Raw genomic sequence first — 50951 nt, 5'->3', positions numbered from 1 at the left:
TGATGACCTTGATCTTGGCAGCGGCGTCGAAGCCGGTCAGGACCACGTCGAAATCAGTCTTCTCCTCAGCAGCGGGAGCAGCAGCGCCGGCTGCGGGAGCAGCCATAGCGGCAGCAGACACGCCGAACTCTTCCTCCAGAGCGTGAACCAGCTCGCTGAGCTCCAGAACGGTCAGGCCCTTGATCTCTTCGATCATAGCAGTAACTTTCTCAGACATTGTAGTAGCCTCCTAATTGTAAAATAAAATGTGTGGCCGCAAATTATTCAGCGGCGGGAGCAGCCTCGGCTGCGGGAGCCTCCTCGGCGGGAGCGGCATCCTCGGCGGGAGCGCCGTTCTTCTCGGCGATCTGCTTCAGGACGACAGCCAGGCCGGTAATGGGGGCCAGCATGGTGCCCAGGAACTGGGCCTGCAGGACGGGCAGTGCGGGGATGGAAGCCAGGGACTGGATGGTCTCCAGGGAGACGGGCTTACCGTCCATGAAGCCGCCCTTGATCTCGAACTTGCCGTCCAGCTTCTTGGCGTAATTGGCCATGACACGGGCGGGAGCCACGGGATCCTCGCACAGAGCCAGGGACGTGGTACCGTTGAGCAGACCGTCCAGCTCGCTGAGGCCGGTGTTGTTGAAAGCAAAGCGGAGCAGGGTGTTCTTCACCACAGCGTAATCCACATTGCTCTCCCGGCACTCCTTACGCAGCGCGGTGTCTTCTGCAACGGTGATGCCCTTGTAGTCGACAATCACGCCCGCGGTAGCCTTCTGGATCTTCTCGGTCAGCTCGGCCACGATGGCCTGCTTCTCGGCTAAGACCTTTGCGTTAGGCATTCTTGTGTTCACCTCCAGAGAAATTGTAGGTGCGTTCAAAAAAAGGAACCGTCCTTGTGCGCAAAGACACACAAGGACGGATAGCAAATCATCATTTGCCGCCCTCGGCAGGACTTACGGGGAAACCCACCTGCTGTCTTTGGAACGCATCTGGTATTATATTCAAGTATTGCACAAATGTCAATACCCAAATATCGATTTTTCGCGGATGATCCGCTATCAGCGGAACTCCGCAGGCGGGGAAATCCCTCGCCGGAGATCACACCAACTTGGCGGTGTTCATCTTGACGCCGGGGCCCATGGTGGAAGCGGCCACGCAGCTTCTGATATACTGGCCCTTGGCAGCGGCGGGCTTGGCCTTGACGATGGCGCCCATGAGAGCGTTGTAGTTCTCGGTGAGCTTCTCGGGGCCAAAGGAGACCTTGCCGATGGGGCAGTGGATGATGTTGGTCTTGTCCAGACGATACTCGATCTTACCGGCCTTGACTTCCTTGACGGCCTTGGCCACGTCAGGGGTCACGGTACCGGCCTTGGGAGAGGGCATCAAGCCCTTGGGGCCCAGAACCTTACCGAGACGGCCAACCACACCCATCATATCGGGGCTGGCAACCACCACGTCAAAGTCAAACCAGTTTTCCTTCTGGATCTTCTCCATCATATCGGTATCGCCCACGTAGTCGGCACCAGCCTCACGGGCAGCGTCGGCCTTGTCGCCCTTGGCGAACACCAGCACGCGGACAGTCTTGCCGGTGCCGTGGGGCAGCACGATGGCACCGCGGACCTGCTGGTCAGCGTGACGGGAGTCAACGCCCAGCTTCACATGCAGCTCGACGGTCTCGTCGAACTTGGCGCTGGCGGTCTTGCAGATGAGAGCCATGCCGTCGGCAGCCTCGTACAAGGTGTTCTTGTCGATCTGCTTGGCACTTTCCTGATATTTCTTGCCTCTAAACAATGTTACTTCCTCCTCATAGTGGTTCTTCGGAATCGATCCTCCCACTGTATGGAGCGGCGGTCAACGCCGCTCGGCTGTTGTAAACGGTCAGTCGCCCACGACGACGCCCATGGAACGGGCGGTGCCGGCGATCATGCTCATAGCGGATTCCAGGCTGGCAGCGTTGAGGTCCTTCATCTTGATCTCAGCGATCTTCTGGATGGAGGCCTTGGAAATGGTAGCCACCTTGGTCTTGTTGGGGACACCGGAGCCGGACTCGATGTTGCACTCCTTCTTGATCAGGACGGCCGCGGGGGGCGTCTTGGTGATGAAGGAGAAGGAACGGTCGGCATACACGGTGATGACAACAGGGATGATCATGCCCATGTCGTTCTTGGTGCGCTCGTTGAACTCCTTGGTGAAGGCGGCGATGTTGACGCCGTGCTGGCCCAGAGCGGGACCAACGGGGGGTGCGGGAGTTGCCTTGCCTGCGGGGATCTGCAGCTTCACATAACCAGTAATCTTCTGTGCCACTTCAGTAGCACCTCCTAAATCTATAAATGTGGTGGCGGCCAGCGGCCGTCTTTGGCGGGACTTCGTCCCTCCCACTTGCGCCGGAAACGCCCGGTGCGGCGGCGCCCCAAGGGGCGCGGGTTTCTCTTACTCCTGGACCTCTACCTGATCCAGCTCCAGGTCTACCGGAGTCTCCCGTCCGAACATGGAGACCATGACGCTCACCCGGTTCTTCTCGGGCTCGATCTCCTCCACGACGCCGGTAAAGCTGGCCAGCGGGCCGTCCACGATCTTCACATGGTCGCCCACCTGGTACTGCACCACGATCTCGTGCTTCTCCATGCCCATGGCAAGCACTTCCTCCTCCGTAAGGGGGATAGGCTTGTTGGCGGAGCCCACGAATCCCGTGACGCCCCGGACGTTGCGGACCAGGTGCCAGGTATCGTCGGTCATGACCATCTTGATGAGCACATAGCCCGGGAAGACCTTCCGCTCCACCTCTTTTGAGGCGCCGGAATCGGTGACCTCGGTAACGGTTTCCATGGGGATTTCCATGCGCAGGATCATATCCTCCATGCCGCGGCCGGCCACAAACTTCTCGATGCTGCTCTTGACGGCATTTTCATAACCGGAATAGGTATGGATCACATACCACTTGGCGCTGTCTGACATGTCAATTACTCCTTAAGCACCAAACGCACTGAGGATCATCTGCACGGCGGAAACCGCCACGAAATCGAAGATCCAGATGCAAGCGCCGATCAGAAGGGAGCACAGCAAAACGGTACCGGTGTTGGCCAGCACGGTCTTGCGGGTGGGCCATACGACCTTCTTGAGTTCGCTTTTCATCTCGCGGAACCAAAGGCCGCGATCCTTTTTCTTCTTCGCTTCTTCTGCCATTAACGTTTACACGCCCTTTCTCAACAATTCCGCGGAATTACTTGGTCTCGCTGTGGAGCGTGTGCTTCCTGCAGAAGGGACAATACTTGTTGAGCTCCAGCTTGTCCGGAGTGTTCTTCTTGTTCTTCATGGTATTGTAGTTTCTCTGCTTGCACTCGTTGCATCTCAGGGTCACTTTTACGCGCATCTAACGGCACCTCCTTATAATTGGTATCGTCCCGGTTCAGCCGGGGATACCGACTGCCTCCCTGCCATTGGAAGGGTCCTTTTTCTCCGGCGCTGAAAAGCGAAAAAGCGCGCGAAAAAAAAGCCCTTTTCACAGGTAAGAGTGATTATACTACAAGGATTACCGAAGGTCAACTGTTTTTTGCAAAAATCTGTCAGGATTTTTTACTTCCTTGCGTCCGGTTTTTCCTTATGCTATCATAAACCCACGATCCGGGCAATTCTCCCCCATCAGAGCCATGCTGCGTCCCGGGGGGAACGCCCTGCATCCGGAAAGAGAGGAACGCATATGCGCATTATGGCCATCGACTACGGTGACGCCCACACCGGCATCGCCATTTCCGACCCCACTGGTTTTCTTGCGGGCTTCACCACCACCATCAACGCCTACCGCCCCGAGGCAGTGGCGGAGCAGATCGCCCAGCTGGCCGCCCAGCACGGCGCGGAAGAGCTGGTACTGGGGCACCCAAAGAACATGGACGGAACCCGGGGTCCCCGGGCGGAAAAGGCGGAGGCCATGGCGGATATGCTGCGCCAGGTCACGGGGCTGCCTGTGGTACTCTGGGATGAGCGCCGCACCACCATCGACGCCCACCAGATTCTCTTTAACAGCGGCAAGAATGCCAAAAAGCGGAAGAAAACCGTGGATGCTGTGGCGGCGTCGTTAATCCTGGAGGGCTACCTTACCTATAAAAAAAGCCATCCCAACGGATGACTTCCATTTTCGCCAAACCGGCAGGGGAGCGCGAATGCAGCGCTCCCCTGCCGGTTTTCACATCCTTACAGCCGATTTTCAAAGTAAAGCTTACTTACCAGCCGGGACACCAAGGCCGCCAGATACAGCACCAGGCAAGCTGAGAACAGGCCCAGGTAAACGTCCTCTTTCGTTACGCCGTAGCCCACTCCGCAGGCCAACAAGCCTGCCACCACCAACCACCACAGCACCCTGTAGCACACTGCCTGGCTGCGCAGCTCGATCCATCGGTTCCGCTCGTCCCGTTCCTCCCTCCGGTCCTCCCGGGACTTCTCCCGGTCCAGACTCCGCAGGATAACGCCCACCCCTGTCAGTATCAGCAGTACTGTCAGGACGCCGTCCTTGACGGAGAAGCGCTCCCAGCCCCGGATCAGGCAGGTCACCGGCAGGGCCACGCCCAGGACCAGCAGGCACAGACCGCCGCAAAAGTTCTTCTTATGATAGATCTTCCAGTTCATACTCCTGATCCTCCAGTCTCTTGTTCTCCTCCAGACAATACAGCTCCTCCACCGTGGTGCCGAACACCTGGGCGATCCGATACGCCAGCAGCAGCGAGGGATTGTACTGCTCCTTTTCCAGGGAAATGATGGTCCGGGAGGACACACGCACCTGCTCCGCCAGCTGCTGCTGGGTCAGTCCCAACTTCTGGCGCAGCTCCCGCACCCGGTTTTTCATCGTCCTCCCCTCCTTATGAACATGAAGCACGCTTCACATGAAGTATACTTCATATTATATAAGCCTCTTTTCGTTTGTCAAGAGGAGCGTCTAAAATAAAGAAGCCGCACGCCTTTCGGCGTGCGGCTCAGCTTCCCTGTTTCACTTCTGATCCTGCAGGACGGTCTCCGGAGGGCGGTCCAGCTGCCAGGGATCCGACAGCAGCTCATGGAGAGAGCGCATGGCGGCAGCAAAGTAGAAGCCATCCACGATGCGTTCGTCAGTCACAAAGCAGCAATCCACATATTTCTTTCGGGCCACGGTGCCGTCCCGCTGCACTTCGTAGACCCGGCGCTTACGGCCGAAAGAGCAGAACACCGGCACATTGCCGAAGTCATAGAGATGATGGTAGATGGGCGGGATCCCCAGAGACGCCATGGAGGTGATGTACAGGGATCCATGAAAGGGGGACAGCCGGGTCAGCCACCGGGGCAGCCAACCAAAGTAATCCGCCGTCTGCAGCACAAAAACCAATCCCTTGAGGGCCAATCCCGGCACGGCATTGAACGCTCCGGCCAGGGCGTCGAAGGAGGTATCCGTGGGAGAATCCTTCACCTGGCGGATCCGGGCGTGGAAGCGCTGGTAGACCTCCTGCGCCGTATCTGCCGGATCGAATGTCACCTTGATGACGGTGTCCGGCGAATCCGTAGACATTTCCTTCTTCACCGTCATGTTGATCTCAATCTCCCGGTCCCGGGTGTAGATCTTCTGCCCGGCAATAAAGCGATTGAGCCCCGGGTACCGGGCACAGGTGCGAACATAGGCCGCCAGCAGCACATGGAGGATGCCGAAATTCTTCATGCCCTCCCGGCGCTTTTCCAGAATGTAGCGCTCCGTGTTGCTGACTTCGATCTGATCGGTGATGTAATTCTGGGAGGTGTTCCGGGTCTTCATGATGTACGGAGACACCGCGAAGATGGGAGAAAGCGTCCGTACCCGCCGTCCGTCATTGCGGTCGCCGAAGCGGCGGACATACTCCTCCGGCGCCGGAAGGTGCCGCCGCATAGCCAGGGACACACACAAAAGCCCGCCCATGCAGCAAAGCACCGATACCTCCGGCAGCCAGTCATGGAGCGGCCAGCCCAGCTTCTGGGGATCCTCCACCAGCAGATGGTACAAAAGGGGCAAGCCAAACAAAAACCACAGCGGTACCTGGGTAGGAATACGCCCCGTCACCGTAGCGGTGTAGAGCACCGCCACCAGCGTATAGAGCAGCAGGCACAGCACCATATGTACGGCACTTGGAAACCCAAAAGCCTTTACAGCAAAGAAGATGCAGCCCATCCATACCGGAACCGCCGTTCGATAGAGACGGTCCTTCCGGTCCGCCAGCACCATCAGGATGAACAGCACACAGGCCGCCACAGGCAGTACGATCTGCATCCAGAAAAAGCCGGAAGACATCCCCTGCTCCCCCGCTGCCCAGGCAATCCGGATGACAGCGGACCCCAGCATCAGCAGCACGGAAAGAGCCGCCAGCATCGTCAGCCCACCGCCGGGGACGGCGTAGACCACACGTTTTTTCATGTTCTCTCCCCCTGTTCAAAAAACCGGGGATACCGTCCGCAGACGGTATGCCCCGGTTCGCGACTGCGGTGCTTTATGCTTTGACAGTTCCGTCGGAATTGAACAGCGGCAGCGGTGCCAGGAACCGGATATCCGGCCGCTTCTGGGCATCTCCCTCCGCCAGAACGGACACACGCCCTGCCACTGTACCGCCGGCCTTCTCCACCAGGCTCTCCATGGCATGGAGGGAGCCGCCGGTGGAGATGACATCATCCATCAGCAAAATCCGTTTTCCCCGGATCAGATCCGCGTCATCCCGGCCCAGGTAGAGCTTCTGTACCCCGGCGGTGGTGATGGAGTGATCCTCCACGTGGATGGGGTCGGGCATATAGGCCTTGGGGCCCTTGCGGGCAATGAAATACTTGGCGGCCCCGGACTGCCGGGCCATCTCATGGATCAGCGGGATGCTCTTGGCCTCCGCTGTAAGCATGTAATCATACTCTTCTGCCGGAACCAGCTTCAAAAGCTCCCGGGCACAGGCCACCGTCAGTTCCGCATCGCCAAAGACGATAAATGCGCCGATGTAAAGATCATCCGTCACCTTGCAGATCGGCAGCTCCCGGTGGATCCCTGCCACATCAATCGGATATGTCATCATGTGGGTATTCCTCCCTCCAAAACTCAGCGCGCCCGCAGACGCATAATATACCGCCGACATTATATAATTTCCTGGATTTGAAAGTCAAGCGCAACAGCCGGTAAAACCAGTCTGCGCCATGAATTTCCCCCGTTCCTTAGCACTATTCACAAAAATATGACAAATTTTTTCTATCTAAAGGAAAAATATCATTCAAAATGCTGAATAGCCGCTTGTTTCACGGTGGAATACATGGTACACTGTATACAAGAGGCCACAGGATTCCCCCAGGGGGAAATGCGAATCGAAATGAGGAGGCTGATTGACATGAATGCATATCTGGCAAGTGTCATCGAAAACGTGAGGAAAAAGCACGCCAATGAGCCGGAATTCGTCCAGACGGTGGAGGAAGTGTTCTCCTCTCTGGAGCCGGTAATCGAAAAGCACCCGGAATATGAGAAAGTGGATCTGCTGGGCCGCATGGTGGAGCCCGAGCGGATGTTCACCTTCCGGGTAGTGTGGATGGCGGACGACGGCACCTGGCACACCAACATCGGCTACCGCTGCCAGTTCAACGGTGCCATCGGCCCCTACAAGGGCGGCCTGCGGTTCCAGCCCAACGTTTATCCCGGCATCATCAAGTTCCTGGGCTTCGAGCAAATTTTCAAGAACAGCCTCACCGGATTGCCCATCGGCGGCGGCAAGGGCGGCGCCGACTTCGATCCCACCGGCAAGTCCGACGCGGAGATCATGCGCTTTTGCCAGAGCTTCATGCAGGCCCTCTATCGCTACATCGGCCCCGACGTGGACGTGCCCGCCGGCGACATGGGCGTGGGTGCCCGGGAGATCGGTTACCTCTACGGCGAGTACCGCCGCCTGAAGGGCGCCTTTGAAAACGGCGTCCTCACGGGCAAGGGCTTCTCCTACGGCGGCAGCCGCATTCGCCCGGAGGCCACGGGCTTCGGCGCGGTGTATTATCTCCAGAACGTGCTGGAGCACGAGGGCGAGAAGATCGAGGGCAAGACCATTGCCTGCGCCGGCTTCGGCAATGTCACCTGGGGCATCTGCAAGAAGGCGGCGGAGCTGGGCGCCAAGGTGGTGACCCTCTCCGGCCCCGACGGCTACATCTATGATCCCGACGGCGTGGTGACGGATGAGAAGATCAACTACATCGTGGAGATGCGCGCCAGCGGCCGCAACAAGGTAAAGGACTACGCGGATAAGTTCGGCGTGGAGTTCCATCCCGGCGAGAAGCCCTGGGGTGTGAAGGTGGATATCTGCATGCCTTCCGCCATGCAGAACGACGTCCATATGGAGCAGGCCCAGCAGATCGCCGCCAACGGCGTGAAGTATTACATCGAGGTGGCCAACATGCCCACCACCAACGACGCTCTGAAGTTCCTGATGGAGCAGCCCGGGATGATCGTGGCGCCCTCCAAGGCCGTCAACGCCGGCGGCGTGGCTACCTCCGCCCTGGAGATGGCCCAGAACAGCGAGCGCCTGGTGTGGACGGAGGAGGAAGTCGACAAGCAGCTCCACCAGATCATGAACACTATCTATCAGATGAGCGTGGACGCGGCGGAGCAGTATGGACTGGGGTACAACCTGGTGGCCGGCGCCAACATCGCAGGCTTCCAGCGGGTGGCTGACGCCATGATGGCCCAGGGCGTATTCTAAGGGATTTTCAAGATCTACATATCACAAAATGCAAAAGATCGGCAGGACGGATGTTCCGTCCTGCCGATCTTTTGCGTATGCTTTCAGTTGGCCTCCTGCCGGGGACCAGGCAAAAACTCCTCGCCGGATGGCAGCATCTCCAGCCCACCGGCGGAGAGCTCCGTCAAACGGGGGGCAAACTGCTCCGCGCCGCCAGCCGGAAAAGCCGCCTGCAGGAGGATATCCGCACCGTAATCCGCACTGCGCACCACGCCGCCACAGGCGGCAATCTCCAGCTTCACCCGCTCTAAAAGCGGGTAGGTACAGGGCACCTCCCACAACGTCCAAAGACTCATCTGAGAAATGCCCGCCGCGTCCAGGGCATCCCTGGCTCCCCGGGTATAGGTCCGGGTGAGCCCGCCGGCACCCAGCAGGATCCCGCCGAAGTACCGGGTCACCACGCAGCACACATTGGTGACCTCCTGGCGCTGGAATACCGCCAGCATGGGCTGGCCTGCCGTTCCCTGAGGCTCCCCGTCATCAGAGTAGCGCACGATGCCGCCCTCGTGGAGCAAATAGCACCAGCAGTTGTGCCGGGCGTCGTAGTAACGCTTTTTCATCTCCTCGATGTGGAAGCGCGCCTCTTCCTCCGTCTCCACCCGCCAGATATGGCTGATGAAGCGGGAACGCTTTTCCGTGAACTCGCTCTCCGCGTTCTCAAAAGGCACCCGATATCCGCTCACGCCAGTCCTCCCCTGTCAGCACATAGTAATAGATCAGCTTGTCCTGCTCTCCGTGGCGCTCTGTACGGGAGGTGCAGTAGTGAAAGCCGCACTTTTGGATGACCCGGGCGCTGCGCCAGTTCCCTGCAACATGCCCGCACCAAACTCGTTTTATTGCAATCTGTGTAAAGGAATAATCCAGCACGGCTTTCATGGCCTCCGGCATCAGACCCTTGCCCCAGAGATCCGGACGGAGGCTATACCCCGCCTCATCGTCCGGGCAGTTTGGATGATCTCCCATAGGGTGGCGGCCCACCAATCCAACAGAGCCCACCACCCGTCCGGTCTCCCGCAGCTCCACGGCAAATACGTGGGGAGCGGCGAACACCGTACGGATGATCTCCCGGCTCTCTTCCACGCTTCTATGGGGTGACCAGCCCGCTATGGGCCCTACCCGGGGATCCCGGGCATAGTCATAGAGATCCTCCGCGTCTGCCGGAGTAAAGGGCCGCAGCACCAGCCGGGGTGTTTCCAGAATCATGTCCTCACCTCACGGCTCCGCGTAGGGAGCCACTTGTCCCATGGTGCGGGGGCCGCACACGGCCACCACATCGATGGTCTCCCCGTACTCCACGGACTCCACCTTGGCCTCCCGGTAAAGCATATCCAACAGGCCGCCCTTATCATAAGGGATGTGGAGCACGCAGCGGCGGCTGCCTTTGTCCAGGCGCTTGTCGATCATCTCCAGTAGCTTGTCAATGCCCTCGCCGGTCTTGGCAGAGATGGAGACGATGTCCTCTCCGTGGGGCATAATCTCCCCCACCGGCAGAAGATCCGACTTGTTGAAGACGTCGATGCAGGGCAGCTCGCCCGCCCCCAGTTCCAAAATCAGGTTTTCCACCACCTGGGCCTGCTGCTGCCACTCTGGGTTGGACACATCGATGACGTGGAGCAGCAGATCCGCGTATTCCAGCTCCTCCAGCGTGGCCTTGAAGGCCTCCACCAGCTGGTGGGGCAGCTTGCGGATGAAACCAACCGTGTCCGACACCACAACATCCAACGTATCGCTGACCGTCAACAGACGGCTGGTGGTATCCAGGGTATCGAAAAGGCGGTTGTTGGCGGGGATCCCCGCCCCGGTGAGGTGGTTAAGCAGGGTGGACTTTCCGGCGTTGGTATAGCCCACGATGGCCACCACCGGAATCTCGTTTTTCTGGCGCTGCTGGCGCTGGGTGCTCCGCACCCGGCGCACATCCTCCAGATCCTCCCGAAGCTTGTCGATCTTGCGGTGGATATGACGGCGGTCCGTCTCCAGCTGGGTCTCGCCGGGACCCTTGGAGCCGATAGGGCCTTTGCCGCTGGTGCCCGCCTGGCGCTCCAGGTGCGTCCACATGCCCGTCAGGCGGGGCAGCAGATATTGATACTGGGCCAGTTCCACCTGGAGACGGCCCTCCTTCGTCTTGGCCCGCTGGGCAAAGATATCCAGAATCAATCCGCAGCGGTCCAGCACCTGGACGCCGAATACCTCCGTCAGCACCCGCATTTGGGAGGGCGAGAGGTCGTTGTCAAAGATCACCATAGTGGCGCCGGTATTCTCACAGTAGAGCTTTACCTCCGCCGCCTTGCCCTCGCCAATGAAGGTGCGGGGATCCGGGGAAGGACGGTTCTGCAGCACCACCCCCACCACTTCGCCGCCGGCGGTCTCTACCAGAGATTCCAGCTCCTCCATGGTGTCCTCGTTGGCATTCTCTTCCTTTTTCAGTACCGGGGAGTTGAGGCCCACCAGTACCACTTTATCACGAACTTCTTCTGTTTGCTGCATTTGTACTCCTTATCGTTTCTGCTGATAGGCCTCCACGACTATGCCAATGTAAGCCCGGTGCCAGTTGCCCTTGGCGCCATAGGAACCGTGGATGCGCGCATCCAGCACGCAGGCGGCGTCCAGATCCTGGACATAGGCCTTTTTGCAAACCAGCACCCACTCCGCCTCGTCAAAGAAGGGCGCATCTCCGGCACCGTAGCAAAGGGTCAGTCCGCATTCCCGGACCTTATCCACATCCCGGCCGCTCTTGGTGCCGCACAGGGCCATGATCTTCTTTGCCTCCTGCGGCAGAACCGACACGGTGAAATAGTCGTGGGATTCCATAAATTCATAGGTATAGCGCTCCGGCCGCACATATACGGTGCAAACCGGCAGGTTCCACACACGGCCCAGCTGGCACCAGCCGATGGTCATGGTGTTGCACGTCTCCCGGTCCCCTGCCGTCAGCAGGGCGTTTTGCGTTTCAAAAACCCGGAAAACCTCCGGGGTCATGGACTGAAAATCCACAGGCTGCAGGCGCATAGTGAATCGCTCCCCCTTTTCATGATTAGGTACAGTATATGCGTTCCCCGGAGAAAAGTAAATCAGAAATACAAAAAGGGTCTGCCGCGCAGTGCAGCAGACCCTTTCGGTTTCGTGTCAGACTTACTTGTCCAGGCCGAACTTCTTGTTGAACTTGGCCACGCGTCCGCCGGTATCCACCAGCTTCTGCTTGCCCGTGAAGAAGGGGTGACACTTAGAGCAGACTTCCACCTTGATATCCTTCTTGGTAGAACCTGTCTCAATCACATTACCGCAGGCGCAAGTAATCGTAGTCTGCTGATAATTGGGATGGATTCCTTCCTTCATTGCTCTCGTTCACCTCTTTCTGTTCAAAACTACCCCCGGAAAGCTTTCACCTTACAAAGGCGTTAATTAGTTTACCACACGCTTTTCCGGATTGCAAGCTATTTTTTCATTTTTCCCATGGAAAATTTTCTTTCAGACGTCCACCGTCTCTCCCGGTGCCAGGAAGCACAGCACCCGACGCCCCACCTTCTTTTCCAGCACCTGCTCCAGCGCCCGGCTGTACGCCTCCAGCTGGGGCCGGTACTGCTCCGCCCGCGCCCGGATTTCCGCTGCCGTGAACACACGGTCCGTCTTGAAATCCACCACGGTGATGCCTGCGTCCGTCTCGAAGCAGCAGTCCACTACGCCCTGGAGGAGCATCTCGTCCCCTCCCTGCGCCGCCGGATCATAGATCCGCTCATCCATCAGCAGCGTAAAGCGGTACTCCCGCAGGATGTTGCGACCCTGCCGGATCTCCTGGGCCAGAGGGGAGGCCAGGAAGCGATCCAGAGCCTCCACATCCACCTCCGCCGCCTGCTCCTCCGTCAGGAGGTTCCGGGCACGGAGTGCCGCCACCTGACCGGCAGCATCACCCCCGGAAAAGTCCAGGTACTGGAGCACCAGATGGGTGGCTGTCCCCCGCTCCGCGGAGGTCAGCCCGTGGTGCTCCTGACGGAATCTGGGCTGGGTCAGGGGCCGCAGATAAGGGGTGTGGGCAGCGTGCTCCGCGATCTCCTCATCCACTGCCCGCCCCTTGAGCTGGGTGGCAGTAACCTTGGAGGGCATTTGGGTCTCCCGGGTGTAGGGGTAGACGAAATCCAACATTTCCGGGGAAAAGGCAGGGCCCGCCTCGGTCCGCTCCTCTGCGGCACGGGGAACTGCGGACCGTTCCCGGAAGTCTCCGCCGTCGTTGCAGAACACCTGCCAGGGTATCGTGTCCCCGGTGTAGAGCCCGCCCGGCTCCGCCTGAGCCAAGGCCAGAAGGGGCGCCGCCTCCGGGCGGCAGAGCAGGGGCAGCAGCAGCCAGTCTCCGAAGGACCGCCCCGATGCCACCGTCTCCGGCAGCACGGGACAAGCAGCCCCCGCCGCCAGCTTTTTCAGGCGGCTTTCCGCGTGGTACAGGGCATCCACCAGGATCAGCTTCTCCTTGGGTCGGGTCATGGCCACATACAGGATGCGCTGCTCCTCCGCCAGATTTTCCCGGCGCAGGGCCTGCTCCACCGCCTTCCGGGCCAATGTGGGGTACTTGATCCGGCGTGCGGTATCCACCCGAATAGGTCCTAGTCCCAGCTTGGGATGCACCAGCACCGGCGTGTCGAAATCCTGCCGAGAAAAGGCGTGGTCCAGGTCCGCCAGCACCACGATGGGGAACTCCAGTCCCTTGGACTTGTGAATACTCATCAGGCGCACGCCAGTTCCGGCGGAAGCGGTCCGGGTCTCCGGGGCCTTGCCCTCCTCCAGCAGCTGGCGCAGCTGGGTCACAAAGGCGAATAGCCCCCGGTAGCCGCTGCTCTCAAAGCTCTCCGCATGGCGGCCCAGGGCAATGAGATTCTCCCGCCGCTGGGCCCCCTGATCCATGGCGCCGAAAATGCCCAACACGTTGAGGGTATTGTAGATGTGCCAGATCAGTTGGTGGACACTCATGTCCCGGGCCGCCTGGCGCAGGGATCCCAGCGTCTCCAGGAAGGCCTTGCAGTCCTCCCCTTCATCGGCGGCCACGGCATCGTAGTACTCCCCCGTTGGGGTCCCTGCCCGGATCTGGGCCAGCCGGTCCGGGTCGAAGCCGAAAACCGGGGACCGCAGCACGGAGATAAGGGGCACGTCCTGGCGGGGATTATCCACCAGTTCCAGGAGGGACACCATGGTGCTCACTTCCATGGTGTGGAAGTAGTCGCTGTTTTCCTGGAAGGAACAAGGAATGTCCCGCTCCGCCAGGGCCTGGGCAAAGGCCGCCGTGCGGCTGCCCGGGGAGCGCATGAGGATCACGATATCCTCCGGACGGCATGGGCGCAGGGCCCCATCCTCCCCGGTGACGGGATACCCCTCATCCAGCAGCTGCCGGATCCGCCGGGCCACGAACCGGGCCTCGGCGGTAAGACGCTTTACCGGCCGTTCCCCCTCCGGGGCGTCCCGGTCCACGGCGATGAGATGGAACTCCGTATCGCAGTCCTGCCGCTCCGGGTAATAGGCCGCGCCGAAGTGCAGCGCCTCGTCCTCCCCATAGACCATCTCCCCCATCTGGGGAGAGAGGATATTCTCGAAGATAAAATTTGCGGCGTCCAGAATCTCCCGCCGGGAGCGGAAGTTCTTGGAGAGCAGGATCTTCCGGGGCTCTCCCTCCTCCGCCTCCTCATAGGAGGGATAGCGGCTATACTTTTCCAGGAAAATGGTGGGATCCGCCAGGCGGAAGCGGTAGATGCTCTGCTTCACGTCGCCTACGGTGAAGATGTTCCGCTCCTCCCGGGACACCGCCCGGAAGATGGCGTTTTGCACCTCGTTGGTGTCCTGGTACTCGTCCACTAAAATCTCCCGGTACCGGGCGGAAACCTGGCGTCCCAGCTCCGTGGGAGCGCTGTCCGGTCCCACCAGCAGCCGCAATGCCAGGTGCTCCTGGTCGGAGAAGTCCACCGTTCCCCGGCGGAGCTTCTCCGTCCGGTAGGCCTGGGAAAACTGCTCCGTCAAATCCAATAATGCAACCATGGCGGGCGCCACGGCGGTGAGGTCCTCCATGGCCTCCCACCCGCTGACGTCCAGAACCTCTTCCAGCTTGCCCACGGCATCCTTGCAGCTCTCCCACACCTGCTTCAGGGACACCACGATGCCCTCGTCCTTGCGGCCCTTGGGGGTGGTGAGCCGGTGAAAGACGATGTTCCCCGCAGCGGACCGGGCACCCTCCCAGTCCGGTGCCTCGGCCAATGCGTCAAAGGCGGCGGCCGTCACCCGGAATTTCTCCCCGTAGCCCCGCTCCAGTCCCGCGTCTCCCTCGGTGCGCTCCGCGTCCCGCCGCAGCAGCGACGCCCAGTGGGCACCCTGGCGGCGCACTTCCTCCAGCAGCACGGCGGCGTAGGGGGTATCGTCAAAGCGCTCCGGAAGGTTCCGCCACGTGTCCCGCTCCCGGGAAAGCCAGGCCTCCGGATCTGCGTGGCTCTGGAGCTTTTCGTGGATCTCCAGTACCAGCTCCGCAAGACGGCTGTCGTCCCGTCCCGCTCCCAGGGTGTCCGCCAGCAGCGTCCTGCCCTGGTCCAGCTCCTGATAAAAGGATTCCAGTACCCGGTCCAGAACCCGGCGGCGCAGGAGGGATGCCTCGTGGTCATCCAGCACCTTGAAGTCCGCCGTCAGGGCGTACCGTTCCCCTTCCTCCGCCAGAAGATGGGTGTTCTCCCGCAACAATGCCGTGCAGAAGGCGTCCACCGTCTTGATGTCCGCCTGATAGACTCGCAGCAGCTGGCGGCGCAGGTGCTGATTGCCCGGGTCCTCCCCCAGCCGCCGGGAGAGCTCCGCAGCGATCTTGCCCCGCAGCTCTGCGGCGGCGGCCTTGGTATAAGTGATGATGAGGAAGTCGTCCACATTGCAGCGGTCCTGGGTGATATACAAAAACAGACGGTCCACCAGCACCTTGGTCTTACCGGAGCCGGCAGCGGCGGAAACCAGCAGGCTCCCGCCCCGGTTTTCCACCACCGCCTGCTGCTGGGGCGTCAGCGTCAGTTTTGCCATGGATGTCCCTCCTCTCCTTGTGTCTCCCGATCCACCGCGTCCCAGAACTCCTCCGGGCGCACCGGCAGAATATAGCGCAGGCGGTCCGTGTCCCGTCCGTCCTGGAAGTGGCAGGCGTCCGCCCAATCGCAGTAGCGGCAGGCACTCTCGTCCTCACTGCGGCAGCAGGGGTCGGCGTCGATGTTGCCCCGGCGCACCTCCCGGGCGATCTGCCGCAGGAGCTTATCCACATACAGCCCCAGCCGCCCCAGCTGGGCGGCGGAGGCGATGGAGCCGGAGACGCTGCCGTCCCGGCCCACCCGCAGCGGAAGGTACCGGGGCTCCTCCAGGGCGGAGTGCTCCATGGCCTGAAGCACCGCCGGGTCCGCAAGCAGCAGTCCCGTGCGCCGCAGCTGGCGCTCCACCTCCCGCTGCAGCTTCTCCGGCGCAATGTTCCGCTCCGCCGGCAAGATCTCGTCCCGGGCCGGGAAATACAGCACGCCGGCGGGCTCCACCGGCATCTGGAAGCGCTGGGGGCCCTCTTTCTGCAGGGCAAAGAGGTAGAGCAGCATCTGGATATCCAGCCCCATCCGCACGGAGGCCAGGTCAAAGGCCTTTTTGCCGGACTTGTAGTCCACCACCCGCAGATAGAGTTTCCCGTCTTTCACCCAACCGTCCACCCGGTCCACCTTGCCGCCTACCCGCAGTTCCCCATCGGGCTCGGAGATCACCACGGCAGGCAGCTCCTTGCCGTCCCCGAAGGACAGCTCAAAGGCCAGGGGCACGAAGTCCGAGCAGCGCAGCTCTGCCGCCGCCTGGTCCACCACAGCGTAGGCGGTATTGCGCAGGCGTTCAAAGAGATACCGGAACCGGGCGCCCCGGTCCTGGAAATTATGGAGCTCCTGCTCCACATAGCGCTGAATATAGAGGCGCACCAGAGCGTGGAGATCCTCCTCCACCACCTGGGCAAAGCCGCCCCGGGCCAGAACCTCCCGGGTAACGTTTTCCAGCAGGTAGTGGAGGAACGTGCCGATCTGGGGCGCGTCAAAGGCCGCCGCTGTCCGGGGCTTTGCCCGCAGGCCGTACTCCATGAAGTAGGCAAAGTGGCAGCTGCGCACCCGTTCCAGCCGGGAGGCAGTGAGGCTCACCCGCTGGCCGTACAGCGCCCGCACCGCCGCCGGGGACAGCGCCCCCCGCCGCAGTAATGCCGCCCGCTCCATGGCCGTGAGCCGCCCTGCAAACTCCGGCCGGGCGGCAAAATACGCCCAAAGGGCCCCGCCGGGATCCTGCCCGGCAGCCTCCAAGGCCGGAGTCACCGCTATTAAGCGATATTCCTTGTCAGATGCTCGTTGGATCTCCAATCCCGGGAACAGCTCCCGCAGCCGGTCCACCACAAAGGCAGGCCGCAGCTCACTCCCGGAGACGTCGCACACGGGGTAGCTGACAGTCAGTCCCCGGGTGGGCTGGGCCAGGGCGGCATAGATGAGCTGCAGCTCAATGGCCAGCTGATCCATCCCGGTGGGGGCCAGGGCAATGCCCCGGATGGCCAGCTCCTCCCGGTCGTCCTCGTTGAGGATGCCGCCGCTCTGCCCCACCGCCGGAAGCACGTGATCGTTGGCGCCTAATAGAAAGAGATATCCCACCGTATGCCGGTCGTTGCGGGTGATCTCACTGACGGACACCTGGTCCAACGACACCGGAATGGTGCCCACGCTGTACTGGGAGGCCACCTGCCGCAGCAGGCGGGAGAACTCCTCCTGCTCCATGGGCTCGTCCCCCAGGATCTCCACAAACTGGTCCAGAATGCCGCACAGGATCTCCCACAGCTGGGCCGTCTCCTCCGCCTCCTGCAGCCGTCCCGCCTCCGCCTGGGCGCGCATCTGTCCCTCCAGGACGTTTTGCAGATCCAGACGTTCCAAAAAACTGTAAAGTGCATCCACTTTCCCACTAGCTGTTTCTGCCTCTCGCAGGGCACCGCTCAATTCCGCCAGGGGCTCCCGCACCCAGCGACGAATGGCATTCACCTGGTCCAGCCGCTCCTGACGGCGCTGATCCATGGGAGCGCCGTAGCCGTCGGGATTTCCCGTCCAGTCCACGTCCCGCAGCCACATCTGGCCGTGGATCTCCCACTTGAGGACATAGTTTTCCAGCAGGTCGCACTCGTCCGCCGTCAGTCCCGCCAGGCCGGTTTTCAGCCAGCGGAACATCTCCTCGTATTCAAAGCCGGTTTCGATGGCGGAGAGGACCCCTGTCACTAGGCTCCACACCGGCTTTTCCAGCATGTCGCTGCGGCGGCTGAGATAGGCGGGGATACCGTAGCGCTGAAACACCGTCTCAATGGTCCCCTCATAATCAGCCATGTTCCGGGCCGCCACGGTGATATCCCGGAAGCGGCACACTCCCGACGCCACCAGGTGCAAGATGTCCGCCGCGGTCTGCTCCACCTCGTCATAGAGGCTCTCCGCCTCCCGCACCCGGAGGTTGGAGAAATCTCCGTCAAAGGGAATGGTCTCCCCGAAAAAGCAGCGCTCCACATGGCCCAGGGCCGTGGGGTCCTGGCTGCGAAGCACCGTCTCCTCCCAGGGGCATCCCGTCCCCTGGGCCAGCCGCACCAGCTGCTCCCGGGTCCGCAGGCCCGCCTGGAAGATCTCCCGCTCCTGCCGGGCGGGGTCCGCCAGCAGCGTCACCGTCACGGACCGGGCCTGGCGGAGCATGACCTCCAGCACCCGGCGCTCCTGGGCGTTAAAATACGTAAAGCCGTCCAGGAAAATATCCTTATCCCGGACGTAACCGGACTCCTCCAGATGGTCGCACAGCTTGCTCATGCGGTCCCGGGCATCGAACCCCGGACGCAGCAGCCGGGCTTCGTAGGCGGCATACAGGAGGCTCAGGTCCCAGAGCTTTTCCCCGGTGGCCCCGGGGATGGCCCGGGACTGCTCCTCCAGCACCTGGGGCGTCACCTCGTAGCACCGCAGCTCATCCAGCAGATCCAGCATTTGCTGCAAAAAGGCCGCTTTCCGGGAGGGGCGGCGGTACACCCGCAGCATAGGGGCCACTTCCCCCATAGCCTTTTGCAGCGTCAGGAGCTTCCCGCCCGCGTCCAGCGTTACCTGGGCAAGGCCCCCGGCAATGCCCAGCACCCGGTCCCCCAGCCGCCGGAAGCTCAGCACCTCCGCATGGCGGCTGGCGGTATTTCCGCAGAAGCGGCAAAGATCCACCTCCGCCTGATGGGAAGCGTGCTCCGGCACCAGCAGGATCTGGCGGCTGCTGTCCCCCAGCTCCCGGATCCGCCCCAGCACGGCATCTGATTTTCCCGTTTTTGCCCGGCCCATCAAGATCGTCAGCATGGCTTGCCTCCTGCCTGTTCTCTCCCGGCGCGTCCCGGGAGGAGGTTATCTGGAGCCATGATACCACATTTCCTCCGCTGTGGCCACCCTCCGTTGCCTTTTGCCCCCAGGTGTGGTATGCTGAGAAAAATGACGAAACCAGGAGGCCATGCCATGCATATTCCCCAGGGAACCACTCAGCAGCTGCAGCTGGAACCCTTCGCCCCCGCGCTGGAAGAGGCCCTGCGGCCCTCTCCGGATTACGATGTGAACCGCTGGCTGTATGTCCCCAACCGCTACTCCGAATACCGGTACATTCTGGGCACCCGGGGCAGCCGCCCCCTGATCTGCGTGGGCATCAACCCCTCCACCGCCGCGCCGGACGCCCTGGATCCCACGCTCCAGTCCGTGGAGCGCATCGCCCTCTCCAACGGTTACGACAGCTTTTTGATGTTCAACGTCTACGCCCAGCGGGCAACCCGTCCTGACGACATGGAACCTCTGTGCAACCCGGAACTCCACGCAGAAAACCGCAAGGCTTTCCGCTATCTTCTCTCCCTTTCGGACCATCCGGCGGTCTGGGCCGCCTGGGGCAACATTATCATGAAGCGGGACTATCTCATGGACTGCATGCGGGACTTCGCCGCCGACGGCAAGGCGGCAGGCGCCCGGTGGTATACGGCAGGGCCCCTGCTGAAATCCGGCCACCCCCACCATCCCCTGTACTTAAAGCGGGATACAAAACTGCTGGACTTCGACATCGATGCCTATCTGCGCCGCTGAGGCAAAAAAATCCCCCGGGAAGCATCTGCTCCCCGGGGGATCTCTTGCTTTTATTCTCCCGACAGCTTGGCCATCAGGGATTCCCACAGCTCCACGCTTTTGAATTTCAGCTTATATCCGGCGTCCGCCTCGGTAATGAGGGAAACCTCCTCCCCGGAGAGCCCCGCTGCCAGCGCCGTCTCCGGCACATCGGAGGAGGCGGCGGTGCAAAGGGGCGGAAACACCACACACCACCAGTTCTGCCCGGCTCCCTCTCCGATGATGACCCGCAGCGCCAGATACTCCCCGGCCGGCAGGGCGAAGCCGTCATACTCCTTGGTGGGGAACTGGGTCGGTTCCAACTCAACGCTGACAGGATAGTCATAACCATTGGCAGCGATCTCTTCCGCCGCGATCTCCTCCAGCTCCAGCAGCTGCCCCCGCAGCAGCGCCTCCGCCTCTTTGCGGTCGGCGGCCTGCTCTAAAAGTTCTGTGGCCCGCTCCAACACACGGTCCCGAACCTTCAATTTCAGTGCCTGATCCTCCTCTGAATCGGAGTTTGCCAGCACGTGGAGCCGAACCACCTTATCCGCCAGCTGATCCTGGGAGCGCAGGGACAGTGCCCCTGTCAGCAAAAACACCGCTAAACCAATCAGCAACGCCAGCTCCCAGATCCGGAGCCTGCGGGAATTTCTTTCTCCATTGGAAACCGTCTTCATAATCATTCCGTCCTTTTTCTATGTAGGCTAACCTTGTAGCCTTACACCCATCATGGACGGAATGCGTTATTTTTATACAAGTCCTTTTAATTTTTTTCCAGTCTTTCCCAACTTGTGGGGTTGGCAAGGAAGACCTGCCGATGGGTATTTCGCAGGTTTTCCGCCGCCATCCGCGCCGGTTTCTCTTGTGAGAATATCCCAAACACCGTGGGGCCGGAGCCACTCATGGCGGCGTTCAGGGCCTCCAGCTCTATGAGGCGGGTTTTGATGGAGAAGACCTCCCGATCCTCCGGCGGCAGGACGCTTTCAAAAACATTGCTCAAACGCTCCGCCACTCCCACAAGATCTCCCGTCCCCAACGCCCGCTGCATTCCGGAAAGATCCGGCCGGTTCTCCAAAGCGTCCGGCCGCACCCGGGCAAAGAGGGTGGGCGTAGGGATGTCAAAATCCGGCTTGCAGATCACAAACCAACACTCCGGCAGCGGGGTAAGATTTGTCAGCACCTCTCCCCGGCCCCGGGCCCGGCAGGTACCGCCACGGACACAGAAGGGCATATCGCTGCCCACAGTGAAACCGATCTCTTCCAGAACCGTAAGGGGCAGTTCCGGGGCGTACAGCGTCCGCAGCCCCCGCAGCACCGCCGCCACATCTGCGCTGCCGCCGCCCATCCCCGCGTAAGCAGGGATGCGCTTGGTGAGATGCACCGTCAGTCCCGGCATAGGCCGTCCCAGCTTTTGAAAAAAGGCCTCTGCCGCCTGCTGCTCCAGGGACTTCTTCCCCGGAGGCAGAGTAATGCCCTCCGCCAACAGGGAAAACCCCTCCCCGGTCTCCGTGACGCTGACGGTATCAGTCAGGGACACCGTCTGCATCACCATATCCATATCGTGATACCCGTCCGGGCGTTTGCGCAAAATATCCAGCGCAAGATTCACTTTTGCGGGTGCTTCCAGCGTGATGGTCTTCATATTCCACCTCCTCCGGGCCACAGCCCGGTCCTATGGGCAGTATACCACACCTGCTGCCTGCTGGGAAGCCGAAGGGCAAAAAGCGCCGCAGGCGGTTGCCTGCGGTGCTTTGTTGCTTTTCTTATTTGATCTTGCGGGCCTCCACGTAGTAGCGCTTATCCTGGGCATGACCCATGGAGAAGGTCTTGCGGGGCAGTACACCGTCAGCCATGACCGTCTTGAACAGCTGCTCCTTACCCATGGCGGGCAGTTTGAAGCCGATGTTGCCGGGCTTGGCACCCAACTGATCCGTGACGTCATCGCCGTGGATATAATCCACCTCGCCGCCGTGGGTCTTGAGATACTCATCAATAAAGGCCTGCAGCGTTCCCACTGCCAACTGAACCTTGGGCTCCGGTACAGTGACAAAGCCCGTGTGGCCCGCATAGGTGTAGGCAATGGTGTGGCCCGGTCCCTGGCCCTCATGGGCACCGGGATAGAAATCCAGGAACGCCTGCAAAACTGCCTCCGGCTCCACACCGAAGAGCACCCGGTGGATGGGCTCGAACTGCAGTGCGTCGTCGTGGTTGTTCACCACCTCCACCAGCGCGTACCGGGCGGGCAGGTTGGCCCATTCACTCTCCGGCGTCACCTTTTTCAGATTTTCATAGCACTGCTTAGCGGTTGCCAGGGAGTGGTTGCCGTCGCCCACGGCGAACAGCAGAGGCGCCGCACCCTTCATGCCGTATTTTTTCTCCATCTCCTCCCCGCTGCACAGGGCGGTAAGGGCGTCCGCCGCGGCATCAATCTGCTTCTCCGTCAGCTTCCAGCCGGTGAGATGACCACCTCCCTGCTGGAGGTCAAAGTCATAGAGCTTCTCCATGGAGCCGCTCTGGGCGGTCATGGGCTCGATGACAGTGCAGTCCGGATCGTCAATGAGCAGCATCACATGGGGCAGCTCGATGGGCGCGTCCTGACGCACCCGAACCCGGGGCGGGATCCGGGAGAGAACGGTACCCTCCGTGGCCCGGATGAGGGCGCCGGAACCGGGGGTAAAGTCATACTGATCCAGATCCACCATACCAATCAGGCCGTGGCGGACCTTGCCGTCGGACTGTACCCGCTCGATGTAGATCAGGGAGTCTGCCAGCGTACGGAAGATGCCTCGGTCCAGATAATCCTGCATGGCCGCGTTGATCCCGGCGATGTGTTCATCCACATCGGGCTCATTGAGTTTTGCCTCCGGCAAAATCAGCCGCAGGGTGGAGGGGGCGTCGCCCACTGTTTCCTCCACTGCCTGCCAGTACTCCGGCTGGGAGGTAAACTGATCGCAGGCCACTACGGCCCACTTGGTCATATCCGCATCCTTAGGCAGCAGGATGTCTGCGGGATAAAAGCCCAGGTGCTTGAATTTTTCGTTCATGGGGCATCTCCTTTCAAAAGTAAATCTCCGCTCAGCCTCCCCGGGGAGCGGCGGAGGCCGCATCGTACGGCAAAAATATGCCAAATTTATGTAAAGTAATTTCGCATTACAGCGCAGCTTTGATCGCGTTCAGAAGGTCATCAAACTCCTCATAGGCCGGCAGCTCCGGATGATCCTTCTTGATTTGCTCGGTGCTCTTGAAGAGGAAGCCCGCCTTGCTGGCCTGGATCATGCCCAGATCGTTATAGCTGTCGCCGCTGGCGATGGTGTCATATCCGATGGACTGCAGGGCCTTCACAGTGGTGAGCTTGGACTGCTGGCAACGCATCCTGAAGCCCGTAATCTCGCCACTCTCCGCCACCTCCAGCGAATTGCAGAAGATGGTGGGCCAGCCCAGCTTTTCCATCAGGGGCTTGGCGAACTCTTCAAAAGTATCACTGAGGATAATGACCTGGGTGAGGGTGCGCAGCTCGTCCAAAAAGGCCTTGGCGCCAGGCAGCGGATCGATCTTGGCAATGGTGGCCTGGATCTCCTTAAGGCCCAGACCGTGTTCTTTGAGGATTCCCAGACGCCAGCGCATCAGTTTGTCATAGTCCGGCTCATCCCGGGTGGTACGGCGCAGCTCCGGAATGCCGCTGGCCTCCGCGAAGGCGATCCAGATTTCGGGCACCAGAACGCCCTCCATGTCCAGGCAGACAATATTCATACGTGCAACCCCTTATCATCTCAAATATGTCCCCGGTTCTGCGGGGATGATTTCAGTTTGATTATACAATAGCCCCCCTTCCCTTTTCAATCGCATTTGGAAATTTTGCGATAAAAAGGCCGACCTTTCCGACTCCGCATATTTTGCTGTGCTGTGGGCAACCTATCCGCAAACCTAGGAATGGAGGTATAGCATATGCTGCTTGACAAGCTTGCGCTGCTGCTGGTCATCGTCGGTGCCCTGAACTGGGGCGGCATCGGCCTGTTCGGCTTTGACACGGTGGCGTTCCTCTTTGGCGGCCAGATGGCCATTTTGTCCCGCATCGTTTACACGCTGGTGGGACTGGCCGGACTGTGGTGCATCACACTGCTGTTCCGGGACCGGGAGGAACACGGACACACAGCCAGCGCCTGACGATCCCTGAAAAAACGAGCAGCCGGGAATATTCCCTGGCTGCTCGCTTTTCATACTCATTTCTTTTTCTGTTTCTGCTCGCCCTGGTTTTCATACTCCCGGTTCTGATTGAGCAGCTGATCGGAGACGATATCCAGCTGCGCCACCTCCCGGTAGTGATCGGCCAGGCTGTTCTCCTCCAGCTTGTGGGGCTCTCCGCGGAATACCAGCTTCAGGAGAATAGGGGTGAGAATGGTGCCGCCCACCACTGTAATGATCACCGGGGTCATCATGGGCGCAGAGAGGACACCCAGTTCCAGCCCGCGGTTGGCTACGATCAGTGCCACCTCACCGCGGCAGACCATGCCGGTACCCACCTGCAGGCTCTCCCGGGAGGTAAAGCCGCAGAACCGGGCTCCCAGGCCGCAGCCCACCATTTTGGAGATCACAGACACGATCAGCAGCAAAATGGAGAACACCCACACGCCGGTACTCATGGCGCTGGCCTGCACATTGATGCCTATACTGGCAAAGAACACCGGCGTCAAAAGCAGATAGCCCAGAGGCTCATACTTGGAGGCGATATACTGGGCCTTGGGCGTGCAGGAGACCACCAGGCCCGCCGCATAGGCACCCGTGATGTCTGCCACGCCGAAAAACGCCTCAGCACAGTAGGCCATCAGCAAGCACAGCACAAATGCCAGCACCGGATAGCGGCGCAAATTCCGCTCGTGGGCCCGTTCCATCATCCAGCAAAGGCCCCAGCGGGCCGCCAGGCCCACCACAATGGCAAAGACGAAGAACAGCACGATCTTTCCTAAGACCAGCACCACGCTCTCATCGCCGCCCGCCACACTGCTTACCAGTGTCAGGGCGATCAGGCCCAGCACATCGTCGATCAGAGCCGCCGCCAGGATGGTATTGCCCGCCTTGGTGTCCAGCTTTCCCAACTCCCGCAGCGTCTCCACCGTGATGCTCACAGAGGTGGCTGTCAGGATGGTGCCGATGAACACATCCTCCAAAAAGCTGGTATTGGTCAGCAGTCCCGTCCGTCCCGCCGCCCAGGCAAGACCGGTGCCCATGACAAGAGGTACCAGCACGCCGCAAAGAGCCACCAGGAAGCCTGCTTTGCCGCTGCGGCGCAGTTCCTGGATATCCGTCTCCATGCCGGCGGAGAACATCAGCACGATGACGCCCAGTTCGCTGAGCTGAGAGAGGAACTCCGTCTCAGAGAGAATGTTCAATCCCGCAGGCCCCAGCAGCAGTCCTGCCAGCAGCGCTCCCACTACTTGGGGCATCTGAAACTTCTGGGTAAACAGGCCCAGCAGCTTGGTACTCAGCAAAATCAGCGCCAGATCCATCAAAAAACGATAGGACATATCCAATCTTCCTCCGTTCCGCGGGCAGTCCCCGTCCACCATAATTCTTGAGAGATTTTATTTTATTCATTTTTCAAACATTTGCAACATTGATTTTGCACAAATTATTTAACAAATATTGTGAAAAAGAGCAAGCCGTTGAAAACACAGCGGCTTGCTCTCCGTTCCGATCTTTACTTCTTCAGCTGTTGAACAATGGATTCCTCCGGGGTTACATTCACGGTTTTGCAGGTGGTGTAAATGACCATACCGGGGCGGGCCCCGGCAGGTTTCTTAACGAATCTTAACGGCGTATAATCCACCGGAACGTTGCCGCTCTCCCGGGCCTGGGAGAACCAGGCTGCCAGCTTGGCAGCCTCCACGATGGTGTCGTCATCCACCTCCCGTCCCTGGGTGAAGAGGATCACATGGGAACCGTGAATCTTCTGGGTGTGGAACCACAGATCCCGGGGGCCGGCGTCCTTGAGGGTCAGGCGGTCGTTCTGACGGTTGTTGCGTCCCACCAGCACCCGGAAACCGGAGGAGGTGCAAAACTCCCGGGGCTTATCCGGCCGCTTGGGCAGCTTCTTCCCCTTTCCCTGCTGGCGCAGAAAACCGGATTCCCGCAGTTCCTCCCGGATATCCAGGAAATCCTGCTCTGTCTCCGCCTGATTGATCTCCTGAAGGACACTTTCCAGATACTCCAGATCCCGTCGGGCGATCTCCATCTGTTCCCGGAGATAGCGCTCTGCAGTCTTGGCCTTGGTGTAACGCTTATAGTATTTGGCAGCATTCTCCTGAGGCGTCAGCAGCGGATCCAGGGGAATCTCCACCTGGGGGCAATCCTCCTGATAGAAATTCTCCGTCACCAGCCGGGACTCTCCCCGCTTCATGCGGTAGAGGTTGGAGGTGATGAGGTCTCCGCATACCCGCAAGTGATCCCGGTCCTGGGTCTGGGCATACTCCCGCTGCTGCTGGGCCAGTTTGCGCCGCAGGCGGTCCCGGGCGGTGGTGGCGGTGCGGATCAGATCCGCGCCCCGCTGGCGCACCCGCTCCTGCCGCTCCCGGGCAGCGTAGAAGTCATCCATCAGGGCCGAAAAGTTCTCATAGGTACGGCTTTCCATGGCAGTGCCGTACTGGGTGATGGGCAGGTAGGAAAACTCCTCCATCTTTCCCTGGCGGGAGAGGCACACCGGCGTCAGGCGGTTGTCCCGGATGCGGGCGATGAGATCCGCCAGTTCCCCCCACAGCCGATCCCGGGCGGCATCATCCATGGCAGCCAGGCGCCGATCCGTCTCTCCGGTGGCACGGAACACCACTTCCCGGGCCACCAGGGGTGAAACGCCAAAGTACCGCTCCAGCAGGAACCGGTCAGCAGCCTGGTCTCCGGGAGCATCGGCAAAGGCGGCACGAAACCCCTCTTCCGTCTCCTCCGTCACCGGCAGGCGGCCCACAGAGGCCGGGGGATCGTAGTAGAGGCCCGGCAGCACCTGCCGGGCGGCGGACATATCCGCATCCACCCGGCGCAGGCAGTCGATGATGCGGCCCTCTCCATCCAGCAAAATCAGGTTGGACCGACGGCCCATGGCCTCCAACACCAGCGTCCGCCGGCCGGGTCGGCCGAAATCGTCGGTGATATCCAGCTCTATGCGTACCAGCCGCTCCAGGGGCGGCTGAATGAGATCCGCTACCTTGGCGCCCACCAGGTGCTTGCGCAGCAGCATGCAAAACATGGGCGGCTCCGCCGGGTTGTCCCGGGCGATCTCCGTCATCTGCATCCGGGGCGCTCCCGCTCCGGCATTAAGCAGCAGCCGCCCTGCCCGCAGCGTCAAAATCACCTGGTCACGGGCAGGCATCTGGACTTTGTCGATCCGCAGTCCCGTCAGCCGGGGCCGCAGTTCCTCCACGATCCCCTGTAAACAAACAGCATCCAATGCCATAGGTCATTCCTCCATCATCCGGCAAAACAGCTCGTTGATCCGCTCCCGCCGTCCCTGCAGATACAGCCAGCCCAAAAGGGCCTCCAGGGCGGTGGCCTGGGCATACTGGGCCCGGCTGGCGTGGGCGGGCACACTGTGTACCTGGGCGTTGCGTCCCCGCTTGTAAACCGCCAGCTCTTCCTGCGTCAAAAGCGGCAGAATCCGGGTCACCTTCTCCGCCTGGGACTCCGCACACACCAGGTGGATGGTAGCCTGATGGAGCCCCCGTCCCGTGGCCTTCCCGTGAGTACACAGCCAGGTACGCACCAGCAGCTCAAACACCGCATCCCCCAGATGGGCAAGACCAATGGAGCTGATGGCCCGCAGGTCGTCGGCGGGCAATGTCACATCAAAGTAGTTCTGCATGTGGATTCTCCGTTCAAAATTGATACATATTTGTAATGCTTTTTCCCGGCCCATATGATATGCTGGGAAAAAATCAGGAAAGGCGGTGCCGTACATGGAACGCAAAGCCATTTGGCCTACGCTCCAGCGATATTTTCTCTATTTTTTGCTCTACTCCGTCCTGGGTTGGATCTACGAAGTGTTTTTGGAAGTGGTGGTCTACCGCTGGGGCTTCACCAACCGGGGCGTGCTTTTCGGCCCTTACTGCCCGGTGTACGGCGTGGGCGCCCTGGCATTCCTGACGTGTTTCCATCGGCTGATGGCCAAAAAGGAGCCCCGCTGGCTGCGGCTGGTCAAGCCATTTTTGATCTTCCTGGGCTGCATGGCGGTTGCTACCGGCATTGAGCTGGTCACCAGCTACATTCTGGAAGCACTGACCGGCAGCTGGCCCTGGCAGACCTATGTGGATTACGGCATCAATTTCCAGGGCCGCATCGCCCTGTCCCCCTCTGTCCGGTTTGGTCTGGGAGGCGTATTCTTCCTCTACATCCTCCAGCCCCTCTTTGAGCGGATGGTGGGCGCCATGAGTGGCCGGTGCCGCCAGACGGTCTTTTTCATCACCGCCGGTCTCATGCTTCTGGACTGCATCTGCACCTGGGCCTTTTAATCAGGAAAAATCGCCCTATTATTATATCCGTCTCAACCGCATCTGTCCAGTGCGACCTAGAAAAGCAAACCCCATCGGGGGTTTCCAGTTTCATTTCTCCACATGAACCATGATGGTGGGATGCTTGGAATAGGTGGCAAGGCTTACTGTCACCAACAGCACGCCGCACACCAGGGCGCCGGGCACCGTGGCACCCAGGCCGAAGGGCTGCCCGGCCAGCTTCCACCCTACCGTTACCACAAAGCCGCCGATCATGCCTGACAGGATCCCAGCGGTGGTAGCTTTCTTCCAGCAAAGGGCCGCCAGAGCGGGAAGCCCCGCCGCCGCTGCGTAAAAGGCCCAGGCGAACATCAGCACGTCGTAGGCACTCTTGATGTACAGGGCGATCACCAGCGCCCCCAGAGCCAGCACCACAGAGGCGATGCGGGAGAAAAGGATCTCATGCTTTTGGGTCATCTGGGGATGGAAGGTCTTGCCGATATCGCTGACAACGGTCTGCACCGATACCAGCAGATAGCTGTCGGCGGTACTCATCATCACAGACAAAATGCCGGACAGGGCCAGGCCCGTGAGCCCCGGAGGCAGGATCTTGATTGCCAGAGCGGGAACCACGGCGTCGGCGGTGCCAAACTCCTCCACCACGTTGGGCAGGATCTGCTGTGCCGCCAGTCCCATGGCAAAGAGCAGCACGATGGTCACGGCATAAACCGCGGTGCCCCAGAACATACCCCGCTTGGCGGACTTCCCGTCCTTGGCCGCGAAAGACCGCTGCCACATCTCGGCCCCTGCCATGGTAAAGACCAGATAGGTCACGATATCTCCCAGGATCTCCCCGTCAATGTAGGGGGTGATGTAGCTCTTATCCACATTGGCCCAGAATTCTCCCAGTCCTCCCAAACTGGCAATACTGGAGGCAGGGATCAGCAGGTAGACGAAGATGATGAGCATGAAGAACTGCACCACATCCGTATACACCACGCCGAACAGGCCCGAGGCCGCCGTATAGATAATGAAGATCAAGGTGGCAATGAGGGCTCCCATCTCATAGCTGATGCCCACCTGGCCACCCAGAAGCTTGATGATGGTTGCGGTGGCCGTCACCTGTGCCGCCACGGTACCCACCATGGCAAACGCCACCATAGCTGCCAGCACCACCTTAGCCGCTTTTCCAAAGCGGAACTCGAAAAGGCTGGGAATGGATTCGATGTTATACTTCTCGCCCACCTTCTGGATACGGCCTGCATATCCGGAGAAGATGAACATACCCAGCATATAGGGAATGGCTGTTGCAATGGCCTTGAAACCTGTGGTATAAGCGATGCCGGCCCGCCCCATCATGGCGCTGCCGCCGATGATGGTGGCGCAGACGGTGGCTGCCAAAACCACAGGCCCCAGGGTACGGCCCGCCACATAATAGTCGTCCGTGTTCTTGATGCGTTTGACGAACCACACGCCCACCAGCAGCATCACCACCAGATAAAGTCCGATGATCCCCAGATCCAGCATCTTCAGTTCTTCCATAGGCGCCATCCTTTCCCGAGCTGCGGAAGACTACTCCAGAGGGGCGAAAAAAGCGCCGTCCCACCGGACGACGCAGAAAACAAACAAAGCCGCTCACACCGCGGCCCAAAACCGCAAGTCACTGGTCTGTATCCGTTCCCGCTGCCCAGTCTTCCTTTCCGTAAGTTGATTTGCAATTCCGCCCAAGCGAAATAGTGCACATGTTTTATAGATAATATGATATCATTTTTGTTGAATTTTGTCAATTTTCATCTGGGCACTTCGTGTGTTTTTTTACAATGAAATGCAAACCCGGGCGGAGGATCCTCCGCCCGGGTCGTTTGGGAATGCGTGTTCTTCTCAGAGGTATTCCCGCTTTCCCTTATTCGTACCGGCTCCAGTCAGGGGCCCGGTTCAGGTCAGTCCAAGTCTCATAGACGCGATCCTTGGTGACGTAGTCATGGGAGTTGGTAGCCTCCTGGATGGCCAGGTAGCACCAGTCGCCCTCCCGGCAGTCCGTCCAGACGCTCATGCCGGGCAGCAAATCATCCTCATCCTCCGGCAAGCGGCACAGTACCCGGTTGATCATGGTCACAGCCTGTGCACGGGTAATGTACTGGTTGGGACGGAAGGTACCGTCGTCATAGCCCTGGATCCAGCCCAGTGCGGCGGCACGTCCGATCTCCTCCTCCGCCCAATGGCCGAAGGTATCGGTAAAGCTGTCGAAGCCGCTGACATTGCTGTCATCAAAGCGGGCGCAGATAGCCGCAAACTCCGCACGGGTGATGTAGGCGTCAGGATCAAACAGGCCACTGTTGCGGCCATTGATCACGCCCAGAGATGCCATGGTGGAGATGGCGGTATTGGCCCAATAATCGGCATTCACATCCGGGAAGGTATTGTAGGTGGTCAGATAATCGCTGCGCACATCCTCGTCCAGCAGCCGGAAGAAGATGGTTGCCACCTGAGCCCGGGTGATGTTGGCGTTAGGCCGTACCGTACCGTCCGCGTAGCCCTGGATATAGGCGTAGTGGTCATCACCATTGAGCATGGAGGGCACGGAAGTCCGCTCCCACCCGGCATAGATGGTCACAATGGTATAGACATTGAACGTACCATCGATCCGGTTCTTCAGATCCTCATCGCGATACCACCCGGTGAAGCGGTAGCCCGGACGGCTGGGGATATGCTGACCGTACTTGGAATCGCTGTAGGGATTGATGCGGAAAGAATCTTTCCCATTGTCGATCTTCTCGAACTCGGTACCGCCATTGGATTCAAAGTACAGGATGCAGTCCTCATCCTCCGGTTCAGTATCGCCGGACTTGGTAAAGGTGTACGTATAGGTAACGTTGTCGTTGAGCTTTCTGTTGGTATCCGGTGTTGTATCCCAGGAACCGGGCTTCTTGTAGCCGGAATTCGGCTTCATGCCGGTGGGGATCTGGTCGCGGGTCAAGGACTCACCCTTGGTCACCGACACCTTTATGTTGCTGCTGGTACCGTCGCTCCAGGTGCCGTTGACGACCTTGAAGGTCACGGTAACCGTTTCCTGCGGCGGGGTGGTCTTCGTCTCATACACCAGCGCAAAGGGAGAGAAGCTGCTGTTGGTCACCTCAAAGACGACATGGGTGCCCGTTACCTCTTTGATTGTGACCTCTTCAACATCACATCCAGAGATTTCGTCCGCTATGTCATCTGCCTCTGTGCTCCGGTCGACATCAGCAAAGTGCAGAATCTGGAGCGTATCCGGATCGGCATTGGCGGGCAGAGGCCAGTAAACGGTCAGTGTCCCATTCGCTTTCACCCAGGCGTTTCCGTTGTTCTGATCCACCAGATCCAAGTATTTGAACTCATACTGGCGGTCGGGATCAGCGCCGCCCAGATATGTATCTGCTCTTTTTTTCAGCAAGTCCGTATTGGTGACATTCTCAACCGTATTGGTTTCAATCACATCGTCAAAGAGCAGGGCGATACCGCTGGGATCCTCCACGGTCACGGTACTGTCGTTGACCATATAGGTAGTCCCGCTCTCAGCTTCCAGGCCGGGCGCTCCAGCTGTGATCTCTTCGTTTACCACACCGTATTGCACCTGGTCACTGGTGCCGCGAACGGTGAGTTTGCCGATTCCCACGGAAATATCGTACTTTTCTCCCTCATACTCGAAGGAAACCAGCTCCTGATCGATTCCTTCGCCGTAAACCGTCATATCCAGCGTCTGGTTCAAATTCAGGTTAACATCAAAGGCGTCTTCCGTAATGATCAAATCACCCTTTTTGAACTCCAACCGGACGGGACGGCTTGCCGTTCCTTCAACAGGAACGATCCGGTAGATATTATGATTTCCCTCACCGTACTTCTCGAACTTCCAGGTGTAAGACACAACATCTGCTTCCTCATATCTGAGGAACAGTTTGCTCATATCGGCGTCTTTCAGGCTTGCGGGAAGTGTGACGGTAAATCCGGGCTCCGGGAAGCCGTTCTTGGTACCGCTTCCAGCCATATCTCCCTCTTCATCCGTCACGGTACCCTCATAGCCGTCACCGCCCATATAGATGGTGATGTCAGCGGGCGTGATGGTAATGGCATTGGAAGACCGATAGTTGGCCTCAAAGGTCACCGGGGTCTTCTTACCGCCAGTCATCTCAAAGATGGTCTTGTAGGTAAAATAGGCCTTATCTCCAAGCGATTCGGTGGGATCGCCCTGGAGCGTCCAGTTGACAAATTCCTGACCGGTGGGAGGCGTTACCGTGGGAGCGGTGCCATACGTAGGTTTATCCGGGAACGGCTCTAAGGTAACGCTCGCATTACCACTAGCAATAGAGCCACCGTTTGGATTAAAAATAACCGTGATAGCCTTTTCCTGATAATCGGGGACATCGTTGCCATTGCTATCCTCAGCCCAGACCGCATAGACAGTGAAGGACTGGTTCATGTTGATGCTGCCTGATGTAATGAGCCCGATCGGCGTACCATCTTTGTCTAAGATCTCGCCTTTCATCTCCTCTGCAAGAGACCAGCCCACAAAGAGGATATCAGTCCCGTTTACTGGATCATGGGTCGGTGCCGGAGAGTCTGCTGCAGCCGAGGTGTCGGAATAATTCAGCGTATGCGACCCAGCCGGCAAATCGGTCTCCGTCTGAATCGTCTTGTCGGCAGTGCCCCAATATCCGCCGTTGGCATCATAGGTCAGGGTATAAGCCGGATCAGGAATAGTGGAGCATGCCACTTTGAACTCGGCAGGAGTATCCCCAGCTTGTACTGTCCAGCTCTTCCCATCATACTCTAATATAACCGTTTTGGTCTCACTTGCAGGCGTATGATCCTTCCCCACAGTCTGATTGTATTGTTTTACGTAGGAATCCGACTTGATGGTAAGTTCATACGCATACTTGTTGAGGGCATTGCCGGTGACTCCGGTCGGGCGGGTTACGGTGCCAAGATCCAAATCATAATCAGCCTTTGTATGATTCTCATCCGCAGTACATACCACCGAAATTTCGCCATTCAGCAGTGCTTTCAAGTCTTCATCCGTGGGAGGCACAACATTCTGAATTCCCTCAATGTATACCAATATCCTTTTCTCGGTGGTTTGGTTGACCGTCAGATATGCTGTATTTCCATAGGCTTCAGTTGAACCGTTTCCGCCGTTGATTCCATCAAATTCGGCATTCAGGTACCCCTCTGCCGTAGACCATTTTGTTACTTCTTTACCCTCTGGACAGATTGCAGTTAAAGTAACTTCCGTTCCCAACGGAACATGCTGAGCCTGTGCCGCAAGGAAGCTGGTAGCCTCGTAAGTATATGTTTTCACTGTATTAGTCGCCGGATCATATGCATCATAGGAGATCAAATATCCGGTGACTTCGCTTGCATTGTCCCAAGGCCGTCTCTCCACATCCAGAAGGACGTCATTCTCAAAGGTCCAAAGATAGATCCTCAGGATATTATCATACTCGCGATCTGCTTCCAAGGCACCGCCGAATGTAACTGTTCCGGTCAGATAATCCCAGCTGGAAGTGGACATGGCTGTATCCAAGTCATATCCATTAGGCTCATGGTAAAAATATCCGCCTTTCGGCGTAAATTTAACTGCACCAGGCCAACTGCCAGGTATGCGCAGTTCGGGTGAGGTAAATTCCTTCTGCCCATTTACATACACCTCAACGGTAAAACGGTATCCCTTCCCTCCGAGGACAGTGTCTTTATAATCGATTATACCGTAACCGGTGTTGATCTGATGATCTCCCAAATTTGTACCCATACAAGCGGAACAGGTACAATCCTTTTCGCAGGTACATCCGCCTTCACACAGACATGTATCTCGGCCACAGCCGCATTTGGTAGTGAGGTAAATGGAAAGATCTCGATTCGTGACCTGGCCAAGGCTGTACGGGGGCGTCATGCTGTATTCTGATTTAAATTCCTGCGCATTGGGTGTAAACCAATATTGATTGTTGGTACCACCATTGGACAAATCTTTCGGGGTGTTGACGGTTTGTGTATATGTTTCCACATCGTTCACATAGACCGTCACTTTACGCTGAAAAGCCGTATTGTCCGCACTGTTTTTTTGCCAATGGAACGTACCATACTCGGTTCTATCATCCGCAATTAGGATGGCGTCTTGCTTTTTTTCGGAAGCCAGGTTGATAATCACACTGTACTCGTCATCCAAGTTGGCGTTCAGCGTCAATGTCCCGGCAGCTACCGTTGTATGCTCGCCTTCATAAGTAACGGTATATCCCTCCGCCTCTACAGAGAGATTGTTAGCCGTCAAAGCCACCCCGGACACATTCATCTCTGAAAGTACCGTAGTTCCATCAATGATAACTGTAAATTTTACATCTTTTTTTATGACCGGTTCAATCTCCCGGCTCAACGAAACAGAAATACCATCCTGATCATAAATCTTTACGTCCAAGGCTGCCGCATGGGCCACCGTACTCATCCCGCAGAACAGGCTGAGGACCATGGTCAGTGTCAACAGCAAACTCAGAGATTTTCGCAGTTTCTTCATTTGAAAGATACTCCTCTCCTGTTGTGGATTTATTGTCTCATCTTAAACTCGCACGTCCCTCCCATCATTCATTTCGATTTTGGCTGACAGCGGCCTTTTGGCTCTCTCCCATGCTCAGCAGACCGCCGGCTGAAAACCCGATATCCGGAATCCAGTCAAATCGGCTCCACTGAATCATTCATGACCGCAAAAAGTCCGGCTTATTCAGGAAACACCGGGCCGCGCCGCCGTGCGCTTTTGCTTCCCATCGGCATCCGCCTCCTTGCCATCCCCGCCGGGTTATATTGCGCGCTTCCCGCGCACCACTCCCGCGCATACGGGACAGCCGCATTTCCTCGGCCCCGCCCGGGAGTAGATCACCGCCTTCCACACGTGGCCCTCCGGACAGATCCACCAGACTTTCCGGTGGCTCCCCACTGTGACCATTTCCGGGGTCAGGACCCCATTTAGATCAGGATGCCACTGACGGGCCAACTCCGGTTCCCGGGTAGCCAGATCGTTGAATCCGGCCAGCACCCGCTTTCCGCTGCAATAGGGGCAACCGCTGCCACTCATGGTACGGGCCGCCACTGTCGCCTGATAGGCGTGTCCCAGCCCGCACCGCCACCAGACCTTCCGGTTGGCACAGGGCGCGATGTGATCCGGTTTGAGGAGTCCGTTCCGCTCCTGATCCCATTGGGCGGCGATGTCCGGATACTGACTTTGAAGATCGTTTTCTCCCGGGATGATCTTTTTTCCGGTACATACCGGGCACCCAGTCCCTCCCGAAGTTCGGGAGGCCACGGATGCCTGCCACTGGTGGCCCTTTTCGCAGATCCACCAGACCCTCCGGCGGGATCCCGGCGTCACCGCATCCGGGGTGAGGCTTCCGTTCTTTGTGGGATGCCACTGACGGGCCAACTCCGGATAGCAGGCCGCCAGATCATTTTCCGCTGTCTGGATTTTCCGGTTTGCACATACCGGGCAGCCGCAGCCGGCTACCCGGGACTTGATTTGCGCCCGCCATTCATGGCCCTGCCCGCACATCCACCACACCTGCCGGTGACTGCCGGGAAGCACCTGATCCGGAGTCAACGCTCCATTTTTTGTAGGATGCCACTGACGGGCCAACTCCGGACAGCAGGTGGCAAGATCGCTCTGCCCCGCCACAGGGACTTTCCCCGCACATACCGGGCAGCCGGTTCCGCTGCCGGTCCGGGTATGTACCGCTGCCTGCCAGGAGTGTCCGTACTCACACCGCCACCAGACTTTGCGCTTGCTGCCGCGGGTAACCTGACTTGGGCTCAAGGGAAGATTGCGCTGGACGTCCCACTGCTCCAGTAAATCCGGCCGCTCCGCGCGTCCGCAATATGCTTCCAGCGTCTCCCGCAAGTCATCACCCCCCTATCACAAAATCAACATTTTGTGATAGGGGCTTTTTATCTATCAAATCAAAAATTGGAAAATTAAAGAAATTAAGAGGATTTTGGCGCAGCAAATTTTGGCCGCATAAAAGATCCCCTTAAGCGGCCGTTTTATACGACTGTTAAATATTGGAAAGATATTGAAAATCCCTGGAAATTGTGCTATACTTTTCTAGCAATATGTAATTACTAGCGTGTTACGCGGCGAATTCTTTAGACAAAATGTTGATTTTATCTTATGAGACCAAACCCATTCGATCCAGCTGCCGGATATGCTCCGCACCGGAGGTCACCAGATAGATACGGGTCGTTTCGATGCTGGAGTGTCCCAGCACATCAGCCAGGCGAACAATGTCTTTGCATACCTTGTAAAAGGTAGTGGCAAACAGGTGCCGCAGGTTGTGGGGAAACACCTTGGACGGCTCCACGCCCGCCGCTGTGCACAGCCTCTTCATCTCCGCCCAGATCTGCCGTCTGGACAGGCTTCTTCCGTTTCCCGTGAGAAAGATCTCACCGGAGACGGTTTGTTGTTTCCGGGCGTATTTCGCCAGCTTCCGAGCAAGTTTACTGGGAATCAGGATGGTGCGGATCTTCCCTTTCAACGAGACTTCCGCGCGTCCCTGCCGGACGGCCTCCACCGTGATATACCGCACTTCACTGACCCGGATCCCTGTGGCGCAGATGGTCTCCATCAACAGCGCCAGGCGCTCCTGTCCCTGTGCCCGGGCCGCTTCCAAAAGTCGGTCATACTCATTGCGCACCAGTTCCCGCCCTGCATCCCGGAACAACCGGCGCTGTACTTTCAGAAACTTTACCCGGCACTCCTCCCAGCCCAGAAAGCGAAACAAGCCGTTCAGGGCAGCCAGCATGGAATTGATTGTCACAGGAGCATAGTTTTGAGCAGTCAGTGCCTCTTTCCATCCTGCAGCCATCTCCTTCGTCACAGGTCTGCCGTCCAGAAACCGGACAAATGCCCCTACATCCCGCAGGTACTTCTCCACTGTACCGGTACTGCGTTCCTCTGCATGCAGGTACTCCCCATAATCCTCAATTTGCTTCGCCGTCAAATCATGTCTCCTCATACCAAATCCTCCGCTCGTTTTGTAATATCTGTATTGTATCGAGGATTCCTACTCCTATCCGTGAAAAAGTAACAAGAACACTAAATTACAAGATCTCTTTTGGGAAGTGCAAAAACCTCTTAAGCGCAAAAAAGTGCCCCCGTCAGCTCCTCCGGGCATGGCGGTTGATTTTGAACGTAATAAAAAAGGAGCCCTGTATGGGCTCCTCTTTTCGCAGATCCTAACTGTTGCCGGACGTATATATACAAAAAGCCTGAAATCTTACGATTTCAGGCTTTTTGGTGGAGATAAGCGGGATCGAACCGCTGACCTCTTGACTGCCAGTCAAGCGCTCTCCCAGCTGAGCTATACCCCCACATACCATATTCAGTTTTCGTTGGTGGAGATAAGCGGGATCGAACCGCTGACCTCTTGACTGCCAGTCAAGCGCTCTCCCAGCTGAGCTATACCCCCATATTCTGTTTCTTTTCAGCAGTGTTTTTTGTTCACCGCGTCAGAACAGGATTTAGTATAGCAAGCACAGGTTAAAATGTCAACACCATTTTTCGATTTTTCTAAAATTTTTTAAGGGCACCAAGTATTACGTCAGCCGGAAAACCAGCTTTACCGGATTGTGGTCAGACCAGGCAAACCCGGTATCCACCACCTGCGCGCCGGTCACTTCCACATTATCCGACACCAGAAAGCCGTCTACTGTCAGGACAAAGGATGTTTCCGGGTCATATGCCTTGTCCGCATTGCGGCAGGAGGGGATCGGGTGTTCTTCATCCAGTGGGGCAGTCAGGGAGATCCCCTCCGGTACTAACTCTTCAGGGAAAGGCTGGGCCCAGGTATATGCCTCGCCGGAAACTCCGAATATACTGCCGGAATCCCCCAGAAGATCCTTGTTGAAATCTCCTCCGCAGATCACATAATTTCCGGATCGGTACTCCTCCTCCATATCCTCCAGCAGCATGGCCAGCTGCTCGGTTGCAATGGAACCGTCAGTGGTATAGGCAGAGAGATGGACATTATAAAGGCACAGTTCCCGTCCATTGCTCACCGGTACCCGGGAGACGCTGTAACAACGATCAAGATCCAGGAATTTGGAAAACCCTGTCTCCACCGGAAGACTGCGCCGCAGAGCGCTCTCCACTCGGCAGCGGGAGAGCGTCACGATTCCGGAGCGAGACGCCCCGTGCGGCACCGTCAAAGGCCAGAAGAGATAGGGGGAATCATAGTTCTGCGCAAAAATCCGATTATAGTCCGCCAGTTCCCCTGTCAGCAGTTCCACCTCATCGATATGCCAGGAGCGGGTAGCATCCACATCCACTTCCTGCATGAAGAGATAATCCGGAGATACTTCCCGGACAGTCTCCAGTACCCCCTGGCCGTTGGCCTCCACCGCCTGGGGATTTCTGGCCCGGGATTCCTCGCCCCCATCCATAAAGAAGCTGTAATCGGCGCTGTACGCCAAAAATCCCACATTATAGGATAGGAGCGTATACTCCGTATCCGGCTGCGCCTGGTCCCCCTGTTGATGATCCACATCCAGCGCCAGCCTGTCTTCCAGCCGGTAGTACGCCGCCTCGGCATAACCTACGTAACCCAGCACCGCCAGTACCGGAATCGCCAAAAGGGCTCCCAGCCAGATTCTCTTCTTCACCTATGATCGCATCCTTTCTCCCTGCATTCTACAAACTTTCTTTTCTGATTGCAAGGGCTTCTTCCCGTAAAATCGGCTTGCATTCCAACTGTATTCTTGTTAACATAAGGATATCTCTTGTATGAAGGAGGTGACCGCACGTGGTCATTCATGAATCTGCTGAGGATTATCTGGAATCCATCCTGGTTCTGCGGGAGCGGCGCGGTCAGGTTCGATCCATCGACGTGGTCAATGAACTGGGATATTCCAAGCCCAGTGTCAGCATTGCCATGAAAAAGCTGCGGGAGAGCGGCTATATCTCCATGGATACCGACGGAAGCATCACGCTCAACGAAAGCGGACTGGAGATCGCCAGCCGGATCTATGGACGTCATAAGACCATTACCCGCTTTTTTGTCCTACTGGGTGTGGATCCCGCTGTAGCAGCAGAAGATGCTTGTAAGGTGGAGCACGACCTCAGTGATGAGACATTCTCCCGTCTGAAGGAGTTTGTAGAGCGTACGGAGCAAAACGCCTCCGGAGATCCCCCGGCCTCCATCTGAGAGGTCTTGCAACTGATCTATTCTATGTCTGAGAGGAAGCCGGTGCTGGGCACCGGCTTCCTCTTTGCACACTGCCCCTGCTCTCTCCCGCAGTTGATTCTTGCGGAGCCGATTTGGGCTCTGCCGCCTCAAACGCAAAGCGTAGTCTGTTCTTCCTGAAGCTGCGCAGCAGTACCATCACTTCCGCCTCTCTCGCAAATCTTTTTCAGCTTGAATCCCACTCATCATTGACAATTTCATCCCCTGCTGCCAAAATGAAACTGATCTCCGGCCTGTTTCATGCCGGACAAAGGAGCGTGAGGCACTGTGACCCTGCAAAAATCCGCCTGTATTGAGTGTATGTATCAGGAACTCCCCTTTTTGGAGCGCTTCCAGGCCGCCGCAGCGGACGGATTTCCTTTTGTGGAGTTCTGGAGCTGGGAGGACAAGAATCTGAGTGCTGTCCAAGAAGCGGCAGAACGTGCCGGTGTAGGGATCGCCGCTTTCAACGGGGATGCCTCCTATTCCCTGGTGAATCCCGCTCACAGGACTGCCTATCAGGAATTTCTCCACCGGTCAGCAGAGACGGCCCGGCAAATTGGAGTCAGGAGCCTCACCATCCATTCCAACGCTCTGGGCCCCGGCGGCATGGTTGCGGATCGCTGTGACGGCCTCTCTGCCGCCGTAAAGCTGGTCACCCTGTATGATGGGCTCTGCGCCTGCGCCAAACTGGCGGAGGCTACCGGCATCCGGATGAATCTGGAGCCGCTGAACACCGTCACGGATCACCCGGGGAATTTTCTCACCTCCTCACAAACCGCCGCGGAATTGACTGCCATGGTAGGCTCTCCTCTGCTGAAAATGCTCTTTGATGTCTACCACATGCAGCTTCAGGAGGGTGACCTGTGCGGCCACCTCCGGGCCTGCGGAAGCCAGCTGGGCCATGTTCACGTGGCCGACGCCCCCGGCCGCCATGAGCCGGGTACCGGAGAGATCAACTACCACCGGATCTTCTCCTGTCTGGAGGAAATCGGGTATCGGGGTCTCATCGGCTTTGAGCTCTATCCGAAAAACACTACACAAGAAGCGGTGCGGGCCATTCATCAATATTAAGAATATTAAGAAAGCACCTCTGCCCAATCGGGCGGAGGTGCTCCTTTTTCTGTCAGCGGGCAGGCCTCTCAACCCACAGTCCGCCAGTGCTTGTCCACGTGGTTCAAAATCTCACAGCCATCTTCCGTCACCAGTACCAGATCTTCCACCCGGACACCGAATTCTCCAGGCAAATACACGCCAGGCTCAATGGAGAAGATCATACCCGGCTGGGCCGTCTTGGTATTGGTACCACTGACATCCCCCTTCTCGTGGTCTGTCTGGCCGATAAAGTGGCCCAGGCGGTGGGTGAAATACTCCCCATAGCCTGCGGCAGCAATATGATCCCGGGCCGCCTTATCCAGCTCACACAGGGGCACACCGGGCCGGATCAGGGACTCGGCGATCTCATTGGCCTCCCGCACCAGATCGTGAATAGCCGCGTACTTGGGATCCGGCTCCCCGCAGAAGAAGGTGCGGGTCATGTCGGAACAGTAGCGGTCCTTCCGGCAGCCCATGTCGATGACGATACAATCACCGGCCTTCAGGGGGGTCTGATCCGCCTCATGATGGGGATCCGCCGCATGGGCGCCGAAGGAGACGATGGTCTGGAAAGCCGCAGCGTCGCAGCCCTCCGCCGCATACTGGGCGTTGATATAATCGGCCACTTCCCGCTCCGTAACGCCTTCCCGCATGAACGCAGCAGCCCGCTCCATGACGGTGTCGTTGATGCGGGAGGCAGCCCGCATCAGCTGACGTTCCGTCTCGTCTTTGCAGGCACGCACATCGTCCACGCAGTCGGAAGCCACCACACAGCGGCAGCCGGGATGCGCCGCCATCAGCGGCAGCAGGAACCGGGCAGGCCAGTCCTTGTCAATGCCAAGGGGTGCATTGCCGTCCACCCGCTCCGCCAGCTTGGAAAGGTAGTCATCCGTATCGGAGAACCACACCTGCTCATAGGGAGCTTCCGGCACCGGGAAGAGCTTATTCAAAAACAGGATGTGGTTCCCGTCGCTTCGCAGGTACAAAACCAGCATCCGTTCAAAGGGATACACATAGTAGCCCGTCAGATACCAGATACTGTCGGGATCAGAGACGATCATCTGCTCCAGTCCCATGGCTTTCATAGCCGCCAGCACCCGCTGGATCCGCGCTTCATACATACCCATCAGCACTCCTTTTTCAAAATAACCTGCTCCACCAGCTCCGGGGAAACCAGGGCCTTCACGGTCCGCACACCGGTCTTCAGGGATTCCACCGGGGCGAACTCGAACCGTCCATGGGCGTTATGGCCGCCGCTGGGAAGATTGGGACACAGCAGTCCCTTGTAGGTCAGCATGCACCCGTCGGTGCCGCCCCGGATGGGAGAGTGGGTGGGGTTATCGACGCCTGCCGCCCGCATGGCCTCCTCTGCCAGTGCAACGATCTCCATACGGTCCTTGAGAACCTCATACATGTTGTAATATTGATCCTCTACCTCTGCTTCCACGGTACCGTCCCCATAGCGGCGGTTCATTTCCTCCGTGGCCTTCCGGAAAAGTGCTTTGCGCTCCTGGAAGCGGGTCATACTGTGGTCCCGAATGATGTAAACCATTTTTGCTTGCTCCACCTTGCCGTGCAGCTCCTGGAGGTGGAAAAAGCCCTCATATCCCTCTGTGTGGCCCGGCGTCTCCAGAGCGGGCAGCAAAGCGTTGAACTCCATGGCAATCAGCAGGGCATTTTTCATCTTGTCCTTGGCGGTGCCGGGATGGATGCTGAAGCCGTGGACCGTGACTGTGGCCATGGCGGCGTTGAAGGTCTCGTATTCGTAGTCCGTGATGTCCCCGCCGTCCAGGGTATAGGCAAAGTCCGCGCCGAAGCCCGCCACGTCAAAGTTACTGGCGCCCCGGCCGATCTCCTCGTCCGGTGTGAAGCCCAGGCAGATCTTTCCGTGAGGTGCTCCCTCCGCCAGCAGCTCCTCCACCGCCTGGAGGATGATGGCGATGCCCGCCTTGTCGTCGGCTCCCAGCAGTGTGGTGCCGTCAGAGCAGACCAGATCCTGACCCACGAACTTGGCAAGCTCCGGGAATCGGGCAGCCTCCATGACGATATTCTGCTCCCGGTTGAGAACCAGGTCCCCGCCCTCGTAGTGGAGGATCTGGGGCTTGACGTCCTTGCCCGTCATGTCCGGGGTGGTATCCATGTGGGCGATGAGGCCGATGGCGGGCAGGTGCTCATACCCCGGCGTGGCCGGCACCCAGGCGTAGACATAGCAGTGTTCATCCACGAAGGCATTGTCGATACCCATGCCGTGGAGCTCCTCCACCAGGAGATTGGCCATATCGAATTCCCGCTGGGCGCTGGGGGTACCGCTCTGGCCATAATAGTCGCTCTCGCTGTAAACTTTTGCATACCGCACCAGGCGGTCGACCACGGTATCCATCACTGCGCCTCCCCATCTTCATCCAGCAGGTTTTCCGGGTTCAGGCACTGAAGCTCCTCCGGAAGAAAGCGGCCGTCCTTGCGGATGAGCACATCGTCAAACCAGATCTCACCGCCGCCGTACTCCGGCGTCTGGATCTGGATGAGATCCCAGTGGACGGCAGAGTGGTTGCCGTTGGAGGTGTTGTCGTAGCTGTTGCCGGGAGTCAGGTGGAAGCTGCCGGCGATCTTCTCGTCAAAGAGGATATCTCCGATGGGGTGGTTGATGACGGGGTTGACGCCCAGGGCAAACTCACCGATATAGCGGGCGCCCTCGTCAATGTCAAAGATCTCGTTCATATAGGGGGTGTTGTTGCTGGTGGCCTTGACGATCTTACCGTCCCGGAACTCCAGATACACGTCCCGGAACAGGAACCCGTCATAAGGAGAGGGGCAGTTGTAGGTGATATAGCCGTTGACGGAGTCCTTCACCGGCGCAGTGTAAATCTCACCGTCGGGAATGTTGCGGTTTCCGTGCATCCCGTAACTGGGGATACCTTTGATGGAGAAGGAGATGTCCGTACCGGGACCCACGATGTGCACCCGGTCCGTCTTGTCCATGAGAGCCTCCAGGTGCTCCATGGCCCGGCCCATCTTCTCATAGTCCACCAGGCAGGCCTTGAAGTAGAAATCCTCATACTCCTCCGTGGAGACGCCAGCCAGCTGGGCCATGGCGTCGTTGGGATAGCGCAGCACAGACCACTTGGTGTGGTTGCAGCGCTCGGAGAGGTGAATGGGCCCCCAGTAATACTGGCGGTAGCGGCGCTGGGCCTCATCGGAGACGTTATGCCACATGCTGATGTTGGTGGTGGCCCGGATGTCGATATAGGCGTCCATATCCTTCATGCGGGCAAGCTCATAGGAAGCAATCTCCTCCATGTGCTCCGCGTCGGCCCCCTGGACCAGAGCGCCCTCCACGGCATAGTCAAAAATGTGGATGAAGGGCTTGCCGCCCACAGCATAAGCCTCCTGTACCAGGGCCTTCATCAGTCCCGTCTCGCTGCCGTGAAGCTCAATGAGGATCTTCTCCCCTGCTTTCAGCTCTACCGCGCCCCGGATCAGGAACCGGGCCAGCTTGCGGATCCGCGGATCTTCCATACAGCATCTTCCTTTCTTTGTAAATGAGAAATGATCATTCAAATGAACAGGGGCAGAAGGAATCCCTTCTGCCCCTTGTGGTCAGTTATCCGTATAAAGGGCATCCAGAGACCGAGCGGGGTCGCTGCTTTTGGTGACAGCGCTCACCAGCAAAATGGCGATCACCGACGCCGGCACTGCCACGATGGCACACTGTACACCGCCGGGAGTGCCCATCAGCGTCCACACAATGGTGGCAAGTCCGCCCACGATGATGCCTGCCAGACCCGCGGCAGGGGTCACCCGCTTAGAGAACAGGGCAAACAGGATCGCAGGGGTGATGGCCGCACCGTACATGGTGTAAGCAGTCATCTGCAGGGCCAGCACGGTGGGAAAATACAGCGTCAGAGCCACGGCGATAGCGCTGAAGACCACAATGGTCACCCGCAGCACCAGCATCTTCTGCTTGTCCGTGGCATCCTTGCGGATGTACTTTTCGTAGATGTCGTTGGTGAGGTTGGTAGCGGAGGAAAGCAGATAGCTGTCCGCCGTGGTGACGATAAAGGCCATGCAGGCGCACATCACCAGGGCGCCGAAGGCCAGGGGCAGGTAGTCCACCGCCACCTGGAAGATGACGTTGGAGGGGGTCTCCAGAGAGGGATAGAGCTTGGCGGCCTCGGTCACCAGGGCGATGATGCTGATGATCACCAGGACCTCGCCGATGAACATGCCGATGTTGGACTTCTTGGCCTCGTCGCTGTTCTTGGCGGAGGCAAAGCGCTGGAGCATATTCTGGTCGCCCAGCATCAGGGCCAGGGAGGGCAGGAAGTAGCCCAGGATCTCCACGCCGGACATACCGCCGGTAATGGTGGTCTTGGCCTCCGGCAGCACGGCACCCTGGCTGTTGGCCACGCTGATCAGGAAGGGAATGGCCAGGAAGAAGCCGCCGATCATGATGAGGGCGCTGACGGCGTCGGAATAGGCGACAGACACCAGGCCGCCGCCCACGGTGATCACCGCGATTACCACGGTGCAGATGGTCAGAGCCATACCGTGGGAGAGTTCCACGCCGCTGGAAGAGCACAGCAGCACCAGAATGTCCGCCGCGGCCTTGAGCTGGGTAGCCAGCACACCCACATAGGCCAGCATCACACACAGGGCGGAGATGATGCTGGCGGCTTTGCCGTAGCGGGCCTCCATGATCTCCGGCACCGTCACCTTATTGGACTTACGAACCTTTCCTGCAATGAAATAGAGCAAAATGATGCCGATAGGCGGTGCGGCAAAAGTGATGGCGCCCACCCAGGGGCCGCCGGTATACACCACGCCGGCGGAGCCGGTAATACCGCCGCCGCCGCACCAGGTAGCCAGCAGGCTGCCCACCAGGATGATAAAGGGAATCCGGTGTCCGCCGGTCACCATATCATCGGCCGTCTTGACCTTTTTGTGGGCGATTACAAGTCCGTAAATCACCAGTGCCAGCAGATAGACACTGATGGCAATCAAATATCCCATAGATGTTCCTCCTAAATAACAACAATGGGAAAATTATACCCCACCGGGATTTTTCTGTCAAGCAATTCATCGAAATAAAGCGAAAAACGGCACTTCCTGCTATTTCGGCCTCAGCTCCTGCGCAGCCGCTCCACCCGTTGGAGCAATCTGCGGAACACGGAGGATGCCAGGATCCCGCCTACCGCCAGCGCTGCAGCCATCCCCAGGGTGTGAAGCAGGGCACTTAGAAAGAGCTGGGTCTCCCCCGCCACACAGTAGCTCATGGCATAATAGATGCCGCCGCCGGGCACCAGAGGAAGCAACGCCACCAGCAGATATCCGGTAACGGGACACCGGCGTACCCGGGCCATGACCTCTGAGAAAATGCCTATGCTCACCGCAGCGATGAACGCCGCCAGGATATCTTCTCCGCACAGCAGATACACCAGCCATCCGATGGCTCCGCCTACGCCGCAGATGAGCTTTCCCCAGCCGTGAATATTGAATACAAAGGTAAACGCCACACAGGCTGCAAAAGCATATACACTGGGCAGCAAATATGCAGACCAAATTTCCATATGCTCCCCTCCTCATTAAAGGATCCGGCCAATCCCAAGGCCTACCACTGCCCCCAGTGCAATGGCCGTAGCCGCCAGAATGGCCTCGGCCGTGCGGCTGATACCGGAATAGGTGTCCCCCGCCACGATTTCCCACATGGCGTTGGTCAGGGCCACGCCCGGCACCAGCAGCATCAAAACGCCAATGGTAATGAGGTCTACACTCACGCCCAGTCCCAACCTTACCAGTACCAAAGAGACCAGAGAGGCAACTGCGCTGCAGCATACCGTGCGCAGAAAGTGGTTATTTCCAAACCACCGGGCTCCATACAGCAGGCAGAGTCCCACTGCTAATCCGCTCAGGAGCGCGCACACTCCATCCCGGAATCCACCGCCAAAGAGCAGGGTGAAAAAGGCAGGAGCCAATCCATACCCCAGCATGGTCTGGGCGGGCCGATAAGTCCGGCACTGGGGCTGCAGGCCAGCGGCCTGTTCCTGGGCGCTTTCCAGCGGCGGGACTGTTTTACAAAGGCTCCGGCAAAGGGCGTTGCACCGCTCCAAAAGTTCGATATCCGTACCATGAGCGGGGATCCGGCGCATCCGGGTAACGGGATGGCCGTCTGCCGCCCGCAGACTGATGATCAGGCAGCTGGGAATGGCAAATACCTGGGCATCCTCTCCTCCATAGGCGGCAAGCAGCCGGTAAACAGACTCCTCCACCCGGTAGATCTCCGCACCGCTTTTCATCAGGCTGCACCCCAGATCCATGGCCAGATTCAACAGCTTGTCACACTCCATACCCGCTTCCTCCTAATACTGCAAGTAGATTTCCTTTAGGAAGAATCTATCATTTGCAAATTCGCTGTAAAAAAACGTGGCCGCAAAGCAAACTTTGCGGCCACGTGGCGCAGAAGGAGGGATTTGAACCCTCGCGGCGTTTATTAGACACCCTACTCCCTTAGCAGGGGCCGGTCAACCCACTGCGCCACATACATTCCACCGTTTTTGTACACTACGGCGGCCACAACAGCTATGTATTGTAACATACTTCTAAGTATGATTACAAGTGATTGGCCATCTTGATCAGCAGCATCCGGACACTGGCGTCCGTGTACTCCAGCGCCTTCCACCGGTCGGGGCTGTCAATCACCCCAGCGGCCGCCAGGACGTCCACAGCGGCCTCCAGCTCTGTGTCCCGGCCCTGGGACACCTCCCCGCCGCAGAGGGTCAGGAATGCCTCCCAGGCGCCCGCCGTGGCCCGGATGGTCTTGGGGCAGTCCTTCCCATTCCAGTGGTTATGCTGCACCACGTTGGCCAGGGGGATGCCGTGCCGCTGCATCAGCAGCCGCACCAGCGCCGCCGCAGTGACCGTGGCCTGGGCAAAATCCCCATCCTCGTTGACGCAGATCTCAATGCCGATACTGGCGGCATTGCCCGGGCCGCTGCCGCCGTCGCCGGCGTGGTAGGCCCGCTCGTCATCCGGCAGGTGCTGGTAGATCGAATGGTCGTCCACTGTGTAGTGGTAGGAGATCTTCTTCCCGGCCGCATCGTCGCCTTTCAGCCAGCTGGCGTGGGCCGCCGCATTGGCGCCCTTGGCGTAGTTGCCGGTCTCGTGGATGGTAATGTAGGAATCCGGATTGCTGCCGCCCGGGCGGTTGGATCTTCCCCAGGGGATCAGGTCCTGAATGATAGTCAGGCCGTTGTCCGTCAAGCCCGTCTGGGCGCCATCTACGGGCTTCACATGGGCCATGGACACCCAGCCCTTGTCCGTCCGTCCCCAGCCGTCCCGGACGGCCTGGACGGCCACCACGGCGCCGTAGGCATAGCCGCCCACTTTGTCGTGCTCCGTCCCCGGGCCGCTGCGGATATTGAGACCGCTCTCTGCTGTCACCACGTAGTCCCCGGCGGTGTCCGAATCGGACACATCTGCCTGAAGGTGCACCACGATATAGAACGGGATCACCCGGTCGCCGTCACCCACAAAGCCCGCGCCGGTCCGGTCCCGGTAGCACACGGAGCCGCCGCCGTCCAGCATGATAGCCGCGTCCCACCCGGCGGCCATCAGCACATCCCGAAGATCTTCCGGCGTGTAGGCCGTCTGGGTGACGATGTAGGCAAAGCGCCCCTCCTTGCTGCCGATGGCCTGCCGGGGCCGCTCTCCGCTCATATCCGGCTGATAGTGCGGCTGCTTCACCGGTGTGCCGTCCACGATCAGATGCACACATTCCACATAGTTGTCGGCATTGCAGGGGGCAATGCCCATCCGGTAGTCCTGGGCGTCATTGCTCCACTGCATGACCCGGGCGGTGTAATTCGGCGCGCAGTAGGTGACGCCGTCTCCCCGCAGGTGGCAGCAGGCCTGCAGGTTGCTCAAAAAGATCGGGCCACCGAAGATAAAACTGCCGCCGGTCTCCGCCAGGATCTTGTCCAGGTCCCGCTCCGTGTAGCCCTTGGTGTTGTGATAGATCTGGATCCGCCGGATCTCCGCCAGCGGATACGTTGCTGCAAATTGCATAGTTCCTCCTTTTTGCAAAGAGCCGGAGGCCATCTGGCCCCCGGCTCTTGATGATACTCAGATGGCTGTGTTGGCCGATTGGCTGGTCTGGACCTCCGGCAGGCCCGCCACACTGGTCAGCAGGGACAGGATCCCCGCCAGCACAGACGCGCTGCCCACCATGACCCAGTTTACATCTCCCAGAACCGCAGCGGTACCGATGGTGGCCACAGCGGTCTGAGCCACGGTTTTGACGGCCCGGACACCGGCGGCCCGGAGCCAGGTTGTGGTCTTGTCACTCATGGTATGTCCCTCCTTACTCCGCCAGCACGGACTTTACGGCGTAGCCCTTGTCGTTGTAGGTGATGTCGTACTTGCCGACACGGACAGTCTGACCGGCATACTCCGGCCGCTTACGGGTATCGGGGCCAAACTGCTTCTTCACAGGAGTGGTATCGGGGGCCTTGTACTCCACCAGAGTATCGCCCTCAACGTTGTACAGGCGGCCAGCAATGTACACATACATGGTGGACACAGGCTTTCCGTTGGGCATGATCTCGTTGACCACATGGTCCAGCTTACCGTCCTTGAGGAATACCTTGTCCATGGAGCCGGTGCCGGTGTCCAGCAGGCCCCAGCCGTTGGCCATATCGGGATAGGTGCCGATGGTGGTGGCGCGGATCTCCTCCTCCGTCAGGGCATTCTTCCCGGGGGTGAAGGTGAGGCCGCTACCTTTGAAGATCTCGTTGACCTCTTCCGTGGTCTTTTCGCCGGCAGTGTAGGCCAGCAGGGTTTCCTGGATGTTGTTCATAATATGTACTCCTTTCTATTTCTCCGGCACAAGCCGGTAATTACTTGTGATATTCCTCCAAATCCGAAATTCGATGATTGATAACTTTGATTTGCTCTTCCATCACCGGGACGCGCTTGGCGAAATTGTTGTGTTCCCGGACTTCCCGGGTCAGCTCCTCGATCTTTGTATCTGCGACTGCCTGATGCTTGTTGTTAGAAATCAGGACTCCTAACAGCGTCAGTCCACCGGAAATAAAAGCTACAACGATACTCTCTGTCACATTATCACCACCCCATGCGGTAATGCGGCTGCTCTCCGCCCGCTACGGCGTACCAGAGCCAGTCAAAAATAGGGATAAAAGGCATGCAGAGTGCGAACCACACAAGAAAAAATTGTGGGCATATCTGTCCCATGATGTTGCCGGGAAGATGTGAATAGTCCCAAACGCCTAGACCTAACCATACGTTGATAATCAAGCCGGAAACAAACTCCACAGCAGTAACCAGCACAGAGCACGCCAGCGCTTGCAGAAACAATGGCACGTCCCATGGCAACTGGTATCCGCAGCGTTCCACGGCGGCGCTCAACAAAATCGCCACCAAAAGCATTGTCCAGCTGATCTGTTCCGGACGTCCCGTAGCTGTTTTCCAGGCTACTTCCATCAGAAAGTAGACCGCACCGCCCCATGTCCACAAGAGCATGCACAGGACGCGGCGCCCGGCCTTAGACATTCTGTGACGCCGCCAAAACCTGCGCCATGTTGGCTGCAAGGTCATCCGGCAGGCCCTCCGCTGTGTATGTAATGCTTTCCACTTCCTCCTGAGTCTCAGCTCGCCGCGCCCACGTAAGTAAGTGGTTGCAAAGAGTGGTGTGGTACAGCTTGTGAGCAATAGACGCATTGGAGACAGCTTTGATTTCATCTGCCGTAAACATACGGCAGAGCTGACCGTCTGCGTGGTATGGGTACGCCGTAGCGCCGGAGAGGATTGCGTTATATGCGGTAGTCAGGTTGATTTGGTCGGTTTCCTGCAATGCAAAATGCTCCATTCCTTTGGTCGTTTGGACATCCACGCCGGACACAATAGTGGCGTTACACGCGGAGGACAGCTCAGATTCCTTTGCAGCTCGGGCACTTTCAATATCGGCATCTTCAATTTTCTGGAATGTATAACCGTTTTTATCACAATATGATTTACAAAACGATTCGTCAGAAAAAATGGAGTTGATTTCTTCTCCATTTTTAAAGATCAAAAAAGTGTGCTCCATGTCAGTCCTCCGAAAAATAAACTACTAAGATTCCGCCTTTTCCTCCCGCTCCGCCTTTGTTGCTGTTACCAGCTGGTTTGCTTCCGTTGGCAAAGAAACCACCGCCGCCTCCGCCGCCAGATGCAGTCAAAGTTCCTCCGCCTCCTCCGTCGGCGAAGAAACCGCCGCCGCCTCCTCCACTAAAAGATTGAGCCGTAGTGGCACCA

Annotated in this window: 49 protein-coding genes, 2 tRNA genes, 1 pseudogene and 1 other annotated feature; of the genes and pseudogenes, 7 read left to right on the top strand and 45 right to left on the bottom strand. The window is 58.5% G+C overall.

Annotated features, from left to right (window positions below):
- From ACT67G_RS05375 to rpmG, 7 genes and pseudogenes are all read right to left on the bottom strand, one after another.
- Positions 1–217 (bottom strand): annotated as a pseudogene (locus ACT67G_RS05375) (50S ribosomal protein L7/L12); the annotation flags it as partial.
- Positions 218–260: 43 nt separating this feature from the next.
- Complete coding sequence (gene rplJ, locus ACT67G_RS05370) at positions 261–821, bottom strand: 50S ribosomal protein L10 (RefSeq protein ID WP_325244993.1); 561 nt, start codon at positions 819–821, stop codon at positions 261–263.
- A 33-nt stretch (positions 822–854) separates the two neighbouring features.
- Positions 855–982: a sequence feature (ribosomal protein L10 leader region), on the bottom strand.
- Between the two features lie 98 nt (positions 983–1080).
- Positions 1081–1773 carry a 50S ribosomal protein L1 gene (gene rplA, locus ACT67G_RS05365; protein WP_325244995.1) on the bottom strand — a complete coding sequence of 231 codons (693 nt, stop codon included), beginning with the start codon at positions 1771–1773 and terminating at the stop codon, positions 1081–1083.
- An 87-nt stretch (positions 1774–1860) separates the two neighbouring features.
- Entirely contained in the window at positions 1861–2286 is a 426-nt protein-coding gene (gene rplK, locus ACT67G_RS05360; protein WP_326215385.1) for a 50S ribosomal protein L11, read from the bottom strand.
- Positions 2287–2412: 126 nt separating this feature from the next.
- A complete protein-coding gene (gene nusG / locus ACT67G_RS05355) occupies positions 2413–2937 on the bottom strand; it encodes a transcription termination/antitermination protein NusG (protein WP_325246370.1) in 525 nt (174 codons plus the stop codon).
- A 12-nt stretch (positions 2938–2949) separates the two neighbouring features.
- The gene (secE, locus tag ACT67G_RS05350; protein ID WP_325246372.1) at positions 2950–3165 is read right to left on the bottom strand and encodes a preprotein translocase subunit SecE; all 216 of its coding nucleotides are present in this window, start codon (positions 3163–3165) and stop codon (positions 2950–2952) included.
- A gap of 37 nt (positions 3166–3202) precedes the next feature.
- Positions 3203–3352 carry a 50S ribosomal protein L33 gene (rpmG, locus tag ACT67G_RS05345; RefSeq protein ID WP_022289376.1) on the bottom strand — a complete coding sequence of 50 codons (150 nt, stop codon included), beginning with the start codon at positions 3350–3352 and terminating at the stop codon, positions 3203–3205.
- Between the two features lie 327 nt (positions 3353–3679).
- Between rpmG and ruvX the strand changes: the two genes are divergently transcribed.
- A complete protein-coding gene (gene ruvX / locus ACT67G_RS05340; RefSeq protein WP_443663331.1) occupies positions 3680–4105 on the top strand; it encodes a Holliday junction resolvase RuvX in 426 nt (141 codons plus the stop codon).
- 65 nt (positions 4106–4170) lie between these two features.
- Here the strand turns inward: ruvX and ACT67G_RS05335 are convergent, their stop codons facing one another.
- The 4 genes from ACT67G_RS05335 to ACT67G_RS05320 all read right to left on the bottom strand — a co-directional run bounded on the left by ACT67G_RS05335 (position 4171) and on the right by ACT67G_RS05320 (position 7022).
- Positions 4171–4602, bottom strand: a complete 432-nt coding sequence (locus tag ACT67G_RS05335) for a hypothetical protein (protein WP_443663329.1) — start codon at positions 4600–4602, stop codon at positions 4171–4173.
- Positions 4580–4819, bottom strand: a complete 240-nt coding sequence (locus tag ACT67G_RS05330) for a helix-turn-helix transcriptional regulator (RefSeq protein WP_325246380.1) — start codon at positions 4817–4819, stop codon at positions 4580–4582. Before ACT67G_RS05330 ends, ACT67G_RS05335 begins: the two co-directional genes overlap by 23 nt.
- A 141-nt stretch (positions 4820–4960) precedes the next feature.
- A complete protein-coding gene (locus tag ACT67G_RS05325; RefSeq protein WP_443663327.1) occupies positions 4961–6385 on the bottom strand; it encodes a hypothetical protein in 1425 nt (474 codons plus the stop codon).
- Positions 6386–6458: 73 nt separating this feature from the next.
- A complete protein-coding gene (locus tag ACT67G_RS05320) occupies positions 6459–7022 on the bottom strand; it encodes a phosphoribosyltransferase family protein (protein WP_325246383.1) in 564 nt (187 codons plus the stop codon).
- Positions 7023–7328: 306 nt separating this feature from the next.
- On the opposite strand from ACT67G_RS05320, the gene gdhA reads away from it, so the two are divergent.
- Positions 7329–8678 carry an NADP-specific glutamate dehydrogenase gene (gene gdhA / locus ACT67G_RS05315; protein ID WP_443663325.1) on the top strand — a complete coding sequence of 450 codons (1350 nt, stop codon included), beginning with the start codon at positions 7329–7331 and terminating at the stop codon, positions 8676–8678.
- 83 nt (positions 8679–8761) lie between these two features.
- On the opposite strand, the gene ACT67G_RS05310 is transcribed toward gdhA, so the two are convergent.
- From ACT67G_RS05310 to ACT67G_RS05280, 7 genes are all read right to left on the bottom strand, one after another.
- Positions 8762–9400 (bottom strand): YigZ family protein, encoded by a 639-nt coding sequence (locus ACT67G_RS05310; protein WP_443663324.1) that lies wholly within the window; start codon positions 9398–9400, stop codon positions 8762–8764.
- A complete protein-coding gene (locus ACT67G_RS05305) occupies positions 9375–9920 on the bottom strand; it encodes a GNAT family N-acetyltransferase (protein ID WP_443663322.1) in 546 nt (181 codons plus the stop codon). Before ACT67G_RS05305 ends, ACT67G_RS05310 begins: the two co-directional genes overlap by 26 nt.
- Before the next feature lie 9 nt (positions 9921–9929).
- Positions 9930–11201: a GTPase HflX gene (hflX, locus tag ACT67G_RS05300; protein ID WP_443663320.1), complete on the bottom strand. Its 1272-nt coding sequence runs from the start codon at positions 11199–11201 to the stop codon at positions 9930–9932.
- 9 nt (positions 11202–11210) lie between these two features.
- A complete protein-coding gene (locus tag ACT67G_RS05295; RefSeq protein ID WP_443663319.1) occupies positions 11211–11723 on the bottom strand; it encodes a flavin reductase family protein in 513 nt (170 codons plus the stop codon).
- A gap of 123 nt (positions 11724–11846) precedes the next feature.
- Entirely contained in the window at positions 11847–12050 is a 204-nt protein-coding gene (gene rpmE, locus ACT67G_RS05290) for a 50S ribosomal protein L31 (protein WP_021748737.1), read from the bottom strand.
- A gap of 132 nt (positions 12051–12182) precedes the next feature.
- Entirely contained in the window at positions 12183–15743 is a 3561-nt protein-coding gene (gene addA, locus ACT67G_RS05285) for a helicase-exonuclease AddAB subunit AddA (protein ID WP_443663318.1), read from the bottom strand.
- Positions 15731–19069: a PD-(D/E)XK nuclease family protein gene (locus ACT67G_RS05280; RefSeq protein WP_443663317.1), complete on the bottom strand. Its 3339-nt coding sequence runs from the start codon at positions 19067–19069 to the stop codon at positions 15731–15733. The genes addA and ACT67G_RS05280 overlap by 13 nt, the downstream gene beginning before the upstream one ends.
- Before the next feature lie 153 nt (positions 19070–19222).
- On the opposite strand from ACT67G_RS05280, the gene ACT67G_RS05275 reads away from it, so the two are divergent.
- On the top strand, positions 19223–19831 hold the full coding sequence (locus ACT67G_RS05275) for a DUF1643 domain-containing protein (protein WP_443663316.1): 609 nt from the start codon (positions 19223–19225) through the stop codon (positions 19829–19831).
- 50 nt (positions 19832–19881) lie between these two features.
- Here the strand turns inward: ACT67G_RS05275 and spoIIR are convergent, their stop codons facing one another.
- The 4 genes from spoIIR to thrH all read right to left on the bottom strand — a co-directional run bounded on the left by spoIIR (position 19882) and on the right by thrH (position 23602).
- A complete protein-coding gene (spoIIR, locus tag ACT67G_RS05270; protein WP_325245965.1) occupies positions 19882–20529 on the bottom strand; it encodes a stage II sporulation protein R in 648 nt (215 codons plus the stop codon).
- A gap of 86 nt (positions 20530–20615) precedes the next feature.
- Positions 20616–21494: a 4-(cytidine 5'-diphospho)-2-C-methyl-D-erythritol kinase gene (gene ispE / locus ACT67G_RS05265; RefSeq protein ID WP_443663315.1), complete on the bottom strand. Its 879-nt coding sequence runs from the start codon at positions 21492–21494 to the stop codon at positions 20616–20618.
- A gap of 121 nt (positions 21495–21615) precedes the next feature.
- The gene (locus ACT67G_RS05260; RefSeq protein ID WP_443663314.1) at positions 21616–22896 is read right to left on the bottom strand and encodes a DUF1015 domain-containing protein; all 1281 of its coding nucleotides are present in this window, start codon (positions 22894–22896) and stop codon (positions 21616–21618) included.
- A gap of 106 nt (positions 22897–23002) precedes the next feature.
- Positions 23003–23602: a bifunctional phosphoserine phosphatase/homoserine phosphotransferase ThrH gene (gene thrH / locus ACT67G_RS05255; protein WP_325245971.1), complete on the bottom strand. Its 600-nt coding sequence runs from the start codon at positions 23600–23602 to the stop codon at positions 23003–23005.
- A gap of 195 nt (positions 23603–23797) precedes the next feature.
- On the opposite strand from thrH, the gene ACT67G_RS05250 reads away from it, so the two are divergent.
- Positions 23798–24016: a DUF378 domain-containing protein gene (locus tag ACT67G_RS05250; protein ID WP_325245973.1), complete on the top strand. Its 219-nt coding sequence runs from the start codon at positions 23798–23800 to the stop codon at positions 24014–24016.
- A 56-nt stretch (positions 24017–24072) separates the two neighbouring features.
- Here ACT67G_RS05250 and ACT67G_RS05245 read toward each other — a convergent pair whose 3' ends face one another.
- The 3 genes from ACT67G_RS05245 to ACT67G_RS05235 form a co-directional block, all read right to left on the bottom strand.
- Complete coding sequence (locus tag ACT67G_RS05245; RefSeq protein ID WP_325245975.1) at positions 24073–25374, bottom strand: cation:proton antiporter; 1302 nt, start codon at positions 25372–25374, stop codon at positions 24073–24075.
- Positions 25375–25547: 173 nt separating this feature from the next.
- Positions 25548–27293 carry an Rqc2 family fibronectin-binding protein gene (locus tag ACT67G_RS05240; RefSeq protein ID WP_443663311.1) on the bottom strand — a complete coding sequence of 582 codons (1746 nt, stop codon included), beginning with the start codon at positions 27291–27293 and terminating at the stop codon, positions 25548–25550.
- A 3-nt stretch (positions 27294–27296) separates the two neighbouring features.
- Positions 27297–27698, bottom strand: coding sequence for a Mini-ribonuclease 3 (locus ACT67G_RS05235; RefSeq protein ID WP_443663310.1), 402 nt, complete (start codon positions 27696–27698; stop codon positions 27297–27299).
- A 94-nt stretch (positions 27699–27792) separates the two neighbouring features.
- On the opposite strand from ACT67G_RS05235, the gene ACT67G_RS05230 reads away from it, so the two are divergent.
- Positions 27793–28344 carry a putative ABC transporter permease gene (locus ACT67G_RS05230; protein WP_325245980.1) on the top strand — a complete coding sequence of 184 codons (552 nt, stop codon included), beginning with the start codon at positions 27793–27795 and terminating at the stop codon, positions 28342–28344.
- 90 nt (positions 28345–28434) lie between these two features.
- Here ACT67G_RS05230 and ACT67G_RS05225 read toward each other — a convergent pair whose 3' ends face one another.
- The 7 genes from ACT67G_RS05225 to ACT67G_RS05195 form a co-directional block, all read right to left on the bottom strand.
- Positions 28435–29865, bottom strand: a complete 1431-nt coding sequence (locus ACT67G_RS05225; protein ID WP_325245982.1) for a sodium:solute symporter family protein — start codon at positions 29863–29865, stop codon at positions 28435–28437.
- A gap of 361 nt (positions 29866–30226) precedes the next feature.
- On the bottom strand, positions 30227–34861 hold the full coding sequence (locus ACT67G_RS05220; protein ID WP_443663308.1) for an S-layer homology domain-containing protein: 4635 nt from the start codon (positions 34859–34861) through the stop codon (positions 30227–30229).
- 279 nt (positions 34862–35140) lie between these two features.
- Positions 35141–36232, bottom strand: a complete 1092-nt coding sequence (locus ACT67G_RS05215; RefSeq protein WP_443663307.1) for a zinc-ribbon domain-containing protein — start codon at positions 36230–36232, stop codon at positions 35141–35143.
- Positions 36233–36500: 268 nt separating this feature from the next.
- Positions 36501–37331 (bottom strand): tyrosine-type recombinase/integrase, encoded by an 831-nt coding sequence (locus ACT67G_RS05210; RefSeq protein ID WP_443663305.1) that lies wholly within the window; start codon positions 37329–37331, stop codon positions 36501–36503.
- Positions 37332–37625: 294 nt separating this feature from the next.
- A tRNA-Ala gene (locus ACT67G_RS05205) sits at positions 37626–37701 on the bottom strand.
- 22 nt (positions 37702–37723) lie between these two features.
- A tRNA-Ala gene (locus ACT67G_RS05200) sits at positions 37724–37799 on the bottom strand.
- Positions 37800–37926: 127 nt separating this feature from the next.
- Complete coding sequence (locus ACT67G_RS05195) at positions 37927–38991, bottom strand: endonuclease/exonuclease/phosphatase family protein (protein ID WP_443663304.1); 1065 nt, start codon at positions 38989–38991, stop codon at positions 37927–37929.
- A 140-nt stretch (positions 38992–39131) separates the two neighbouring features.
- Here ACT67G_RS05195 and ACT67G_RS05190 point away from each other — a divergent pair, with 140 nt between their 5' ends.
- Positions 39132–39533 carry a metal-dependent transcriptional regulator gene (locus ACT67G_RS05190; protein ID WP_326216456.1) on the top strand — a complete coding sequence of 134 codons (402 nt, stop codon included), beginning with the start codon at positions 39132–39134 and terminating at the stop codon, positions 39531–39533.
- Between the two features lie 306 nt (positions 39534–39839).
- A complete protein-coding gene (locus ACT67G_RS05185; protein WP_443663302.1) occupies positions 39840–40625 on the top strand; it encodes a hydroxypyruvate isomerase family protein in 786 nt (261 codons plus the stop codon).
- Between the two features lie 68 nt (positions 40626–40693).
- Here the strand turns inward: ACT67G_RS05185 and ACT67G_RS05180 are convergent, their stop codons facing one another.
- The 13 genes from ACT67G_RS05180 to ACT67G_RS05120 form a co-directional block, all read right to left on the bottom strand.
- Positions 40694–41767 carry a M24 family metallopeptidase gene (locus ACT67G_RS05180; RefSeq protein ID WP_325247483.1) on the bottom strand — a complete coding sequence of 358 codons (1074 nt, stop codon included), beginning with the start codon at positions 41765–41767 and terminating at the stop codon, positions 40694–40696.
- Between the two features lie 5 nt (positions 41768–41772).
- On the bottom strand, positions 41773–43026 hold the full coding sequence (gene pepT / locus ACT67G_RS05175; RefSeq protein WP_443663300.1) for a peptidase T: 1254 nt from the start codon (positions 43024–43026) through the stop codon (positions 41773–41775).
- The gene (locus ACT67G_RS05170; RefSeq protein ID WP_443663298.1) at positions 43026–44162 is read right to left on the bottom strand and encodes an aminopeptidase; all 1137 of its coding nucleotides are present in this window, start codon (positions 44160–44162) and stop codon (positions 43026–43028) included. The genes pepT and ACT67G_RS05170 overlap by 1 nt, the downstream gene beginning before the upstream one ends.
- Before the next feature lie 81 nt (positions 44163–44243).
- A complete protein-coding gene (locus tag ACT67G_RS05165; protein WP_443663297.1) occupies positions 44244–45656 on the bottom strand; it encodes a sodium:solute symporter family protein in 1413 nt (470 codons plus the stop codon).
- Positions 45657–45766: 110 nt separating this feature from the next.
- Positions 45767–46213, bottom strand: coding sequence for a threonine/serine exporter family protein (locus ACT67G_RS05160; RefSeq protein WP_326216466.1), 447 nt, complete (start codon positions 46211–46213; stop codon positions 45767–45769).
- A 15-nt stretch (positions 46214–46228) separates the two neighbouring features.
- Positions 46229–46990 carry a threonine/serine exporter family protein gene (locus ACT67G_RS05155; RefSeq protein ID WP_443663295.1) on the bottom strand — a complete coding sequence of 254 codons (762 nt, stop codon included), beginning with the start codon at positions 46988–46990 and terminating at the stop codon, positions 46229–46231.
- A 262-nt stretch (positions 46991–47252) separates the two neighbouring features.
- Entirely contained in the window at positions 47253–48707 is a 1455-nt protein-coding gene (locus tag ACT67G_RS05150) for an N-acetylmuramoyl-L-alanine amidase (protein ID WP_443663293.1), read from the bottom strand.
- A gap of 57 nt (positions 48708–48764) precedes the next feature.
- Positions 48765–48989 (bottom strand): holin, encoded by a 225-nt coding sequence (locus ACT67G_RS05145; RefSeq protein ID WP_443663291.1) that lies wholly within the window; start codon positions 48987–48989, stop codon positions 48765–48767.
- 13 nt (positions 48990–49002) lie between these two features.
- Positions 49003–49497 carry a hypothetical protein gene (locus ACT67G_RS05140; protein WP_443663290.1) on the bottom strand — a complete coding sequence of 165 codons (495 nt, stop codon included), beginning with the start codon at positions 49495–49497 and terminating at the stop codon, positions 49003–49005.
- Between the two features lie 40 nt (positions 49498–49537).
- Positions 49538–49759 carry a hypothetical protein gene (locus ACT67G_RS05135; RefSeq protein WP_443663289.1) on the bottom strand — a complete coding sequence of 74 codons (222 nt, stop codon included), beginning with the start codon at positions 49757–49759 and terminating at the stop codon, positions 49538–49540.
- A gap of 4 nt (positions 49760–49763) precedes the next feature.
- The gene (locus tag ACT67G_RS05130) at positions 49764–50210 is read right to left on the bottom strand and encodes a putative ABC transporter permease (RefSeq protein ID WP_443663288.1); all 447 of its coding nucleotides are present in this window, start codon (positions 50208–50210) and stop codon (positions 49764–49766) included.
- A complete protein-coding gene (locus tag ACT67G_RS05125) occupies positions 50203–50745 on the bottom strand; it encodes a DUF4376 domain-containing protein (protein ID WP_443663287.1) in 543 nt (180 codons plus the stop codon). Before ACT67G_RS05125 ends, ACT67G_RS05130 begins: the two co-directional genes overlap by 8 nt.
- A 1-nt stretch (position 50746) precedes the next feature.
- The coding region (locus ACT67G_RS05120) for a hypothetical protein (protein WP_443663286.1) at positions 50747–50951 on the bottom strand (205 nt) is incomplete at its 5' end.

Origin of the sequence: Dysosmobacter sp. (assembly GCF_052306735.1) — a bacterium.
Classification (GTDB): Bacteria; Bacillota; Clostridia; order Oscillospirales; family Oscillospiraceae; genus Oscillibacter.
This window is presented reverse-complemented; position numbering and strand designations above follow the sequence as displayed.

Bases quoted from the DNA above. Each gene is read 5' to 3' on its own strand.
- ACT67G_RS05335 (WP_443663329.1), bottom strand. From the start codon at position 4,602: ATGAACTGGAAGATCTATCATAAGAAGAACTTTTGCGGCGGTCTGTGC.
- ACT67G_RS05320 (WP_325246383.1), bottom strand. From the start codon at position 7,022: ATGATGACATATCCGATTGATGTGGCAGGGATCCACCGGGAGCTGCCG.
- rpmE (WP_021748737.1), bottom strand. From the start codon at position 12,050: ATGAAGGAAGGAATCCATCCCAATTATCAGCAGACTACGATTACTTGC.
- ACT67G_RS05250 (WP_325245973.1), top strand. From the start codon at position 23,798: ATGCTGCTTGACAAGCTTGCGCTGCTGCTGGTCATCGTCGGTGCCCTG.
- addA (WP_443663318.1), bottom strand. From the start codon at position 15,743: ATGGCAAAACTGACGCTGACGCCCCAGCAGCAGGCGGTGGTGGAAAAC.
- ACT67G_RS05330 (WP_325246380.1), bottom strand. From the start codon at position 4,819: ATGAAAAACCGGGTGCGGGAGCTGCGCCAGAAGTTGGGACTGACCCAG.
- ACT67G_RS05245 (WP_325245975.1), bottom strand. From the start codon at position 25,374: ATGTCCTATCGTTTTTTGATGGATCTGGCGCTGATTTTGCTGAGTACC.
- ACT67G_RS05225 (WP_325245982.1), bottom strand. From the start codon at position 29,865: ATGGAAGAACTGAAGATGCTGGATCTGGGGATCATCGGACTTTATCTG.
- ACT67G_RS05165 (WP_443663297.1), bottom strand. From the start codon at position 45,656: ATGGGATATTTGATTGCCATCAGTGTCTATCTGCTGGCACTGGTGATT.
- ispE (WP_443663315.1), bottom strand. From the start codon at position 21,494: ATGAAGACCATCACGCTGGAAGCACCCGCAAAAGTGAATCTTGCGCTG.
- pepT (WP_443663300.1), bottom strand. From the start codon at position 43,026: ATGGATACCGTGGTCGACCGCCTGGTGCGGTATGCAAAAGTTTACAGC.
- rpmG (WP_022289376.1), bottom strand. From the start codon at position 3,352: ATGCGCGTAAAAGTGACCCTGAGATGCAACGAGTGCAAGCAGAGAAAC.
- secE (WP_325246372.1), bottom strand. From the start codon at position 3,165: ATGGCAGAAGAAGCGAAGAAGAAAAAGGATCGCGGCCTTTGGTTCCGC.
- gdhA (WP_443663325.1), top strand. From the start codon at position 7,329: ATGAATGCATATCTGGCAAGTGTCATCGAAAACGTGAGGAAAAAGCAC.
- ACT67G_RS05240 (WP_443663311.1), bottom strand. From the start codon at position 27,293: ATGGCATTGGATGCTGTTTGTTTACAGGGGATCGTGGAGGAACTGCGG.
- ACT67G_RS05155 (WP_443663295.1), bottom strand. From the start codon at position 46,990: ATGGAGTGTGACAAGCTGTTGAATCTGGCCATGGATCTGGGGTGCAGC.
- ACT67G_RS05150 (WP_443663293.1), bottom strand. From the start codon at position 48,707: ATGCAATTTGCAGCAACGTATCCGCTGGCGGAGATCCGGCGGATCCAG.
- ACT67G_RS05295 (WP_443663319.1), bottom strand. From the start codon at position 11,723: ATGCGCCTGCAGCCTGTGGATTTTCAGTCCATGACCCCGGAGGTTTTC.
- ACT67G_RS05125 (WP_443663287.1), bottom strand. From the start codon at position 50,745: ATGGAGCACACTTTTTTGATCTTTAAAAATGGAGAAGAAATCAACTCC.
- thrH (WP_325245971.1), bottom strand. From the start codon at position 23,602: ATGAATATTGTCTGCCTGGACATGGAGGGCGTTCTGGTGCCCGAAATC.
- ACT67G_RS05160 (WP_326216466.1), bottom strand. From the start codon at position 46,213: ATGGAAATTTGGTCTGCATATTTGCTGCCCAGTGTATATGCTTTTGCA.
- ACT67G_RS05140 (WP_443663290.1), bottom strand. From the start codon at position 49,497: ATGAACAACATCCAGGAAACCCTGCTGGCCTACACTGCCGGCGAAAAG.
- hflX (WP_443663320.1), bottom strand. From the start codon at position 11,201: ATGCAGCAAACAGAAGAAGTTCGTGATAAAGTGGTACTGGTGGGCCTC.
- ACT67G_RS05280 (WP_443663317.1), bottom strand. From the start codon at position 19,069: ATGCTGACGATCTTGATGGGCCGGGCAAAAACGGGAAAATCAGATGCC.
- nusG (WP_325246370.1), bottom strand. From the start codon at position 2,937: ATGTCAGACAGCGCCAAGTGGTATGTGATCCATACCTATTCCGGTTAT.
- ACT67G_RS05170 (WP_443663298.1), bottom strand. From the start codon at position 44,162: ATGGAAGATCCGCGGATCCGCAAGCTGGCCCGGTTCCTGATCCGGGGC.
- ACT67G_RS05220 (WP_443663308.1), bottom strand. From the start codon at position 34,861: ATGAAGAAACTGCGAAAATCTCTGAGTTTGCTGTTGACACTGACCATG.
- ACT67G_RS05235 (WP_443663310.1), bottom strand. From the start codon at position 27,698: ATGCAGAACTACTTTGATGTGACATTGCCCGCCGACGACCTGCGGGCC.
- ACT67G_RS05305 (WP_443663322.1), bottom strand. From the start codon at position 9,920: ATGATTCTGGAAACACCCCGGCTGGTGCTGCGGCCCTTTACTCCGGCA.
- ACT67G_RS05230 (WP_325245980.1), top strand. From the start codon at position 27,793: ATGGAACGCAAAGCCATTTGGCCTACGCTCCAGCGATATTTTCTCTAT.
- ACT67G_RS05275 (WP_443663316.1), top strand. From the start codon at position 19,223: ATGCATATTCCCCAGGGAACCACTCAGCAGCTGCAGCTGGAACCCTTC.
- ACT67G_RS05180 (WP_325247483.1), bottom strand. From the start codon at position 41,767: ATGTATGAAGCGCGGATCCAGCGGGTGCTGGCGGCTATGAAAGCCATG.
- ruvX (WP_443663331.1), top strand. From the start codon at position 3,680: ATGCGCATTATGGCCATCGACTACGGTGACGCCCACACCGGCATCGCC.
- ACT67G_RS05325 (WP_443663327.1), bottom strand. From the start codon at position 6,385: ATGAAAAAACGTGTGGTCTACGCCGTCCCCGGCGGTGGGCTGACGATG.
- ACT67G_RS05130 (WP_443663288.1), bottom strand. From the start codon at position 50,210: ATGTCTAAGGCCGGGCGCCGCGTCCTGTGCATGCTCTTGTGGACATGG.
- ACT67G_RS05260 (WP_443663314.1), bottom strand. From the start codon at position 22,896: ATGAACGAAAAATTCAAGCACCTGGGCTTTTATCCCGCAGACATCCTG.
- rplJ (WP_325244993.1), bottom strand. From the start codon at position 821: ATGCCTAACGCAAAGGTCTTAGCCGAGAAGCAGGCCATCGTGGCCGAG.
- ACT67G_RS05145 (WP_443663291.1), bottom strand. From the start codon at position 48,989: ATGAGTGACAAGACCACAACCTGGCTCCGGGCCGCCGGTGTCCGGGCC.
- spoIIR (WP_325245965.1), bottom strand. From the start codon at position 20,529: ATGAAGACGGTTTCCAATGGAGAAAGAAATTCCCGCAGGCTCCGGATC.